A 57,229-nucleotide genomic window follows, 5' to 3' on the forward strand; every position below is an offset into this window, starting at 1 on the left:
CTCTTCAGCGCCGATGGTAGTTGGGGGTTTCCCCCTGTGAGAGTAGGACGCCGCCAAGCCATTTAAAAAGATCAGCCATCCGGCTGGTCTTTTTTTGCATAATGCAAAGAATAATCATTGGATATAAAAGGATTATCAATTAAGGAAACTTTTATAAAGACATACACGTATTGAAATTCTTCATCATACATTGTTAAAAGCATCCCCGGTTCTCTTAAACTATTTAAGTTAATGTATGCGAACAATGGTTTTTGGGGAGAATGCAGGTATGGAGGTGGAGATGTTGGGGACAACAACAACCAAAACAACGGCAGGGGAAACGTGCGCGGTTTGTGAACAAATAAAAGGGATGGGTATACATCTATATACGACTTTTATTTGTGAGGAATGCGAAAGGGATATGATCAGGACGGATACGAATGATCCCAAGTACCAATATTACTTAAAGCAATTAAGAAAAATCACTAATCCTGAAATATTATCATGAAAAAATAGTATGTGGAAAGTTAAAGAGTCAGAGAAAAAAGAAATGATGTGTTTCTTTAATCTCTGATTCTTTTTTTGGTACTTTAGAAGAATGCTTGGCAACATGCTCCCATGTTACTGTTTGTTCCCCCAAAACCGACATGTTCGGAAACGCATAATTGCCTTTAAGCCGACGCAATATGAGATAAAATTGAACTTATTTGATAAAATGAAAAAATACTATGATATATGAGGGAAGAGAAAAATGAATCAATCACAGACACCGTTGTTCGATGCAATGAGTGCTTTTCATAAAAAAAGGCCAATATCTCTTCATGTCCCAGGGCATAAAAATGGGTGGGTGTTTAATAAAAAGGGCCAAGCCTTATATAACCTCATTCTTGGTATTGATGCCACGGAGATAAGCGGTTTAGATGATCTGCATGCGCCAGAGGGCGCCATTTTACAGTCCGAGCAACTACTCTCTGACCTATATGGGGTAAAGCGGAGTTATTTTTTGGTTAATGGGTCCACCGTAGGCAACATTGCCATGATTCTTGCTACCTGCCGGGAAGGTGATAAGGTCCTTGTCCAAAGAAACTGCCATAAATCGATTTTACATGGATTGATGTTAGCGAATGTACAACCGATCTTTTTACAACCAGCCTATTATGAGAAATGGGGCATTGCTGGCGGTGTGGGATCAACATTAATCGCAGAAGCCTTGAGTGTACATCCAGATGTAAAAGCCATCATTGTTACCTATCCTAATTATTATGGTCTTGGTGAAGACTTGACGGAAATGGTAAGACTCGCACATCAAAAGGGGATTCCTGTGCTGGTGGATGAGGCACATGGCGCTCATTTTCAGTTGGGAAGCCCATTTCCTAAGCCGGCAATTTTGGCAGGGGCAGATGCCGTTGTCCATTCAGCGCATAAAACACTGCCGGCTATGACGATGGGGTCTTTTCTTCATGTGAATTCACCCTTAGTTGATGTCGATCAAGTATCATTTTATTTACAAATGCTTCAGTCGAGCAGTCCATCTTACCCAATTATGGGGTCGCTCGACTTGGCCAGGGCCTACTTAGCTGCTTTTACATCAGAAGATAAAATATCCCTTATTGAAAAGATATCAGACTTCAGAGGGGAATTAGGTGCCTTGCAAACAGTAAGGGTGCTGGAGGCGCCACAAGGCACCTTGGCAGACCCGTTGAAAGTGGTCATTCAATCAACAAATGGATTAAGCGGGTTTGAATTACAGCAGCTATGTGAAGCCAAAGGCATTTTTACGGAATTGGCTGATCCTCATAATTTATTAATGATTTTACCCTTATTAAAAATGGGTGCCGAATTTCCTTTTCATGAAATCGTTCAAACTATAAAAAGAGCCACTGAAGACAGAACTGGAAGTAAGGAATCAGAACTTGGGGCCCCATGGACTGATGGAAGGTCAATGACAGGACTTGAAATACCATACTCCGTCATGAAGCATAGTAAATCAAAGCCTGTCACATTACGGGAAGCAGTGGGTGAGGTATCTGCCGAGATGGTCATTCCCTATCCGCCAGGCATCCCTTTAATTATGTCCGGGGAAATGATTACTCCTGAGCATATAGACAACCTGAGAAGACTGCGAGAACTGGGATCAAGGTTTCATGGCGGTTCCTCCCTTTCAAACGGAGAATTGATCGTTTATGAAAGCAGGCATTAAAATGATATACTACAAACAAAGAATCTTGGAGGTACATCGATGAAACGTGGTATTTTTATAACAATGGAAGGGCCTGAGGGTGCCGGGAAAACAACAATTACCCAAATGCTTGGCAAGGCCCTGCAACAAGAAGGCTATCAAGTCCTATTAACGCGTGAGCCAGGGGGTGTTCCCATTTCAGAGCAAATTAGGGAAGTGATCCTTAATAAAGATAATACAGCCATGGACTCGAGAACAGAGGCTTTATTATACGCAGCAGCAAGGCGTCAGCATTTAGTGGAAGTGGTCATGCCTGAGTTGGAACGAGGAGGAATTGTCCTCTGTGACCGATTCATAGATAGCTCGTTAGCCTATCAGGGTCATGCAAGGGGTTTGGAAATAGAAGAAGTTTATAATATCAATAAATTCGCAATTGGAGATATGATGCCAGATGCCACGTTCTTTTTTGATATAGACCCGGAAGTGGGATTGAGACGTATCCAGTCCAATGGGGAACGGGAAGTGAACCGTCTGGATCTTGAAGCCCTCGACTTCCATAAAAAAGTTTGTGAGGGGTATCAGCTCATTATAAATAGATGGAAAGACCGTTTCATTATCGTGGATGCAGCCCGGACAATAGATGAAGTTTTTGAGGAAACGAAAGCCAATTTGCTGAAATTTTTAGCGAAAGCAGGAAACTAAATATACAGGTTTCCATATTATTCAACCAATACTATTCCAGACAAGGACTAGTTGCTATAATGGAGTTAGTAAAAATTCAGAGTAACCGGAGGATGATGAGAATGAAAATGATCATTGCTGTCGTTCAAGACAAGGATAGTCATCGCCTGCTGAATGAATTAGTGGAAAATAATTTCGGAACGACCAAGCTAGCCAGCACTGGCGGGTTTTTAAAATCAGGCAATACAACTTTTATGATTGGCACAGAGGATGAACGTGTTGACAAAGCAATCCAGATCATCAAACAGAATTGTCAGTCACGATCCCAGTTAGTATCACCGGTTTCACCGATGGGCGGGAATGCCGAATCCTATGTACCTTACCCAGTGGAGATTCAAGTAGGCGGTGCGACCATTTTTGTTCTGCCAGTTGAAAACTTTTTACAATTTTAACGGTTAGTTTCAGGGAGGTTCATTATGAAAATCAACTATGATAGCCCTATAAAGCTGGATAAATCGCGTCAGGATGCCAAACAGTTTCAAACCGGAAATGGAAGATTTCAACAAATGGTCCAGACACAGGATCAAAAGATGCAAATCCAAACATTAAACCGTCTGTTAGGCGATATTGAAGGGGCGGGTCAGCGTTTAGTAAGGTCACGCACTTTTAGGGAATTGGCAAAATATAAAGCATTGGTGAAACGGTTTGTTAAAGAAGCGGTTGAATATGGATTGGAATTGAAGCAATCCACGAGCTGGAATGAATATGGACAGAGCAGGCCGTTGAAAACCGTGGAAACGATAGATGTAAGATTAGTTGAGTTAAGTGAGGAAATTCTTAATAAAGAGAAAAGCTCGCTTGAAATTTTGGAAATGATAGGCGAAATTAAGGGTCTTCTGATTAATTTATATACTTAAGTGAGTTGATGGTTTTGGATAAAACATGGCGGGACATGAGTCAAATTCAGCCGCAGGTAATGACGATGCTGCAAAATAGCATAACGAAGAAAAGGGTGGCCCATGCGTATTTATTTGAAGGGGAAAAAGGGACAGGTAAGCAAGAGATAAGCAATGCCTTTGCAAAAAGCTTACTATGTGAAGCCCCGACAGCAGGTTATGAGCCATGCGAACTTTGTCGGAATTGCAAACGGATTTCAAGTGGGAATCATCCTGATGTCCATTTAATAGAAAGAGACGGTCTCTCAATAAAGAAAGAACAAATCAAGGGGCTTCAGGAAGAATTTTCGAAAAAAAGCGTAGAGGCGGATCGGAAGGTTTATATGATTGCCGATGCCGACAAAATGTCGGTGGGGGCAGCCAACAGTCTATTGAAATTTTTAGAAGAACCTTCAGCTGATACTGTAGCAATATTGATGACCGAACAGCTTCAGAGGATTCTGCCGACTATATTATCAAGATGCCAAGTGATTTCGTTCAAGCCATTATCTCCTGAGAATGTGAAACGGAAGCTGATGGAACAGGATGTAGAACCACAGCTGGCTTCGGTTATTGCACACATAACACAGAATGTGGAAGCTGGAATCGGGCTTAGTCATGATGAATGGTTTGTACAAGCTCAAAAAATAGTGGTAAAATTATATGAAGTGTTAAAACTTAATTCTTTGAAGGCATTGCTGTACCTTCAGACGGATTGGTTCACACACTTTAAAGAAAGAGAACAGGTTGACAGAGGTCTTGATTTGTTACTTCTTATATATAAGGATTTATTATACATTCAGTTGGACAAAAAGGACTTCGTTGTGTTCCAAAATAAACTGAAGGAATTTGAAACTCACGCTCTTCATCTTTCCCCAAGACGCCTTGCTGAACATATGGGTTGCATTTTGGAAGCAAAAAGGAAGCTGATGTCCAACACGAATCCACAGCTGTTGATGGAACAGCTTGTGCTGAATTTGCAGGAGGGATCATGATTTGTATGATGTTGTAGGTGTCCGTTTTAAAAAGGCGGGCAAAATATACTACTTCGATCCGGGTGAATTCGCTATTCCTAAGGACGATTTTGTAATAGTGGAGACTGTCCGCGGTGTTGAATTCGGTAAAGTCGTTACAGCCCGAAAACAAGTAGATGAAAACGATGTTGTCCTGCCATTGAAAAAAGTACTTCGGGTCGCTGATGCAAAAGATAAGCTGATTGTAGACGAGAACAAGGCGGCTGCAGAAGAGGCTTACTCTATATGTTGTCAAAAGGTTGTGGAGCATAAGCTGGATATGAAGCTGGTTGATGTGTCATATACTTTCGACAGAAATAAAGTCGTGTTTTATTTTACAGCGGATGGTCGCGTGGATTTCCGTGATTTAGTCAAGGATTTAGCTGCCATATTCAGAACTCGCATAGAACTGCGCCAAATTGGGGTAAGGGATGAGGCAAAGATGCTTGGTGGCATCGGACCTTGTGGCAGAATGCTTTGCTGCTCCACATTTCTTGGAGATTTTGAACCGGTTTCCATCAAAATGGCGAAGGATCAGAATTTATCATTAAACCCTACAAAAATCTCAGGTTTATGCGGTCGATTGATGTGCTGTCTGAAATATGAAAATGATGAGTATGAAAGTGCGAAGGAAATGCTTCCTGATTTAGGTGAAATGATTAATACGCCTGGTGGCAAAGGCAAGGTAGTGGGGCTTAATATTCTAGAACGCGTACTTCAGATTGAACTAATCGAGCAAGAAAGAGTATTAGAGTATACTCTAGATGAGATTCTAAAAGAGGGAGCCGTTTCTATTCAAGCCACAGATTATTAAGGTGGTGGGAGAGCGTGGATAAGAAAGATATTTTTGAGTCGGTGACCAATATGGAAACCCAGATAGGCCAATTATATAAGCAGCTTGGAGAATTGAAGCAGAACTTAGCTGAAATCCTGGAGGAAAATCAGTCTCTCAAGCTGGAGAAAGAGCATTTGCGCCATCGGTTGGGCCTTGTGGAAGTCGAAAGTGCGCCTGCTGCAGTAAAGGTCAAACAAAAAGTGAAAAACCGTACCGCAAGTACGGACAAGGTTATGGATATCGGGGAAGGCTATGATAATTTAGCTCGTATCTATCAAGAAGGCTTTCATATTTGCAATCTGCATTTTGGCAGTTTACGAAAAGAAGGGGATTGCCTGTTCTGTTTATCTTTTTTAAACAAGAAGTGATAAAGGAATAATATAAAAGATGTTTCTTTTACGTGATAGATAGACCGTTTACAATATATAGTGATTCGGGGTCTGACGCATACTATGAGTCAGACCCCTTTTTGTACGATAGTAATGTAGAAGCATGGTCCCTACACATGCTTTTTCGATACATGATTAGGAGGGTAACAGCAATGGTGGAACTTAAAGGCGATGAGCGCCTGGATTATCTATTGGCTGAGAATTTAAGGATCATCCAGAGCCCATCGGTGTTCTCTTTTTCATTAGATGCCGTTTTATTATCAAGGTTCGTAAATGTACCGATCCAAAAAGGGAAAATCGTAGATCTTTGCTCAGGTAATGGGGTCATACCCTTGCTGTTGAGTACAAGAACGAAAGGGACAATTACCGGTGTTGAAATACAAGAGCGGTTATATGACATGGCCCAGAGAAGCATGGACTATAATGGCGTGTCCTCCCAAATCGAGATGATTCATGGGGATATAAAGGAAATTCCAAAACAGATAGGGTATAGCAAATATGATGTCGTAACTTGCAACCCACCCTATTTCCCGACACCATCCATCGAGGAAATTAACAAAAATGAGCACTTTGCAATTGCCCGACATGAAATAATGTGTAATCTTGAGGACGTCATGCGTGTTACAAGCCAGCTGCTGCGTCAAGGTGGGAAAGCTGCATTCGTTCATAGACCGGGCCGTCTGATGGATATCCTGCATTTCATGAGGATGTACAGAATAGAACCGAAGCGGCTTCAATTCGTTTATCCTAAGAGCTCAAAAGAAGCGAATACGATTCTTATAGAAGGGATAAAGGACGGCAACCCTGATTTGAAGATTCTTCCTCCGCTTGTTGTATATAATGATCAAAATGAGTATAATCCGGAAATCAGAAGGATTCTATATGGAGAGGAATAAACATTATTTTTATGTTTTGAAATGCAGGGACGGCAGCTATTATGCAGGGTATACGAATAATTTGCACCGCAGGATTGATGCTCATAATAATGGCAGGGGCGCAAAGTATACACGAGGCCGGGCACCGGTTGAACTGATTTATCATGAAATATTCGAAACACGGACATTGGCCATGCAGGCTGAATATAAGTTTAAGCAATTAACAAGAAAACAAAAGCAAAAGTGGATGGCAAAGGAGGAAACATGATATGTGGCAGCAAAAGAGTTTTGAAAAAGAAGGATTGGAGCCAGCTCTATATCTGGTTCCTACACCGATAGGAAACCTTGAGGATATGAGTTTCCGGGCTTTAAGAATCTTGAAGGAAGCGGATGTCATTGCTGCTGAGGACACGCGAAATACGAAGAAATTATGCAACTACTTTGAAATTTCGACACCTATCGTCAGTTACCATGAACATAATAAGGAATATAGCGGGAAGCAAATGCTAGAGAGGCTTCGATCCGGCGAGGTCATCGCATTGGTAAGTGATGCTGGCTTGCCGACGATATCCGACCCGGGATATGAACTGGTCAAAGAGGCCATTGCCGAAAAGTTTAAAGTTATCCCGTTGCCAGGGGCCAATGCTGCTTTAACTGCATTGATCGCATCAGGACTGATTCCGCAGCCTTTTTACTTCTATGGCTTTCTACAACGGGGAGCAAAAGAAAAAAAGCAGGAGCTGGAAAAATTAAAAAAAATGGAATCGACTTGGATCGTTTATGAATCGCCACATCGATTGAAAGAAACATTGAAACATATGCATGAAATTTTAGGTGACCGCCGTATAGTATTATGCCGCGAGTTAACCAAGAAATTTGAAGAGTTCATTCGAGGGACTGTGAGTGAAGCTTTGACGTGGGCGATGGAATCAGAAATTCGCGGTGAGTTCTGTTTAATAATTGAAGGTGGGCAATGGTCGGAAGATGAACCTGAAGAAGCTTGGTGGACGGCCCATGACATCGTCGGTCATGTTAATCATTATATGGAAACCAAGCAATTCACCTCTAAGGATGCAATCAAGCAGGTCGCAAAAGATCGCAATATGCAAAAACGTGATGTATATCAGGCGTATCACATTGATATAAAATAATAATAAACATAAAAAAACTTCCGAAGACCGGAAGTTTTTTTATCATTTATTTAGAAGCAGTGAAGTTTTGTTGAATTTCTTGAATAAGTAATTCTGCACCTTCACGACTAAGGATCAATTTACCATTAGCAAGTGTAAGGTTGTTATCGGAAACTTCACCTGTAACTTGGCAAGTCATGTTTGGTTTGTATTTTTTCAGGATGATGCGCTCATCATCAACATAGATTTCAAGAGCGTCTTTCTCAGCGATACCCAATGTACGACGAAGTTCGATTGGAATAACCACCCGGCCTAACTCATCAACTTTACGAACAATACCTGTAGATTTCATTTAAAAAATTCTCCTCTCAGTTACAATCTAGTACCCTATTTCTATTTTTTTCGCCATTATTCGACAAATTTTTTTATAAATTTATAATACCAGCCATTCCCAAATTCGTCAATGATTTATTTTCATTTTTTTGTAAGAAATAGCATGGCTCTTTTCGTGTAACAAAAAGGCTTTTAAAGAGAAAAAATTGGATATCATTAAAAATGAAGAAATAGCAGGAAACAGAGGACTACTCACTTCACCACATTTCGACAAAGTATGCATATAAAAAACACACTTCACTATTATATGATTAAATATAAATTAGTTTCAAAACAAAAGTTCTGAATTAAGGATAATCTTCTGAAAAAGTTTACGAATATGTGAGTTGTTGCACAAAAAAAGAAATTTAGGTATATTTTGTTGAGATAAGAGGTAATGCTGTCATAAGGGAAGTTCACTTCCAGTCCCCTTATTGTTAAAATGAAAATTTACTTCTATTTTTTATTCTATTAACATGATGATTAGATTAGTGATTATTGTCGCACAGAATTGTATATAGCGTTAAAATAGAGATAATAGCTTAAAATATATTCTTATGGCTTGGGCGAGTCCTATAGCCGGTTTTTCAAATGATGAGGAGGGAACGAAGTGCAAGATAAATTAAAAACATTCTATATCACGACACCCATATATTATCCGAGTGGTAATTTACATATAGGGCACGCGTATACGACAGTGGCAGGGGATGCCATGGCTCGTTATAAAAGGATGCGTGGCTTCGATGTCATGTATTTAACTGGAACTGATGAACATGGTCAAAAAATCCAGCGTAAAGCGGCTGAAGAAGGAGTCACTCCTCAGCAATATGTAGATAATATCGTATCAGGGATTAAAGAGCTCTGGGAAAAGCTTGATATTTCATATGATGATTTCATCAGGACGACGGAAGATCGCCATAAAGAGGTCGTAGCCAAGATTTTCAAAAGGCTATTGGACCAGGGTGATATATATTTGGACCAATATGAAGGATTATATTGTACACCTTGCGAATCTTTCTTCACGGAACGTCAGGTGGAAGAAAGCAATGGAAATTGTCCTGATTGCGGTAGGCCCGTTGAAAAGGTGAAAGAGGAATCTTATTTCTTCAAGATGAGTAAATATGCGGATCGGTTACTGAAGTTTTATGAGGAAAATCCGAATTTCATTCAACCGGAATCGCGCAAAAACGAAATGATCAATAACTTCATCAAGCCTGGATTGGAAGATCTGGCCGTTTCCCGTACTACTTTCGATTGGGGCATCAAGGTGCCGGGAGATCCAAAGCATGTTATTTATGTATGGATTGATGCATTGACCAATTATATAACGGCATTAGGATACGGAACGGATAATGACTCTAAATACTTGAATTATTGGCCTGCCGATGTACATTTGGTAGGAAAGGAAATCGTTCGTTTCCATACAATCTATTGGCCGATCATGTTAATGGCTCTTGACGTGCCGCTACCAAAGAAAGTCTTTGCCCACGGATGGCTTCTCATGAAAGATGGTAAAATGTCCAAATCAAAAGGGAACGTAGTGGATCCCGTTACATTGATTGATCGTTACGGTTTGGATTCTTTACGCTACTACTTATTGCGAGAAGTACCATTTGGTTCAGACGGAGTATTTACACCGGAAGGGTTTGTGGAGCGGATCAATTTTGACCTGGCAAATGATTTAGGGAATTTATTAAATCGAACTGTTGCAATGGTCAATAAGTATTTTGATGGTGTGATTCCTAACTACGAAGGATCCAATGGCGAATTCGAAAAGGCTTTGCTTGAAATGAACCAAGATACGGTAGGCAAGTATGAGGAAGCCATGGAAAACATGGAATTTTCAGTTGCACTAACATCCATTTGGCAACTCGTGAGCAGAACTAATAAATTCATTGATGAGACCCAGCCATGGACTCTTGCTAAAGATGAATCAAGGAAAGAAGACCTTGCTAGTGTCATGGTTCATTTGGCGGAATCATTGCGCAGGACGGCGATCCTTTTGAAACCGTTCTTGACGCAAACACCAGAAAAAATCTTTGCTCAGCTTAGCATCAAAGATGATGTGTTAAAATCCTGGGACAGTTTAGCGGAATTCGGTCAAATTCCTGCTGAAACAAAAGTCTTGAAGGGAGAGCCGATCTTCCCTCGTCTGGATATGGAAGAGGAAGTTTTATATATTAAAGATCAAATGCAGGGCGGCGCCCCCAAGGCTGAGGAAAAAGTGGAAGAGACGATTCCTGAAGTCGATGAAATCACTATTGATGACTTTACAAAAGTGGAGCTTCGTGTTGCTCAGGTCATGGAAGTTGAGCCTGTAAAGAAAGCGGATAAGCTTCTTAAACTTCAGCTTGATTTGGGTTATGAGAAACGTCAAGTCGTATCAGGCATTGCACAGCACTATAAACCTGAAGATTTAGTAGGCAAAAAAGTGATATGCGTAACAAATTTGAAACCTGTTAAACTTCGTGGCGAGCTCTCTCAAGGAATGATTTTGGCGGGAAGCCAAGATGGAGTGCTCTCAGTCGCTACAATAGATTCATCGATTCCTAATGGTTCAAAGGTGAAATAAACCGATGAAAACATAAAGGTGTTTCATATGAAACATTTTTATGTTTTTTTCTTTATGCTTTTGGAAAAAGTAATTTAATACAGGTTCAGGTTCTGCATTTGGGCATATAGAAGCCTTTGTAATCTTTTTGTTACCTAAATGTGAAACATAAAACTTTCATTTTTTAATAAAATAGTGCTAGAAAGGGAGAAAAATAATGTTATTTGATACACACGTACATGTTAATGCGGAACAATTCAACGAGGATCTCGAGGACGTAATAGACAGAGCTAAGGAAGCAGGAGTCAATAATATGGTAGTCGTTGGTTTTGACCGGCCCACTATTATAAGGGCAATGGAATTAATAGAAGCTTATGATTTCATGTATGCCGCGGTCGGATGGCATCCTGTGGATGCTATAGATATGAAAGAAGAGGACTTACAATGGATCGAGGAATTATCCAATCATCCAAAGGTTGTGGCCATTGGTGAGATGGGTCTGGATTATCATTGGGATAAATCACCGAAAGATGTTCAAATGGAGGTGTTCAGGAAGCAAATCCGACTGGCAAAAAAGGTGGGGCTGCCCATTATCATCCATAATCGGGAAGCGACCGCGGATATCGTGAACATACTCAAGGAAGAAGAGGCATCAAGGGTTGGAGGCATCATGCATTGCTTTAGCGGAAGTGCAGAAACGGCTTTGGAATGCATCAATATGAACTTTTATATTTCATTGGGTGGACCTGTGACCTTCAAGAATGCAAAAAAACCAAAGGAAGTGGCAGCATCCGTACCTTTAGACCGTTTACTGATAGAGACCGATTGTCCATACTTGGCTCCCCATCCTTATAGAGGGAAGCGTAATGAACCTTCGTATGTGAAACTTGTTGCTGAACAAATTGCAGAAATCAAACAACTCACATTAGAGGAAGTTTCCCAGGCAACAACGGAAAATGCCAAGAAATTATTCGGCATTAACTGACATTTTTTTTTACAATATCTCCCGGGGTTCACTAGCTAAAATTGAATTTTTTCTAAGGTTTCTACAAATTTCACTCCAACCATAGGCTTATTATGTCGAGAAGTCGCCCTTTCCTTTTCAAGGTGAAATATGCATAATAGGTAGTAATTTCCTAAATGAGAAGTGAATGGGTTGACAGCTTGATAACTAAGTCTATATAATCACCGGGAGGAAGGAGGAGTTTTTCATCCTATTAAAAACTATGAAAAACCTTATTCCCAGACCATTTGGGAAGAAGAGAATGGCAATTGCCATCTTCAGTGCTATTCTTGTTTCTACAGCATTGGGAATACTGATATATCAAGGAACAAAGGATACAGTTACAATCATGCTAGACGGAAAAAAAGAGGTAGTGCGTACACACGCGGCTACTGTAAATGATATGTTGGAAGATTTAGAGATTACCGTTAAAGCCGCAGACTACGTCCATCCATCTAGAACCACCAAGGTAGATGATGATTTAGAGGTGGTTTGGAAGCCTGCACAAAAAATCGTCATGGTACAGGATGGTAAGACGAAGGATGTTTGGTCCACCGCCGATACGGTAGACGAACTTTTAAAAGACCAAAATCTTAGTGTGAAGGAACAGGATAAGATCACCCCTTCGAAAAATACGAAGCTGAAAGCGAATATGGAAGTTGCCATAGACAAAGCCTTTTCACTGAAATTAGTGGTAGGTGGAGACGAAAAGCAGGTATGGTCAACTTCGGCTACTGTCGCTGACTTTTTAAAGCAACAAGGAGTAAAACTCAATGATTTGGATCGTGTTGAGCCAGAATTAACCGAAAAAGTTGAAGCTGAGAATACGGTAAACGTAGTTCGAATTGAAAAAGTCACCGATGTAGTGGAAGAACCAGTTGACTTTGCTGTCATAACTAAAAAAGATGACTCTTTATCAAAAGGGAAAGAGAAAATTGTCACAGAAGGAAAAGACGGACTCATTTCCAAAGAATATGAAGTTATTAAAGAAAATGGCAAAGAGGTTAAAAGAGAATTACTTTCAGAAAAAGTGGTTAATAAAAAGCAGGATAAAGTTGTAACGGTCGGAACTCGAACGACGGTTGCCCAAGCATCACGCGGAGTAACTAACGTTAGTTCTTCAAGTGGAAAAGAAATATATGTATCATCAACAGCTTATACTGCCAGTTGTAAGGGCTGTTCCGGTGTCACGTCCACAGGCGTGGATCTAAAGAGCAATCCGGGTGCGAAAATCATCGCTGTCGATCCAAACGTAATTCCTATGGGCTCGAAAGTATATGTGGATGGCTATGGCTATGCAGTAGCTGCTGACAAAGGCGGAGCCATAAAGGGAAATAGGATTGACGTCTTCTTTTCCTCGAAGAATGATGCTTATCGCTGGGGTGTAAAGAGGGTAAAGATTCGTGTATTGGACTAATAAGGTTTCTCTCGCAGGAGATGAATTCGTCTCCTGTTTTTTGCGTTTTATTTTCCATTTGTTGAAAAACCCTATGTAAAACTGTTTTAATAAGATAGACGTTTCATTATTCCATAAGATTTCAATATGTGCGTGTGAACTTCATAAATGATCTTGACTGGATTCTCTATCCAAAAAATTTTACGGGGGACCGGCTACGTTTATCCAAGAGCTAATCAAAGCGCTTGCGCTTTTCTGTATGGAGGAAACCATGAAAAAGATTAAAGAAATTATTGTTGTAGAAGGAAAAGACGATACGGTAGCGATAAAAAGGGCTGTTAATGCTGATACAATAGAAACCAACGGTTCCGCGGTGAATGAGTCTTGTATTGAGCAGGTGAGGCTTGCACAAAGGACACGTGGAGCCATCATTTTCACAGACCCTGATTTTCCTGGTCAAAAAATCAGGAATATAATTTCAGAACAAGTAAAAGGCTGTAAACACGCCTTTTTAACGAAGAAGGAAGCCCTTCCTAAGTCAGGTAGAGGAATTGGTGTGGAACATGCTTCTCCTGAGGCAATTCGTAATGCTTTAAAGGAAGCCCAATTAATGGATGAAGAGGCTTCAGAAGAGATTTCACAGCAAGATTTAATAGATGCCGGTTTAATCGGGGGATCCGGTGCCAAGGAACGAAGGGAAAAACTTGGCTCTATTTTAAAAATCGGGTTTACCAATGGTAAACAGTTATATAAGAGACTAAAAATGTTCCAAATATCAACTGAGGCTTTTGAGAAAGCGATGGTACAGATAATTCAGGAGGAAAAAAATGAATAAGGATATTGCAACCCCTGTCAGAACGAAAGAAATATTAAAGAAATATGGATTCTCCTTTAAAAAGAGCTTAGGCCAGAACTTTTTAATTGATACGAATATCTTGAAACGTATTGTCGAACATGCCAATTTGACGGAGGAAAGCGGCGCCATTGAAATTGGGCCGGGAATCGGGGCATTGACGGAACAACTAGCGAAAAGCAGCAAAAAGGTTGCGGCCTTTGAAATTGACCAGCGTCTGCTGCCCATCTTATCGGATACACTGTCTCCCTATAACAATGTAAACATCATTCACGAAGATGTTCTTAAAGCTGATGTCAAGAAGGTCATCGGCGAGGAATTTTCTGGATTTTCGGACCTGATGGTCGTTGCGAATCTTCCATATTATGTAACGACTCCCATCATTTTAAAGCTATTGTCCGAAGACCTGCCCATTAGGGGCATCGTGTGCATGCTGCAAAAGGAAGTGGCCGATCGAATTGCCGCAAAACCTGGGACAAAGGAATACGGTTCTTTATCCATTGCCATTCAATATTATACTGAAGCCGAAACAGTGATGATAGTACCCAAAACGGTATTCATGCCTCAGCCTAATGTTGATTCTGCTGTAATCCGCCTTACAAAGCGCGTGAAGCCGATCGTCGAGGTCCTGGATGAGGATTTCTTATTCACGGTGACCCGGGCGAGCTTTGCCCAGCGCAGGAAAACGATTTTAAATAACTTAACCAGTCAGCTGCCAGATGGTAAATCGAAAAAAGAACATATACTGGCCGCTCTCGAAGCTGCGGAAGTGGATCCTTCCAGACGGGGGGAAACGCTGAGCATCAAAGAATTTGGCCGCTTAAGTGATGCATTATTGCCGAATTTCAAATAAAGGAAATGTGAAAGATTCAAGTCGGAATGGGGTCAATCCCCGCTTCCGGCTTTTTTTATTATGAAATTGGCCAACCATGAGGGAGCGTATCCGAAAATGTAATCAATCCCCGCCTTTCACCATTCAAGAATGGTTCGCATAACTTAAGAATGAAAATAAACTAGGGCGGGCTGAAAATAAGTCTTCTCATGGGGTGAGGCCATGAATATTCAAATAAACGATATTGTTGGTCGGGTTTCTTATAAATGCGACGTGTTGTTCCGGGTAATCGATATCCGTGATATTGACGGAAGGCGTCAAGCTGTTCTTTATGGGGAAGATATCCGATTGATTGCAGATGCACCTTTTCAAGATTTAATGCTCATTAATGATAATGAAAGAAATGATCGACAAAGGTCGAATGAGGTACTTCAAGAACAATCTTACCGCTTATTAACGCAAGATCTAGAGCTGCAACAACAAAAAAATGGCTATCAATCAAGTAATGGTTATCGGTACGGCGGTGAATACTTTCAGATACCAGGGCGGGTCCTCCATGTTGATGGGGATGCCTCTTACTTAAGGAAATGCATGGATCTATATCAGAAATTCAGTATTCCGGTCAATGGCATCTATTGCAATGAAAAGGAAATGCCCCATAGAATCGGGGGGCTGTTGGATCATTATCGACCGGACATTCTTGTTGTCACCGGCCATGATGCCTATTCAAAATCAAAAGGGCCGATATCCGATATTAATGCCTACCGTCACTCAAAGGATTTTGTGCAGACGGTTAGAGAAGCGCGAAGGCGAGTTTCTCATTTAGACCAACTGATTATATTTGCCGGGGCTTGTCAGTCACATTTTGAATCGCTGATCCAAGCGGGGGCAAATTTTGCAAGTTCTCCTTCCCGTGTTAATATACATGCTCTTGATCCGGTATATATCGTCGGAAAGGTAAGCTTTACGCCTTTTTCCGATCATATTCATGTATGGGATGTCCTTCGGAATACATTAACTGGAGAAAAGGGGTTGGGGGGAATTGAGACAAAAGGGGTGTTACGGACCGGGTTGCCCTTCAAGCCATTTCAGGAAGAATGAACGAGCTGCATTTTGAAAGAATGCAGCTTGCTTTTGGTGGGTAAGAATTCGGATATCGTTACAGAAAAACCGGTTTTTGGTTAAGTGATGTTAGTAGGTAATGATTTAATTACGAAAATTCGGCTTAATAGATAATGGAATAGTTCGTTTACATAATTTTTCATTTCCCAGGATATAATAAAATTGTTCGCGATTTTGCCGAATTTCAGATAAAAATATATTGACTACATTTTTAAGTGCTGATATAATTTATTATTTTGTTTGCGTATATTTGTAAATTGTGATATACTTAACTTAGTGAGGTGGACCGAAAATGCCAAAAACTCTAGCTGATATTAAAACTGCACTTGATTCAAACCTAGGTAAAAGATTGCTCTTAAAAGCAAACGGTGGAAGAAGAAAGACTGTAGAACGATTCGGAACTTTGGCGGAAACTTATCCGGCTGTTTTTGTAATTGAGCTCGACCAAGATGAAAATGCGTTTGAAAGAGTATCTTACAGCTATGCGGATGTTTTAACGGAAACCGTGGAACTAACATTTTTAAACAAACAACAAGAGATGTAACTTAGACGAGGCAGTGAACAACTTTGTTTGCTGCCTTTTGTTTTGTATAGAATACCTGTGAACACCAATAAAGGCTTAAAAAGGATGTAATGAAATAGCGTATGATGCAAACACTAGGCATGTGACGGCATGGAAAGGGGTTGCTTCGCTTGAGCAGGAAAAAAGGGATTATGTCAAATGATCTTAAAGAGGAATTGGCTAAAGAACTTGGATTTTACGATGTTGTCCAGAAAGAAGGCTGGGGAGGAATCCGGGCCAGGGACGCAGGGAACATGGTAAAGCTTGCTATCGAAAAAGCACAACGTCAATTAGTGAACAAAGAGTAGATCAAACACTTAATTGCATCATGTCGTCATGTTGAAGAAGCCGGACTCTTTATACAATGTATAGCTCCATTCATTTTTGCTTACATTGTAGTTAAGGAGTCTGGTTTTTTATGTATCGGTGAATGCTATATGGATATGTAGCAAGTCTTTTGGGATGCAGGAAGCAGCTGCTCCCCAATGTGCCTACATGTGTCTATTCTCCTCTAAGGGTGATCTTAGCTTCTTTACATTGAAATTACGATGAAAAAACCTTTAGAATATAAACAAATATGATAGAATAGGACAAGAACTTTTAAGAACGTTAAAGTAGGTGGACATATTGAAGCTTATGGAGAAAGCCCCGGCTAAAATTAATTTGGCTTTGGATGTGCTTTTCAAACGGCCTGATGGATATCATGAGGTGGAAATGATCATGACGACAGTCGACCTTGCCGATAGAATTGAACTTAAGGAAATAAAGGGAAATCATATTCAAATTCTATCCCATAATCGATTTGTTCCGGATGATCATCGGAATTTAGCTTATCAAGCTGCATTTATTCTAAAGGAACGTTTTGGAATCAAAAAAGGTGTTTCCATAACTATAGAGAAAAATATACCTGTGGCTGCAGGACTTGCTGGTGGAAGCAGTGATGCCGCAGCTACCTTGAGAGGCTTGAATAGACTGTGGAAACTTGGTCTTTCCATGGATGAACTTGCGGAAATAGGAGCTGAAATTGGCTCTGATGTTTCATTTTGCGTATATGGAGGAACGGCATTGGCCAGGGGGCGCGGGGAAAAAATCACGCATCTTCCCGCACCGCCAAAATGCTGGGTCATCTTGGCCAAACCGACGATCGGCGTATCGACGGCAGATATATACAAAAGGCTCCAGACGTCAAAAATGGAGCATCCGGATGTACCTGGAATGATTTCGGCTATTATGGAAAACAATTATCACGATGTATGTGAAGGGTTGGGTAATGTTCTGGAACAAGTGACATTGCAGTTATACCCAGAGGTTGCGAACATTAAAGATCAAATGAAGACATTTGGAGCGGATTCGGTCTTGATGAGCGGAAGTGGTCCGACCGTTTTTGGTTTGGTGGAACATGATTCGCGCATGCAAAGAATTTATAATGGACTTCGTGGATTTTGTGACCAAGTCTATGCAGTCCGTTTACTGGGTGATCGAAACAATCTTGAATAGAAACGTACATTAGTGGTATAGTTGCTATATAATATTCGGGAATTAACAAAGGGGGTGTCTCAATGAAATTTCGTCGCAGCGAGAGGCTAGTCGATATGACCAATTATTTATTAGAACATCCAGGGGAACTTGTTTCGCTGACTTATTTTGCTGAAAGATATAGTTCGGCAAAATCCTCGATCAGTGAAGATTTGACAATCATCAAAGATACCTTTGAACAACGGGGGATAGGATCTTTAACAACCGTTCCAGGTGCGGCCGGTGGGGTGAAATATATTGTTTCCATCAAGGAAGAAGAAGCCAATGCCTTCATTGACGGATTATGCGATACGATCGCTAGTCCCGAAAGGTTACTTCCTGGCGGTTATCTATATATGACAGACATTTTAGGGCATCCGCAAACCGTGAATAAGGTTGGAAGGATAATCGCTTCAATGTATGCCAAGAAAAATGTCTCAGTCATCATGACAATGGCAACCAAAGGGATATCATTAGCATACGCCGTGGCAAATTATTTGAATGTTCCAGTTGTCATTGTAAGAAGGAATAATAAAGTAACGGAAGGTTCTACAGTGAGCATCAATTATGTTTCAGGCTCTTCAAAGCGGATTCAGACTATGGTACTCTCTAAGAGAAGCTTGGTTGAAGGTTCGAATGTATTAATTGTAGACGATTTCATGAAGGCTGGGGGTACCATTAACGGTATGGTCAGTCTATTGGATGAATTTAAGGCAACAGTTGCCGGAATAGCAGTGCTGGTCGAATCCGAACATACTGAGGAGTGCCTTGTCGAGGACTATGTTTCATTAATCAAGTTGACGCAGGTGGTCGAAAGAGACAAGAAAATCAATGTAAGCCGTGGGAATTATTTTACGAAAAAGGAATAGGGGGAATCATTTAATGAAAACGATACATACTGATGAAGCACCGGCAGCGATCGGACCATATTCACAAGGCGTGATCGTGGATAAGTTATTTTTCAGTTCAGGACAGATCCCACTTACTGCTTCTGGTGAGATGGTGACTGGGGATGTAAAGGAACAGACACACCAGGTCTTTAAGAATCTCCAAGCTGTATTGAAAGAAGCTGGGGCTTCATTGGAAACTGTCATTAAGGCAACAGTATTCATTAAAAGTATGGATGATTTCGGTTCGATTAATGAAATTTACGGAGAATATTTTTCTGCTCACAAACCTGCTCGTTCTTGTGTAGAGGTTGCTCGCCTTCCTAAAGATGCACTAGTGGAAATAGAAGTGGTAGCGCTCGTTAAATAAACGGGCGTTTTTTTATTTTTTAGGAAATTCGTAATGGGTATCATCCTGTAATATCAGGGTGATTTTTATTGTTTTTGAAAACTAGGCTGAATTTTCTAAAAAAATTACAGATAATAGAAGGAGTTCACGTTTTTTTGTTGAATATGTACTTTAAGTTTTAACAACAACAAAAAGGGATGGTGAGCTTAAATGGAAGTAACTGACGTAAGATTACGCCGTGTGAATACGGATGGTCGTATGAGAGCTATCGCATCAATTACACTGGATAATGAATTTGTGGTTCATGATATTCGTGTGATCGACGGAAACAATGGTTTATTTGTAGCAATGCCAAGTAAACGAACTCCAGATGGAGAATTCCGGGATATCGCTCATCCAATCAATTCCTCTACACGCGGGAAAATTCAAGAAGCTGTCTTGACAGAATATCATCGATTGGGAGAACTTGAAACTGAATTAGAGGAAGCTGGAGCAGGTGCTTCTTAAAATAACCTTACTTTTAAACTTTAAATTTATAATTCGTGCATCTAGAGCCTACTTCATAAGTAGTGCTCTTTTTTATTTATTCATAAACGGATAAGTTTAGAACCTATTCGCTCATCGCACAGACAATTGCTTTAATTATCAAAATTGTAAAATAAAGGTGATATCTTCAAAGTTTAAGTACCCGCCCTTTTTATTTTTTAAACCTTTTTGTTCATCCTGAAATTGAAATTCCCGTAAGCGGGATTTGAGGATATCACTTACTCCATACGTCTTATGAACTGAAGATGAATTGAAACGGTAATCGGTTTTGGAATGGAAGTTAACAAAGGGTGCAGTACTTTCACATGGCTTGTACATAGGTCTAGCGCGATCATGGCAGTGTTTTGGGACAATGGGGCTTGCTGGTGTTATAGAGGGGAGGAGACATGGTTCCTGTATTACGACGTTAATGAAAATGACATCGACCATGATTTAAAATAATGTTAAAAGATCCATTAATAACTCTAACAAGGCTGTCTGAAATTGAACTTTTTTTACCTGATTGGTTGACAATTATATGTACTTTTAATTGTTACCTTGAAAAGAATCACTATTTGAGATAATATTTTTAGTGGATAAAAAGGTGAAAATGGAGGCCTGTTATGAGTAATCGCTATGCAATAATATTGGCCGCTGGGCAAGGTACTAGGATGAAATCTAAGCTTTATAAGGTTTTGCACCCTGTTTGCGGGAAACCAATGGTACAACATGTTATCGATCAAGTCAATCAACTTCAAATAGAAGATATTGTTACAGTCATCGGCCATGGAGCTGAAAAAGTACAAGAACAACTTGGTGATTCATGCAAGTATGCCTTACAAGAACAGCAATTAGGTACGGCACATGCTGTAATGCAAGCGGAAAGCGCTTTATCCGTAAAAAGTGGAACAACCCTTGTTATTTGCGGTGATACGCCTCTGATTAAAGCGGAAACGATGAAAGAGCTTATAGCATTGCATGAGCAAAGTCAGGCGAAAGCAACAATCTTAACAGCATATGCAGATAATCCTGCTGGTTATGGAAGGGTCCTTCGCGGTGAAGGCGGTCTTGTAGAAAAAATCGTCGAGCATAAGGATGCCACTGATGAAGAAAGATATGTTAAGGAAATAAATACCGGTACATATTGCTTCGACAACCAAGCATTATTTAGCGCGCTGAAAAAAGTTTCAAATGAAAACGTCCAGGGAGAATATTATTTACCGGATGTTATTGAAATCTTAAAAGAGGAAGGCGAAGTGGTGACGGCCTTCCAATCCAGTGATTTCGAGGAGACATTGGGTGTAAATGACCGAGTTGCTTTATCGCAGGCGGAGCAAATTTTACGGAAACGAATCAATGAAACGCATATGAGGAATGGTGTAACGATCATCGATCCGCTAACTACGTACATTGAAGCGGATGTGCAAATCGGGCAGGATACAGTCATTAGCCCTGGCTCATTCATTAAAGGAAAAAGTATTATCGGTCAGGATTGCTTAATTGGCCCGAATACGGAAATCAGTAATTGTGAAATTGGTGATGGAACGGAAGTCCTCCAATCGGTTGTACATGAAAGCAGTATTGGAAGTTTTGTTAAAATCGGTCCATTCGCACATGTTAGACCTCAATCAGATATTAAGGATTCCGTTAAGATCGGTAATTTTGTCGAAATTAAAAAGACCGTTTTTGGCGAAGGAAGCAAGGCCTCTCACTTGAGTTATATTGGGGATGCAGAGGTTGGGGAGAATGTTAATATAGGCTGCGGATCAATTACCGTGAATTACGACGGGAAAAATAAACATTTGACGAAGATTGAAGACAATGTCTTCATAGGCTGCAATTCTAATCTGGTTGCACCCGTGACGGTAGGAGAAGGGGCATATGTAGCTGCTGGGTCAACCATTACGCAAGATGTACCGCCGGAAGCCCTATCCGTTGCCCGTGCTCGTCAAGTTAACAAAGAAGATTATGTCAAGAATTTGAAATTTAATAAATAACCGACGGAGGTCATCATGTCAAATCAGTATTTAGATCCTAATTTAAAAGTATTCTCTTTAAATTCAAACTTCGATTTAGCTCAGGAAATTGCTGCTGCAATCGGTGTTGAACTTGGAAAGTGTAGCGTAACAAGTTTCAGTGACGGTGAAGTTCAGATCAATATTGAAGAAAGTATCCGTGGCTGTGACGTTTACGTAATCCAATCAACAAGCCAACCAGTCAATGAAAATTTAATGGAACTTTTAATTATGATCGATGCTCTTAAACGTGCTTCAGCTAAAACAATCAATATTGTCATGCCATATTACGGTTATGCCCGACAAGATCGTAAAGCGCGTGCACGTGAACCAATTACAGCTAAACTTGTCGCAAATCTTCTAGAAACGGCTGGTGCCCACCGTGTTATCACATTAGATCTTCACGCACCACAAATTCAAGGTTTCTTCGATATTCTGATCGATCACCTTGTTGCTGTTCCGATTTTAGCTGATTTCTTCAAGGAAAAAGATTTAAGTGATATCGTCATCGTTTCCCCAGATCATGGTGGTGTAACACGTGCCCGTAAAATGGCCGATCGCCTAAAAGCACCGATTGCCATTATCGATAAGCGCCGTCCAAGACCGAACGTGGCTGAAGTCATGAACATCATTGGTAATATTGAAGGGAAGACAGCAATACTGATTGACGACATCATCGATACTGCCGGGACTATTACACTAGCGGCCAATGCCCTTGTAGAGAATGGTGCTAAAGCAGTGTATGCTTGTTGTACACACCCAGTCCTTTCAGGCCCTGCCATCGAAAGGATTCAAAATTCAACGATTAAGGAATTGGTCGTGACTAACTCGATTGCCCTATCTGAAGATAAGAAAATCGATAAAATTACTGGACTTTCTGTAGCACCTTTGATTGCAGAGGCAATTATTCGTGTGCATGAGGAACAATCAGTCAGCACATTATTCGATTGATAAAAAAATTAACCAAACACGGCGGGCCCTAAGGCTCGCCGTATTTTGGTTTGAAATTTTCAAAAAATATTAAATCCATAGTTGACAGATATGAATACTGATAATAAAATAGCTATACAAATTCAATTCATATTCATGGAATGAAAACCTGTACTAAAGCAAGTGCATATTGGTTAACGCCGATCGGACTACCGAAGGCTCCTTTTCACTTACCATTGAACATTAGGCATCTTATTGCCCTATTGTCCTATTGGTGAAGAAAAGGAGCCTTTTATTTTTAAATAAATTGTTTAAGAAGGGTGTGCAGAATATGAAAAAAAAACGAAAGATATGGCTGCTGTCCATCTTCAGCATCTTCATGCTGATAGTAAGTGCATGCGGGCAGGAAAAGAACAGTTCCACTAGTGCTGATGCAAAAGAATCGAATAAGACCATCCGAATCGGTTATCAAAAATTTGGGACATTAAATATTTTAAAATCAAAAGGGGAGCTGGAAACACATTTAAAGGAAGTGGGCTATACAGTCGATTGGACTGAATTCCCTGCAGGACCTCAACTGCTTGAAGCTTTGAATGTCGGCAGCATTGATTTTGGGCACACAGGGGAGGCACCGCCGATATTTGCACAAGCGGCCAATGCTCCGCTTGTCTATATTGCCAATCAGCCGTCTAACCCATCAGGAGAGGCTATAGTTGTACAAAAGGATTCACCCATTAAAAATGTGAAAGATTTAAAAGGTAAGAAGGTTGGCTTGAATAAAGGTTCCAATGTTCATTACCTATTGGTCAAAGCGTTAGAGGAAGCAGGTCTTACTCTTGATGACATTAAGCCCGTCTACTTGCCACCGGCTGATGCGAGGGCTGCTTTTGAAGGGAACCAAATCGATGCCTGGGTAATATGGGATCCATTTTTATCAGCAGCGGAATTGGAACTTGAAACGAAAACGATTCAGGATGGAGAAGGACTGGTGTCGAATCGTGAATTCTTTTTGGCAACTGATTCATTTGCCGGGAACGAAGAGGCCTTGAAGATTATCAAAGAAGAACTGAGAAAAGTTGATAAATGGATTGAAGAAAACCCAAGGGACGTCGCTGAGTTTTTATCTCCGGAAATTGGATTGAGTGTGGAGGCATTGGAAAAAACATTAAATAGAAAAGAATATGGACTTGAGGAGATTTCCAATGGGGTTTTGGATGATCAACAAAAGATTGCCGATACGTTTTACAATCTTAAATTAATTCCAAGCAAGATTAATGTTCTGGATGCATCTGCAGATGTTAAAAAAAATTAAGGGGGAAATGAAAATGAAAGTATTTTGGTTTTTACCATCGCATGGGGAAAGTCGCTATTTAGGATCGACTAAGGGAGGAAGGGCAATCACGCTTCCTTATTTAAAACAAATAGCGCAGGCGGTTGATCATTTGGGTTTTGAAGGGGCTTTGCTTCCGACGGGACGGTCTTGTGAGGATGCATGGGTAGTGGGCTCTTCATTGATTTCCGCAACGGAAAGAATGAAATTTCTAGTTGCGGTCCGACCAGGTTTAATGTCGCCAACCTTGGCTGCCAGGATGGCTTCGAGCTTCGACCGGCTGTCGAATGGACGTCTCTTGATCAATGTGGTAACTGGAGGGGACCCGGTCGAACTGGCAGGTGATGGCGTATTTCTGAATCATAAGGAACGATATGGGCAAACAGATGAATTTCTTGGCATCTGGAGAAAGGAGATGTCCGGGGACAAAGTGGACTTTGAAGGGGAGCACCTAAAGATTGAAGGCGGGGATATTCTGTTGCCACCTGTACAAAAACCGTACCCACCGCTCTATTTCGGAGGTTCATCCGACCCGGCCATCGATATATCAGGAAAGCATATTGATGTGTACTTAACTTGGGGTGAGCCGCCGGTGCAAGTGGCTGAAAAAATTGAAAAGGTACGTAAAAAGGCGGCGGAATATGGACGTGAGGTCAGGTTTGGCATACGGATGCATGTCATTGTAAGGGAAACGGAAGAAGAAGCTTGGCAGGCAGCGGATGAACTCATAAAATATGTGGATGATGAAATGATTGAAAATTCACAAAAGATCTTTGGGAGGTTTGATTCAGTGGGCCAAAAGCGCATGTCGCAACTCCATAACGGAAACAGGGATTCGCTTGAAATCAGCCCTAACCTTTGGGCAGGTGTAGGCCTAGTCCGTGGAGGCGCTGGTACGGCACTAGTAGGGAGTGCAGAAAGTGTTGCTGCCAGAATGAAGGAATATGAAGAAATCGGAATAGAATCTTTTGTTTTATCTGGATACCCTCATCTTGAAGAAGCGTACAGAGTTGCGGAATTATTATTCCCTTTACTCCCTGTTGAACAGTTGGAAAGTCCCATTTCTAAAGCTACGAGCCCATTCGGGGAAATACTGGCCAATGACCACTACCCTACAAAAGGAAGTGAAAATGAAGATGCAGAAAAAAAAATTAAGCAAAAAGTTCAATAGGTTTCACCTCATATCTTGGCTTGTGCCCATTCTCCTTTTGATAACTTGGCAGCTGCTGTCTTTGAGGGGGATATTGTCGGATCGGATATTGCCTGCCCCGACTGAAGTGTTTCAAGCGGGTGTCGCTTTATTGGGGACAGGTGAACTTATAGATTATATCGGCATCAGTGCCCAGCGTGCCTTCATCGGCTTTTTAATAGGCGGGATCATTGGTTTTGTACTAGGTTTATTAAATGGATTATCATCCATTGCTGAAACCTTATTCGATACCTCGCTTCAGATGTTGCGTAACATTCCGCATTTAGCTTTAATACCGCTGGTGATTCTATGGTTTGGTATAGAAGAAGAAGCGAAAATCTTCCTTGTCGCTTTAGGGGTTCTTTTTCCTATCTATCTAAATACATTTCATGGAGTGAAATCGGTGGATAAGGGATTGATCGAAGCAGCGAGGGTTTATGGGTTAAGCGGTTTTTCTTTATTCTGGAATGTTATTCTCCCTGCCGCCTTTCCATCCATTTTGGTGGGTATCCGCTTCTCTCTTGGAATCATGTGGGTCACATTAATTGTCGCAGAAACAATATCCGCTAATTCCGGAATAGGATATATGGCTATGAATGCCCGGGAATTCATGAGGATGGATATTGTTGTTCTTAGTATTCTCTTATATGCCTTATTGGGAAAAATATCGGACGTTGCGGCCAAAATGATCGAAAAAAGATGCTTGAAGTGGCATCCATCATACCAATGAGGAGGTCATTAATATGAAAAATGGAAATTCGTTGGAGTTGCAGGGTGTAAGAAAGGATTTTGGGGAGTTTGAAGTATTAAAAGGGATGGACCTCACATTTAAAAAAGGGGAATTCGTAGCCATTGTCGGTAAGAGTGGATGTGGAAAGAGCACATTGCTTCGTCTTGTGGCAGGCCTGGAAAAACCGACGGGCGGGCAGATACTGGTGAATGGAAAGCCATTGAAAGGATTAAATAAATCTTCACGTACGATGTTTCAGGACGGAAGGCTTTTTCCTTGGAAAAAAATCCTTGAAAATATCGGCATAGGCTTGAAAGGGGATTGGAAGCCAAATGCTATGGAATTACTGGAGCAAGTGGGCCTAGCAGACCGGGCAAGTGATTGGCCGTCCGTTTTATCCGGCGGGCAAAAACAAAGGGTTGCATTAGCAAGGGCATTGGTGAACCAACCTGACATTCTCCTCTTGGATGAGCCGTTAGGGGCATTGGATGCTTTGACGAGAATTGGCATGCAAAGGCTGATTGAAGAATTATGGAGGAAAAGGGACTTTACTGCCTTGCTTGTTACACATGATGTTGAAGAGGCCGTAATGCTAGCCGACCGTGTCATATTAATCGAAGAGGGTAAAGTCGTCATGAATAAGGAGATCAATCTGCCGAGACCAAGGAAAAAGGATAGTATTCAATACTCATCACTAGCAGCACAAATCCTTGACAGAGTGATGCAAGTTGAGGACGGAATGGAAAAAAAGGCAATTCATGCTTGAATGAGAGAAAAAAGATTTTGCGGGAAATACCTATGTTTACCATATGTTTATCCCCTTCTTGCCTCCTTCGGATTTTACCTTTCATGTTTAACGATTCGCCATTTAGGGAAATGTTAAATATAGAGAAACTTGTAATTCATATTCAGGAAGGCGGAGGATGTATGAGTAATATATTAGCTGCAAAAGAACGTACGGATTCAAAACACTCTAATTTAAGGAATTTGAGGGAAAGTGGCGAAATCCCTGCGATAGTATATGGCAATAAAAATGACAGTACGGCCATTTCAGTCAATAGTATCGAGCTTCATAAGACGATCAAGGAAATAGGCCGTAATGGAATCATTTCTTTGGAAATGGAAGGTTCGAGTTATAAGGTCATGCTCTCTGACTATCAAAAGGATCCAATAAAGAACTCCATTTATCATGCAGACTTTTTAATTGTAGATATGTCCGCTCAATTACAAGCGCAAGTTCGCATTAACCTTGTCGGTGTTTGTAAAGGCGTGAAAGACGGTGGGGTCCTTCAGCAGTCACTTCATGAAGTCACGGTTACGGCTAAACCTAATGACATCCCAGACTCCATCGATGTGGACGTTACTGAACTTCAGGTAGGGGATACAATCTACATATCCGATATCCAAACGAAAAAGCAAGTTACAATCGACAATGATGGAGAAGAAGTTGTTGCATCCGTTTTGGCTCCTCGTCAGGAAGAGGAAATAAGTACAGGTGAACAGCAAGATGGCGGTATCCCTGAAAATGAAGAAGGCAGGGAAACCAAGGCATCACTAGAGTCATGATGCCGGGATTAAACAAGTGAATCGTGATATAATAGGCGTAGCTCTTAACGAGTTACGTCTTTTCAATCTCTGGATGCAGCCTTTTAAACCGGACCATTTTTTTCGTAATGGATTCCTTAAATTAGGATTTTTCCTAATTAGTTCTCCTGTCGCTTGCAGGCCAGCTTGAAATTAGGGTACTATTTTTCTAAGGTCAATGATCTTGGGAAAACTTCGTCCCAGCGTAACTCCCTAAATAACCGTAATGACGGAGTGTGAATCATGAAAATTATTGTAGGGTTAGGGAACCCAGGTAAACAGTATGAAAAAACCCGGCATAACGTCGGATTTGAAGTAATAGATGAGTTATCCAAAAGATGGTCGATTCCGCTTGATCAAGCAAAACATAAGGGAGTATATGGTGCAGGGATGGTAAAGGGAGAAAAAGTTTTATTGCTTAAACCATTAACCTACATGAATTTGTCAGGCGAATCCATTTCGGCCGTCATGCATTTCTTTAAGGTGGATATCGCGGATGTGGTCATTATCTATGATGACCTTGATTTGCCTCCAGGGAAGCTCCGCCTTCGTCAAAAGGGTAGTGCAGGCGGTCATAATGGGATAAAATCATCAATTGCCCATTTGGGTACGCAAGAATTCAATCGAATCAGAATAGGCATTGGCCGCCCGATTGGCCGCATTCCGGTATCTGATTATGTATTGGGGCGTTTTTCGCCTGAAGAATGGGATCATGTCGGGGCAACGATCGAAAAAAGCGCAGCTTCTTGTGAAGCTTGGATGGAAAAGCCATTTATACAGGTCATGAACGAATATAACCAATAAGCAGAGAGTAGATATAAGTAAAGAATAATATCTTCCTGTTTCGCTGAATAAAACTCCTCTATTTTTGTACATACTAACACTATTACTAAAATAGGGGGTTACCAAATGGCTCTCCATTATCGATGCCGACATTGCGGAACTAAGCTGGGCTCAATCGAGGCACACTCACTGAGTACGGAGCAGTTAGGTTTTAATCAACTTACCGATGAAGAGCGACAAGAGATGATCGTTTATGATTCTGAAGGGGATATGCATGTAAGGGCGATATGTGAAGATTGCCATGAAACGCTGCAAAGAAACCCTGATTTATACGAAAACGATTATATTATTCATTAGCGGGAGAGGGCTTTGGACAAAATCCAAAGCATTTTTCCGTTTGTCTGGAATACCAGGGCACATAAAATTGCCGTTAATAAAGGGACGCTTGGTGAAATGGCCAAGTTCAAATAAAAAGATTACAAATGTTTTTCGCACGTTAAAGAGAGGGGGGAAAGAAAATGAATGGATTGCAGAACTTGTTCTCCAAACAAGATGATGTTCATTCGTTAATAGCCGGCATCGATGAAGGACTTAAGGAGCAGATCGTCTCTGGTCTCACAGGTTCCTCGAGATCTCTATTACTGGCTTCCGTATATGAAAAGACGAATAGGCCTATTTTATTGGTTACCCATAATTTACTGCAAGCACAAAAATTCCATGAGGACTTATCCAGTTTCATTCCCGAGGAAGAATTATATATATATCCAGCCAATGAATTGATTGCGGCTGATTTGAGTGTTGCCAGCCCGGAATTAAGGGCCCAACGTGTAGAGGCATTGAACTTTTGGGCGGAGGGAAAGAAAGGGATCGTCATTGCGCCAATTCCCGGGGTGCGTCGCGTGCTTCCTCCGAAAGATATTTGGAAGAGACATCAGCTTATCTTTACTTTAGGGGAAGACATCGAGCTTGAACCAACGCTTAGTAAATTCATTGCCATGGGTTATAACAGGTCTGAAATGGTTGCTTCTCCAGGTGAATTCAGTATCAGGGGCGGTATAATCGATATTTATCCGATCACCGAACCCAATCCAATACGAATTGAATTATTCGATACCGAAATAGATTCAATAAGGACCTTTTCAAGCGAAGATCAGCGATCCATCGAGAAACTCAAGAAAGTGACGATTGGTCCCGTCAGTGAGGCTTTGCTAGAGACGGAGCATATCGAAAGAATCATAACGAGGCTCGAGAGCGGATTAAGTAAAAGCTTGAAGAAACTTAAAGACGAGAAAACCAAGGAACAGCTGGTTCAAACGATCAGTTATGAACTTGAACAGCTGAAAATGGGGAATATACCCGACAAAATCTTTAAATACTTAAGTTTAGCGTATGAAGATCCAGCTAGTTTAATAGATTATTTACCGGTAAATGGTTTGGTTTTCTTGGATGAAATCAGTAGAATCCAGGAAATCAATGATTCTTTGGAAAAAGAAGAGGCTGGGTGGTACACGGATCTTTTAAGTCAGGGACAAATTATCCATGACATCAAATTGGCTCATCCGATGCAGGAATTAATCATGAAATCCAGCAGGCCGTTTGTATACCTTTCATTGTTTTTACGGCATGTACCGCATACGAATCCTCAGAATATCCTGAATTTTGCCAGTAAACAAATGCAAAATTTCCATGGACAGATGAATGTGTTCAAAGCTGAACTGGAACGTTGGAAAAAAGGGAAATATACAGTCGTCATACTTGGACAGGATGAAGAACGGGTAAAAAAACTGCATTCGGTTTTAGCCGATTATGATATAGAGGCCGCAGAACTGTTTAATGCGGACAGCATTCTTCCAGGTAAAGTACAGATTTTACGCGGCAGTCTAAATAGCGGCTTTGAATTACCTATGCAAAAGTTCAGTATCATTACGGAAACGGAATTGTTTAATAAGAAGTCAAAGAAATCAATACGGAGACAGAAACTATCGAATGCGGAGCGAATCAAGAGTTATTCCGAACTGAAGATCGGTGACTATGTCGTTCATGTTAACCACGGTATCGGTAAATACTTGGGAATTGAAACCCTTACGATAAATGGGGTCCATAAAGATTACCTGAATATTCGTTATCAGGCGGATGACAAATTGTATGTTCCTGTCGACCAAATTGATCTTGTCCAAAAGTATGTCGGTTCTGAAGGAAAAGAACCGAAGCTTTATAAGCTAGGCGGAACGGAATGGAAACGTGTCAAAAGTAAGGTTCAATCATCCGTTGAGAACATTGCCGATGATTTAATTAAATTATACGCCGAAAGGGAAGCCGCAAAGGGCTATGCCTTTTCACCTGATGGTGATATGCAGAGAGAATTCGAAACATCATTCGCCTATAACGAAACGGAAGATCAATTACGTTCCATAGTCGAAATCAAAAAGGATATGGAACGTGAACGGCCGATGGATCGTTTATTATGCGGCGATGTTGGATATGGGAAGACAGAGGTGGCGATCCGGGCCGCTTTTAAAGCCATAATGGATGGCAAACAGGTTGCATTTCTTGTTCCGACCACAATCCTCGCCCAGCAGCATTATGAAACATTAAGGGAGCGTTTTCAGGATTATCCCATTTCGATCGGTCATATGAGCCGTTTCCGGACTAAAAAACAGCAAACGGAGACGATTAAAGGATTGAAGGCCGGCACGGTTGATATTGTCGTTGGAACGCATAGGATTTTATCCAAAGATATCGTATACCGCGATTTGGGATTGCTTATCATTGATGAAGAACAGCGCTTTGGTGTTACACATAAGGAAAAGATCAAAAGGTTAAAAACGAATGTGGATGTACTGACTTTGACTGCGACGCCGATTCCGAGGACCCTTCATATGTCCATGCTGGGCGTGAGGGATTTATCCGTAATCGAAACACCGCCTGAGAACCGGTTCCCGATCCAAACTTATGTCATGGAGTATAATGGCTCATTGGTAACGGAAGCCATAGAACGGGAATTGGCAAGGGGGGGGCAGGTTTATTTCCTTTACAATCGGGTAGAGGATATAGCAAGAAAAGCAGAAGAAATTTCCATGCTGGTGCCCGATGCCCGTGTCACCTATGCTCATGGGCAAATGACAGAGCAAGAACTGGAAGCCGTCATGTTCAGCTTTTTAGAAGGCGAATATGATGTTTTGGTAAGTACAACCATTATAGAGACGGGTGTCGATATCCCGAATGTCAATACGCTCATAGTAAATGAAGCGGATAGAATGGGACTTTCACAGCTCTATCAGCTGCGTGGACGTGTAGGGCGATCCAACCGGGTGGCATATGCATTCTTCACTTATAGGAAAGATAAAGTGTTGACGGAAGTGGCAGAAAAACGTCTTCAATCCATTAAGGAATTTACAGAATTGGGTTCAGGGTTCAAAATCGCGATGCGTGATTTATCCATCAGGGGAGCTGGAAACATTCTAGGGGCTCAACAACATGGCTTCATCGATTCAGTTGGTTTCGATCTGTATTCACAAATGTTGAAAGAAGCTGTAGATGCGAAACGTAATGACCAACCAGCCGAAGAAAAGAACACCCTGGAAATTGACGTTGAAGTGGATGCTTATATCCCTGATGCCTACATAATGGACGGACATCAGAAAATAGAAATGTATAAAAGGTTCAGAGGGATTGCGTCGCTTGAAGAAGTGGAAGAATTACAGGATGAAATGATCGATCGTTTCGGAGAATACCCAGAAGAAGTTTCCTATTTATTCATGATTGCTGAAATGAAGGTATATGCTGAAAAGGCCGGAATTGAAAGCATTAAACAATTAAAGCAGGAAATCAGCATTCTCCTTAGGGAAAAGGTCAGCAGCGATGTGGATGGACAAAAGGTATTCGAGCTGGGATCGAAGTATGGCCGAATGGTGGGCTTTGGAATGGACGGCAATCGAATGAAACTGGTCCTGCACATAAAAGGTGTAGAACAAAGCAAATGGCTTAATATCTTATTTGAGATGGCCAAGGGTTTACAGTATGTAAAAAAAGAGACGCAAGCCACTAAAAACTAAAATTGAATGATAGTCCTCTTGAAGAATTTTTTTTAGGTACCATGGTAAAAAAATGCAACAAGAAGAAAAATTTTTTCAAAGTGCATAGAACTTACCATTAGAAAAATACTAAGTACAATAGCTGGTGATGATTTTGCTACAAAATGAGGATTTATCAAATCAATTAGATGAAAGTGAGGCAACATTAGATGAAAGCAACTGGTATCGTTCGCCGAATTGATGATTTAGGAAGAGTCGTCATCCCGAAAGAAATTCGCAGGACCCTCCGTATTCGTGAAGGAGATCCACTGGAAATATTTGTGGATAGGGATGGAGAAGTCATCCTAAAGAAATACTCTCCTATCAGTGAATTAGGCGATTTTGCAAGGGAATATGCAGAAGCACTTTATGATAGCCTTGGAAACCCAGTTATGATTTGTGACAGGGATACTTACATTGCAGTGGCAGGCGGCTCCAAAAAAGAATACTTAAATAAAAGCGTTAGTGACCTGGTGGAAAAAATCATGGAAGAAAGAAATCCTGTCCTGGAATCTCCAAACGGACAAATTTCATTCGTTGATTCCAATGATGAAGATGTCCAATCTTATACGGCAGCTCCGATCATTGCGAGTGGCGACCCGATTGGTGCCGTCTTGATTTTCTCTAAAGATAGCACCATTGGTGAAGTGGAACAGAAATCGGTTGAAACAGCAGCAAGTTTCCTAGCTAGACAAATGGAACAGTAACCTTGGACATGCCATTATAATTTTTAAGGTGGAAGGGCAGCAATCGCGCTGTCCTTTTTGCTCTTTCTAAAAGGTTAACCCGATGGGGGCAAACATAAAGAGACGGAGATTATTCTTCAAGGTGAATATGGAAACTAATTAACAGTATGCGCTGGAATTAAAAAATAACCATTGGAATTATGCTATAATAACTACCACATATGAGTGAAAAGGGGAAAAAGAATGGCTGAAAAGCCTTATAAAACATCAAATGAACTTTTCCGGGGAGCGTTGATTTTGAGCGCAGCGGCGATTATCGTAAAAGTATTGAGCGCGGCCTATCGCATACCATATCAGAACATTGCGGGTGACATCGGGTTTTATATCTATCAACAGGTTTATCCCTTCTACGGTGTTGCTTTTACATTATCAACACTCGGCTTTCCGGTAGTCATATCCAAACTTATTGCAGAACGGGACTCCTCCAAAAATAACTTTGCGGTCAAGGACATTTTAGTGACTTCATTCGTCGTCTTAAGTTCGATAGGTGTCATGATGTTTGCTGCACTATTCCTTGGAGCTGATTGGATTGCAGGGTGGATGAAGGATCCGCATTTAGCCGGTCTGCTGAGGATCGTTGCCTACTCCTATTTATTAATGCCGATTTCATCTGTGTTAAGAGGCTATTTTCAAGGAATAAACGACATGCTGCCTACGGCAAGTTCGCAGGTCGCTGAACAATGCATCCGTGTGTTGACGATTCTGGTTCTTTCCACAATATTCGTTTCTCAGGGCTATTCTTATTATGTGGTCGGCAAGGGGGCGGTCCTCGGTTCGATCACCGGCAGCATAACTGGCCTGGTACTGCTTATTGCTTTCGTCATTTTAAGAGAAGAATGGAAGCTTTTTTTACGAATGAGAATCAAACCTGTAAATTTCATCAAAATCTCCAAAGCCCTGATTTTCCAAGGGCTGGCCTTTTGCATAACTGGCTTGATCCTTATCTTGTTTCAGTTTGTCGATTCATTGCACCTGTATTCCTTACTGAGGGAAACGGGAATGGGGGAAAGGGAAGCAAAAGAATGGAAAGGGGTATATGATCGAGGACAGCCGTTGCTTCAGCTAGGTACAGTCGTGGCTAATTCTTTTGCATTGGCGCTTGTACCTGTAATATCCGGATTCGTTCAGAGGAAAAGTGAGCATGAATTATTGAATAAGATCAAATTGGCGCTTCGTGTAAGTACGACAATAGGACTTGCTGCTGCGATTGGGCTGGTGGTGACGATGAAGCCTGTCAACCATATGCTGTTCACGGATAACAAAGGGACGATTACTTTAGCGATTTTCTCTTTATCGATCTTATTCACATCCCTCATAATGGCAGAAGCGGCAGTGATTCAAAGTTTAGGCCATTCGTTCGTGCCGGTGATCATCACGATTGTGGGGGTTGGCAGCAAGTGGGCTTTGAACCTTGTTCTAGTGCCCCATTACAAGATCGCGGGAGCAGCCTCGGCGACAGTGCTTGCGTTTATAATCATGTCAGTATTATTTTATGTGGTATTGAGAGTACATATCAAAAAGCCATTATTTGAAAAGAAGCACGTGTTAATAATCTTGAAGAGTACGTTTTACATGGGTACTGCGGTTGTTTTATTCAATAGTTTATTCGAATTGATGTTATCAGGCGAGAGCCGCTTGTTAGCTACGATCCAAGCTTTGACCGGTGTAGGGATCGGTGCAGCCGTTTTTGTGATGACGGCCATTCGTACAGGGTTATTTAGTGAAGAAGAACTTTCACTTATACCTGCAGGCTCGAAGCTTAAACGATTTATAATAAAGAATAGGAGTATGCGAAATCATGAATGAGATTACGATAATAGGCCTTGGTGCAGGGGATTTAAATCAGCTTCCGCTAGGGATTTATAAAAAATTGATACAAACGGAACAATGTTTCGTCAGAACGATCGATCATCCGGTAATCGGGGATTTGAAAAGGGAAGGGATAAATTTCACGGCGTTTGACGGGATATATGAAAAGCACGACCAATTTGAAGCTGTATATGAAGAAATTGCCAGAATATTATTACAAGAGGCTTCAAACTGTTCCGTTCTATACGCAGTTCCGGGACATCCCATGGTTGCGGAAAAAACGGTGCAGCTTTTGCTTGAAAAGGGTCCGGCTCTTGGAATAGCCATTAAGTTGGAAGGCGGGCAAAGTTTCCTTGATCCCTTGTTTCAGGCTGTTAGAATCGATCCGATTGAAGGGTTTCAGCTATTGGATGGAACAGCTCTTTCACCAGATGATTTGCACATTGCCCAGCATATGATAATCGGACAGGTGTATGACGCATTCAGTGCATCCAATGTGAAGCTGACCTTAATGGAAAAGCTACCGGATGACTACGAGGTATATATTGTTACAGCGGCAGGAAGCAGTCAGGAAAAAGTGACAAAATGCGCCCTCTTCGAACTCGACCGTCAAATGGAGTTAAGTAACTTGACGAGTGTTTATGTCCCGCCTGTTAGCGAAGAAGCTTTACGGTATAGGGAGTTCTCTAAGCTGCGGCAGGTCATTGCAGAACTTAGAGGTCCTGACGGATGTCCATGGGATAAGAAACAAACTCATGAAAGCTTGAAGAAATATCTAATAGAAGAGGCATATGAGCTGATTGATTCCATCGATGAAGAGGACGACGAGGGCATGATTGGTGAACTTGGGGATGTCCTGCTTCAGGTGATGCTTCATTCACAAATCGGTGAAGATGAGGGCATGTTCACGATAGATGATGTGATTGAAGGCATTACGGCAAAAATGATTCGACGCCACCCTCATGTATTCGGAGATGTTAAAGTGAACGGTGAGGAAGATGTATTAGTGAACTGGCAGAAAATCAAAGAAGATGAAAAAGTGAGCGAAACAAAAGCTCCGAACTCCATATTGGATGGTATTGAGAAATCGCTGCCAAACTTACTACGGGCCGAAGAGTATCAAAAAAGGGCTGCCAAGGTTGGATTTGATTGGGATGAGGTTTCCGAAGCCTGGAAAAAGGTCAGGGAAGAAGTACAGGAATTGGAAGAGGAAATATTAAGCCCGAACAGGGATGTCGAAAGAATAAAATCAGAGCTGGGCGACCTCTTTTTTGCGCTTGTCAACATTTCACGTTATTATGACATACAAGCGGAAGAAGCCGTCTACAAAGCAAACCGGAAATTTCACCAGCGTTTTACATATATAGAAGAGTGCATTCAAAGGGCAGACAAAAAATTTGAGGATTATACATTGGAAGAACTGGATTCATATTGGGATGAAGCAAAAACTAAAGGACTTTAATTAAGGGAGAGATTTGAATGTCGATGAGATTGGATAAATTCCTAAAAGTTTCAAGGTTGATCAAGCGCCGCACACTTGCGAAGGAGGTTGCGGATAAAGGGAGAATCACGATTAACGGACAACAGGCCAAAGCAAGTTCGAATGTGAAAGATGGCGATGAGTTGACTGTAAGGTTCGGTCAAAAGCTTGTTACGGTACGTGTCGATAAAATTCAAGAAACGACGAAAAAAGAAGCCGCTGCAGATATGTATACCATCGTAAAGGAAGAAAAGCTAGCGGAGGAGTAGGGACAGGCTTGGTTCTAATTCCACTCTTACGGACATACACTTGTACAAAATCAGTGGTACTGTGAGGGATGAAAAAATGAGCCAATATATTGATCCGAATGCTGGTTATACAAAAGGAACGACCCAAGAGCATGATGTAACGATGAAAGGCCGCCGTTTGCTTGATATTACCGGTGTCAAACAAGTTGAAAGTTTCGATAATGAAGAATTTCTGCTCGAAACGTCAATGGGTTTCTTATCTATCCGGGGCCAAAACTTGCAAATGAAGAATTTAGACGTTGATAAAGGCATCGTTTCGATTAAGGGAAAGATTTTCGACCTTGTTTATTTAGATGAGCAATCAGGGGAGAAAGCTAAAGGCTTCTTTGGCAAGTTGTTCAAATGACCTTAACGATCCAATTTTATACGTTGCTTGCGATGATAGGCATGGGCAGTGGCTTTGGAGCTGCCCTGGATACGTATAGCAGGTTCCTGAATCGTTCAGAAAGGAAAAGGTGGGTTGTATTCATCCATGACTTCCTTTTCTGGATCATTCAGGGTCTCCTTATTTTTTATGTTTTGTTTTTAGTGAATGAGGGGGAGTTTCGCCTCTATTTATTTTTGGCCTTATTATGCGGTTTTTCAGCTTATCAAGCACTTTTCAAAGGTTTCTATCAACGTTCATTAGAGTTTTTGATAATACTTGTGATAAAGTTGGCGAGATTTATAACGAATTCGGTTCACATGCTGATATTTCTACCGATAAAATGGGTATTAGTATCTGTATTGGCCATCATCATCGGGATAGGTAAGTTCGTTTTGGCATTATTAAAATGGGCGGGAAAAATACTTCTCTTTATTTTGACTATATTCTGGAGACCAGTAAAAGGGATTCTGACTTATATATGGAATTTATTGCCGGTTTTTGTTACGAAAAACGTCGGGAAGTTTTATAATAAAGGAAAAGGGATTTTATTGAAAATAAAGAATTCTATATTTAGAACGCTAAATGGATGGAGAAATAAAAAGAAATGAGGAGCGATAAAAAATGAGTAGCCTGCGTAAAAAGAAAGTGGCAAAAATGGAAAATCCCTACGTCGCTCAACAAGAGAAAAAAGTACAAACCGTAGAAAAAAAGAAGCGTGGTCTAATGCGTAGATTAACCCTTTACTCAATTTTCGCCGCTGTCTTTTTGATTTTTGCCGTTTCCACCCTCATAACGCAAAATGTTGCACTGGATGAGAAAGTTAATCAAAAGGAAGAAATGAAGGGGAAGTTAGCTGAATTGAAAAAAGACGAGACCCTTCTCAAAGAAGAAATCGTAAAGCTTAATGACGACGATTATATAGCGAAAATAGCCAGACGGGATTATTTCTTATCTGAAAAAGGTGAAATCATTTTTACCCTTCCAAAAGGGAAGGAAGATAGTGACTAATATTGACACTGTTTTTTTACTTTCGTTATAATATAATGTGAAGAGATTTTTTTAACATTTCTAAGGAGGAACATTTTTTTTATGTCAATCGAAGTAGGCAGCAAGTTACAAGGTAAAGTAACAGGCATAACTAATTTTGGTGCATTTGTAGAGCTACCTCAAGGTTCAACCGGTCTTGTCCATATCAGTGAAGTGGCTGATAATTATGTCAAGGATATCAATGATCATTTAAAAGTGGGCGATACAGTTGAGGTGAAAGTCATCAACGTTAAAGATGGCAAGATTGGCTTGTCCATAAAAAAAGCGATAGACCGTCCTGAAGGTGAGCAAAAACCTGCATACACACCACGTCCGCGCCAAGGAAGAGGGAATGACAGCCGTTCCAAAGACTTCCGCTCGAAAGGTAATGGTTTCCAGCCTAAAGAAAACTTTGAGCAAAAAATGGCTAAATTCTTAAAAGATAGCGAAGACCGCTTAACGACCCTTAAACGTAGCACCGAAACGAAACGGGGAGGTCGAGGAGGAAGACGCGGATAAAACTGCTGCTGAAAATAATAGTTTAGCAACTTTTCCTGTGAAATTATTCATAGTGTAGATAAAGGCAAGCTTGCTGGCTTGTCTTCTTTTAATTATCAACGACATAAAAAAGCGCCTCTGCACACTTACCGATATAAGTGTGCAGAGGCGCTTTTGATATATGATGACCCGTACGGGATTCGAACCCGTGTTACCGCCGTGAAAGGGCGGTGTCTTAACCGCTTGACCAACGGGCCGTGATTTTCATGAAAAAAGATAGCGGCAGAGGGGATCGAACCCCCGACCTCACGGGTATGAACCGTACGCTCTAGCCAGCTGAGCTACGCCGCCATAATGGTAAGTGCTACTGAAGCACAAGTTATATCTTACAGTCGTGAAGAAAAAATGTCAACAAAAAAAATAAAGTTTGTCGGTTTCCATTTCCTGATTATTTATTCGTGTTATTTTCCGCAAAAATAACCTAAAAACTTTGCTTTTCTTCAAAAAAAAAAGAACGCCCGTTTCCGTATTGAAAAAAAAGGGACAAAAACCTGTATACAAATGATTGTTCAAGAAGAATTTCGTCGAACGTTTTTGTTATCCGCTTATAAAATTCTGACAAAAAAATAGACAAGCCCTCTATATAATAAAAACCACTAATACGAATGGGGTGTTGAAATGGAAAAAGTAGAAAGACCTATGATGGAACCTCTTGGAGATGTTCAATTAAAAGAAGCGAAGGCAGGGGCCATCAATTGGATCCAACAACTGCAAATGAAGTCGGAAGACATATTCATAAAAAAAGGTATCTCTTTAGCAATTATCGGTTTTTTATTAGGACGGGCTTTGATTCTTTCGCAGCTTGCACCATTTGGACTTCCGTTTTTCGCAGCTGTTTTTCTCATGAGACGTGATAGGGCTCCGCTGGCTTTATTCGGATTGATTGCAGGTGGGCTGACCGTTCACTATTCGAATAGTTTAGTCATCTTTGCATCGGCGTTCCTGCTCCTGTTATTTCATAAAATCAAGAAGCCCGCCGTGGAAGGACAATTCAAGACCATGTCGATGTACGTCTTTGCTTCACTATTCCTGGTCAACCTGGCGGAGCAATATCTGGTATTTCGAACGATTCAGCTGTATGACTTAATGATGATAGGGGTAGAGGCGGGACTCGCAATGATTTTAACCTTAATCTTCATACAATCCATCCCGATGCTGACCGTTCGGACAAAGTCCCAATCATTAAAGACGGAGGAAATCGTCAGCATCATCATCCTGCTGGCTTCGGTGATGACCGGAACCATCGGCTGGATGATCTACGATTTATCACTCGACCATATATTCTCGCGATACCTGGTCCTCCTCTTCGGGCTGGCAGGAGGGGCCGCCATAGGCTCCACTGTAGGTGTAGTTACTGGATTGATATTCAGCTTGGCAAGTATTGCAAGTCTTTATCAAATGAGCCTTCTCGCATTTTCAGGGCTCCTGGGAGGCTTATTGAAGGAGGGAAGGAAGATAGGGGTTGCTAGCGGCCTCTTGATTGCTACATTACTGATAGGTTTATATGGTGAGGGCACCAATAATATTATGGTGACCCTTTATGAATCACTTATAGCTGTGGCCCTGTTTATATTGACGCCGTCATCCATAATCAACAAAATAGCGAAACATATACCGGGAACAGTCGAGAATTCTGATGAGCAGCAGCAGTATGCCCGAAAAGTGAGGGATGTCACCGCTCAAAGGGTGGAGCAATTCTCACATGTATTTGAGGCGCTCTCAAATAGCTTTTCCCAAGTGGATGAAAGGGGGAGATTGGAGGAAGATGAGAAAGAATTCGACTACTTCTTAAGTAATGTAACGGAAAAGACGTGCCAGCTTTGTTTTAAGAAGGAACAATGCTGGTCCAAGAACTTTAATACAACCTATGACGGCATGCAGGAAATTATGCTTCAATTAAGTGAAAATAATGGCCAGCTCCCCCAAAAAACTTCGAAAGAGTGGGGGAAATATTGTAGCCGCGGGCCTCAGGTCATTGGGGCGATAGCACAGGAACTTACTTATTTTGAAGCTAACCAAAAATTAAAAAGGCAGGTGAAGGAAAGCCGGAAACTGGTGGCGGATCAACTGAGGGGCGTTTCGGCAGTAATGGATGACTTTGCGAAAGAAATTCAAAGGGAAAGGAAGAATCATCATGTACATGAAGAATCCATTTTGGAAGCCATCCAGGATTTTGGCCTGCACATAGGCCATGTTGAAATATACAGTCTAGAACAAGGAAATGTTGATATAGAGATGAGTGTCCCATACTGCCAGGGCAGAGGGGAATGTGAAAAGTTGATTGCACCCATGCTTTCTGACATTTTAGGGGAAACGATAGTCGTTCATTCAGAAGAGTGTGCAACATATCCAAACGGGCAATGTGAGGTGATATTTAGGTCAGCAAAAAAATTCACGGTCGAAACGGGTGTGGCTCATGCTGCCAAGGGGGGAGGGCTTGTATCAGGAGACAGTTATACGACAATGGAAATTGGCTGCGGCAAATTCGCGATAGCCATCAGTGATGGAATGGGAAATGGGGAAAGGGCCCATTTTGAAAGTACAGAGACATTGAAGCTTCTACAAAAATTTTTACAATCGGGAATAGAAGAAAAAATAGCCATTAAATCCGTAAACTCCGTATTATCTCTACGCACTACCGATGAAATATTTTCGACTCTTGATTTGGCAATGATTGATCTTCAGGACGCAAGGGCTAAGTTTTTAAAAATCTGTTCGATACCGAGTTTCATTAAAAGGGGGGATAGGATAATAAAAATCGAATCAAGTAACCTTCCTATGGGAATCATCCAGGATTTCGATGTTGATGTTGTATCAGAAGAGCTGAAGGCAGGGGACATATTAATCATGATGAGCGATGGAGTGTTCGATGGCCCCTCACATGTCGAAAATATCGAGTTCTGGCTTAAACGAAAAATCAAGGAAATGGAAACAGACGACCCGCAGGAAATCTCTGATTTAATATTGGAAGAAGTCATCCGAACTAAAGGGATCATAGATGATGATATGACAGTGGTTACATCGAAAATAAAGCATAACACACCGAAATGGGCGTCCATTCCCGTTTCTCCAAAACGTAAAAAGGCACAGTAGGGGCCGTTTATATAAATAAAATGAAAAAAACCAAAATGAGGTGGAGAAATGGAAGACGGATAAAAGGTAAGGGTTGCACTCTTTTCAATCCCTTCACTCCGTGATGTGACTTGATGAGATGTCTTTGGCGTATAATTTCCCCCTTTTTAGTCAATTATGGTAACAAATTGATAGGAAGGGAGAGCAAAACATGAAAGCAGGAACATTAAGACAGATTTTGCTTATAACCGACGGATGTTCAAATCATGGTGAGGAACCTTCTGCCATGGCTGAATTGGCAAGGGAGCAAGGCATAACCATCAATGTCATAGGTGTCATGGAAAATGATGTGATAGATGAAAAGGGGCTTAAGGAAATTGAGAAGATTGCTGGTTCCGGAGGTGGCGTAAGTCAAATAGTCTATGCTCAGCAGTTGTCCCAAACCGTCCAAATGGTGACCCAAAAGGCAATGACTCAAACTATACAGGGCGTTATCAATCGTGAACTTCAACAAATACTTGGAGATTCAAAAACGATGGACGATCTTCCGCCCGATAAACGAGGAGAAGTGATGGAGGTGGTTGATGAGCTTGGGGAAACAAGCAAGCTCGAAGTATTGATTCTTGTTGATACAAGTGCAAGCATGAAACATAAACTGCCTACAGTAAAAGATTCTTTATTAGATCTTTCCCTTAGTATGAATGCAAGAATGGGTGACAGCCGTTTTTCCGTATTCGTATTTCCTGGGAAAAGAAATGATGTTGAAAAGCTGCTGGATTGGACCCCGAACCTTGAAGCCTTGACGGCAACTTTTCCTAAGCTTAGCACAGGGGGACTCACTCCGACTGGTCCGGCCATTCGTGAAGCTTTGACATATTTCAATAAAAAACGTTCATTGAGGGGATTGTTATCACATGATGATGAACAATACTTTGAGGAATCAATGTAAACTCCTGCCTGGCAGTGTAGTCACTGGAAAATGGAATAAAAATCAGTACAAAATCATTAAGGAATTGGGGTGTGGAGCGAACGGGATCGTCTATTTGGTTGAAAGCGGAAATCGTCATTATGCTTTAAAGCTCAGTGATAATGGGACGTCCATTATTTCGGAGATGAATATCCTAAAATCCTTTTCAAAGGTCCAGGGGTCTACCCTTGGACCTTCCTTTTTGGAAGCGGATGATTTCATGAAAACAGGAAAGCAGCTCCCTTTTTATGTCATGGAATATATCCACGGACACGATTTTTTGCGTTTCATCGATAAAAAAGGTTCATCATGGATTGGAGTCTTGATGCTTCAGCTTTTAACAAGCTTGTCTGCCTTGCATGCCAATGGATGGGTATTCGGGGATTTAAAACCTGAGAATTTAATCGTGACTTCACCAGCCTATAAGGTACGGTGCGTGGATGTTGGCGGAACCACCTTAATCGGGCGATCTGTTAAAGAATTCACTGAGTTCTTTGACAGGGGTTACTGGGGACTTGGATCAAGAAAGGCTGATCCGCAATATGACTTGTTCGCTGTTGCGATGATTATTATCAATTCAGCCTACCCTGGACGTTTCCATAAGAAAGGGGAGGGGTATAGACAGCTTAACGACCTGATTAAGCAGAAAAAGGAATTGCACCCATATAGAAAGCTGCTGGATAAAGCACTCCGCGGGCAGTATGATTCAGCCCTCCAAATGCGGGAGGATTTGGTCATGGTTCTAAGTAAGCGAAATCATTCGAAGAAAAAGGGCCTGACTCAGGCAGCGGCGGGTCAGCCGCATACAATACAACCTGCAACGAGACAAGCAAGAAGGTCCCAAAACCATTCAAAAAAGAAAAGTGGCGGTTTTTTTGAAACTTTTTTGCTGGTTGCCATCATATCGATGCTCTATGTTCTATACATATATGAACAGTTGTTATGATATAGTTATTATGTGAATGCCATGGAATAGTTGAAACCATTTCATGATTGAATCGTATAAAACTAATGCCTGTTCATAAAGAAGGAAGATTGTATGTTAAAGGAAAAAGTTCTGAGTACCATTTATAGAAATGAATTGATTAAGGAACACTCGAAGTTGCTAATAGGCGTTTCCGGAGGACCGGACTCATTGGTGCTTCTCCATATCCTTAAGGAAATTCAACCTCTTTTTCATTACGAGATGATCGTTGCAAGTGTTGACCATATGTTTCGAGGTGAAGAATCCTATGAGGATTACAAATATGTCGAGCATATATGTAAACGGTGGGGCATTACATTCGAGGGAAAAAGGATCGATGTTCCTGCCCGGATGGAGCAGATGGGGGAAAGTTCACAAGTAACGTCAAGAAAGTCGCGTTTTGCTTTCTATGAGGAAATGATGGATAAACATCAAGCCTCCACGCTTGTACTGGGGCATCATGGAGATGACCAAATAGAAACGATGCTCATGCGTTTAACAAGAGGGGCGACAGGTAAGGCGAGAGCTGGTATTCCCATAAAAAGACGGTTCCATACCGGGAATCTGGTCAGGCCTTTTCTTGAAATTACGAAAAGCCAAATAATCGAATATGCGGTCCTTCATAATATTGAACCAAGGTTTGATCCGAGCAATGAAACGGGTGCCTATGCAAGAAATCGTTTTAGACATGAAGTCCTTCCATTTTTAAAGAAGGAAAATAGAAAGGTTCATGAGCATTTTCAACGATTCAGTGAAGAGCTTTATGAAGATGAAGAGTTTTTTTTGAACATGGTTTCAAGCAAAATGTCCGAGGTTTGGATCCAACAGGATAAAGATCAAGCGGTTATTCAGATTGATAAGGTTCTAGCGATGCCTAAACCTTTACAAAGAAGGGCGATTCAACTAATATTAAACTATCTTTATTTGGAGAGACCTTCATCGCTTTCGGCATTACATATTGACCAACTTTTAGTTTTGTTTTTAAATCCTCAACCATCTGCAGAATTGCATCTTCCGGAGGGCCTTATTGCGGAAAAATCATATCAAGCTTGCACTTTTAGATTTTTTCGGCAAAAAAGCCTTAAATATTCCCTTAAATTACAAATTCCCGGTGAGACTATTCTTCCGAATGGATATAAGATTAAAGCGCACTATATAAAAGAAGAAATTCCGGTACTTAGAGGAAATCATTCTTTTATTCTTCCCGAATCAGCTGTTCAGTTTCCTCTTACAGTCCGGACCAGGAATGAAGGCGAACGGATGGCCGTCAAGGGATTGGGTGGAACTAAAAAGTTAAAGGATATTTTCATTAATGAAAAGATCCCGATGCTAGAAAGAAATGTGTGGCCGGTCATCATCGATCAAACGGGAATGGCCATTTGGCTACCTGGTTTAAAGAAATCGAATATTGAGCCGGATATAATTTCTGATGAAAAATCTTTAATCTACTTAGAATATAAAAAAGCTTAATTCTTCTTGGGGGGCAATAAATTACAATGACCATGCAAAACGACATTGAAAAGGTTTTAATATCAGAGGAAGAACTTCAAAAAAAAATCAGGGAATTGGGTGCGCAGCTTGAAGCTGATTACCAAGGTAAGTTCCCGTTGGCAATCGGAGTGCTGAAAGGCGCCATGCCATTTATGTCAGATTTACTGAAACGTGTGGATACACATCTTGAAATGGACTTTATGGATGTTTCAAGCTATGGTAACTCCACTGTATCTTCCGGTGAAGTGAAAATCATCAAAGATCTTGATACATCGGTTGAAGGCCGGGATATTTTGATCATCGAAGATATTATCGACAGCGGTTTGACTCTTAGCTATCTTGCGGAACTTTTCCGTTATCGAAAAGCAAAATCAATTAAAATCGTTACATTATTGGATAAACCAACAGGCAGGAAAGCGGATATCACTCCGGATTATGCCGGGTTCATCGTTCCGGATGCATTTGTTGTCGGATATGGTCTTGATTTTGCGGAAAAGTATCGTAATCTCCCGTATATTGGCATATTGAAGCCTGAAATTTACTCGAATTAATCGTACTTGTTTGAAAGAGAAGACCAGATAAAAACAGCGGTGTTAAATTATTGTAATTCATTAATTTTGTATGATAGTATTTACTATAGTTTGTTTACCCGTGGGAGGAGGTAAGGGATGAATCGGATCTTCCGTAATACCATATTTTATTTACTGATCTTTTTGGTCATCATTGGGATTGTAAGCATTTTTAATAATAACAATGAACCAACGGAGAAAATGACCCAAGATGAATTCTATAAGCATTTGGAGAATGGGGATGTTACTGCACTGACGATGCAGCCCGAAAGCAGTGTATTTGAAATCACAGGAAAGCTCAAAGGTTATGAGGAAAATAAATTCTTTGTGACGTACGTGCCTTTCAGTGAATATTCTCAGAGCAGAATCAATGATGCCGTAACCAAGTTGGGTAAGGACATCATCACTGTTGAACCTCCAGAAAAAACAAGTGGCTGGGTGACATTTTTCACTTCCATCATTCCATTTGTAATCATTTTTATTCTCTTCTTCTTTTTACTTAACCAAGCTCAGGGCGGCGGTGGTGGCCGTGTCATGAACTTCGGGAAAAGTAAGGCGAAATTGTATAATGATGATAAGAAAAAAGTACGCTTCAACGATGTTGCCGGGGCGGACGAAGAAAAGCAGGAACTTGTCGAGGTTGTTGAATTCTTGAAAGACCCTCGAAAATTTGCCGAGCTTGGAGCCCGTATTCCTAAAGGGGTACTTTTAGTTGGGCCTCCTGGTACAGGTAAAACTTTACTTGCACGAGCAGTGGCTGGTGAAGCCGGAACTCCTTTCTTCTCAATCAGTGGTTCTGATTTTGTTGAAATGTTTGTGGGTGTCGGTGCATCCCGTGTTCGTGATTTGTTTGAAAATGCTAAGAAGAATGCACCATGTATCATCTTTATCGATGAAATTGATGCAGTCGGACGTCAACGTGGCGCAGGTCTTGGCGGCGGTCACGATGAACGCGAACAGACATTGAACCAACTTCTGGTGGAAATGGATGGTTTCGGTGGTAATGAAGGAATCATAATCATCGCTGCGACTAACCGTGCTGATGTATTGGATCCGGCATTACTGCGTCCAGGACGTTTTGACCGTCAAATAACGGTAGGGCGCCCTGATGTTAAGGGCCGTGAAGAAGTTCTGAAAGTGCATGCACGCAATAAACCATTAGCAGAAACAGTCGATTTGAAAGCGATCGCTCAGCGTACTCCAGGATTTTCTGGTGCGGATCTTGAAAACTTATTGAATGAAGCTGCGCTTGTGGCTGCCCGTCAAGATAAGAAGAAGATCGACATGTCCGATTTGGATGAAGCATCGGATCGCGTTATCGCTGGACCTGCCAAGAAAACCCGTGTCATTTCCAAAAAGGAAAGAAATATCGTAGCGTGGCATGAAGCAGGCCATACCATTATTGGATTGGTTCTGGATGATGCCGAAGTCGTTCATAAGGTTACGATTGTCCCTCGTGGTCAAGCTGGCGGTTATGCAGTTATGCTGCCGAAAGAGGATCGTTTCTTCATGACGGAACCTGAGCTTAAAGATAAAATCGTAGGGCTATTGGGTGGCCGTGTAGCCGAAGAAGTCACATTCGGAGAAGTGAGTACCGGTGCTCATAACGATTTCCAACGTGCAACGGGCATAGCTCGGAGCATGGTTATGGAATATGGCATGAGTAAACTTGGACCGCTTCAATTCGGTAATTCACAAGGTCAGGTCTTCCTAGGCCGAGATTTCAACAATGATCAAAACTATTCAGATGCAATAGCATATGAAATTGATCTTGAAATCCAACGTATCATCAAGGAAGCTTACGAAAGATGTAAGACGATTCTTACTGAAAATCGTGAAAAACTTGATTTGGTCGCAAAAACCTTGCTTGATGTGGAAACGCTTGATGCTGAACAGATCAAAGGTTTATTCCATAATGGTAAATTGCCAGAACGGGATTATACAGCCCTTAATGGGAATTTAACCACTGATGAGAATGTCAAGGTGAACATCAATACGAAGAAGGAAGAAAAAGAGGCCCTGTTAGATCCATTGGATAAGAGAGGACCTGAGGACCTTGAAATAACGGAGGAAGGATTGAATACTCCTCCAATCAAAGAAGGTGCGCCTCAAGATCAGCCGCTTTCCTTCCCGAACGAAGATGACAATAAAAAGTCTTAAGTTGACTGAATTCAAAAGGGTATTTCCGCCTCGGAAATACCCTTTTCTTCACTCTTGAATTAATTATGATGAAGTTTCTGGGTTACCTTTCGAAAAGTGCGACTAATAGCGTGGTAAATAACAGTGTGGTATGATGTTGGAGAATAATTTACCGGAGTGATGAAACGATGATTTTTGTATTGGATGTTGGGAATACGAATACTGTACTAGGCGTATACGATGAAGATATTTTAAAATATCATTGGCGAATTGAGACTAGCCGTCACAAGACAGAAGATGAGTATGGAATGATCATAAAGTCTTTGCTGCAACATGAAGGTCTTTCGTTTGATCAATTTGATGGAATCATCATTTCTTCGGTAGTTCCGCCAATTATGTTTGCGCTTGAACGAATGTGCAAAAAATACTTTGGTATAAAACCGCTTATAGTTGGACCTGGAATAAAAACTGGATTGAATATTAAATACGAAAATCCGCGTGAGGTGGGTGCGGACCGAATCGTTAATGCTGTTGCAGGCATTCAGGAATATGGAAGCCCTCTCATTATCGTGGACTTTGGCACGGCAACTACATATTGCTATATAAATGAGGATAAACAATACATGGGCGGAGCCATTGCCCCGGGTATAAATATTTCTACTGAAGCACTTTATTCAAAGGCGGCCAAACTTCCAAGAATAGAAATCAGCCGGCCAGAAGGGATTATTGGGAAAAATACGGTGTCCGCCATGCAGGCTGGTATTTTGTATGGGTATGTTGGACAGGTAGAAGGAATCGTTAATCGAATTAAGGAGCAAAGTAATCTAGAACCAACGGTAATAGCAACTGGTGGATTGGCTACCTTAATTGCCAATGAGTCTACTGTGATTGACGTAGTGGAGCCATTTTTGACCTTGAAGGGGCTGCAGTTGATTTATAAACGTAATCGTGAGCAAGTGAAGAAGTAACACAAAGCATGGAAGGAGCAAAAATAAATGAAAGATTATCTAATAAAGGCGTTAGGTTATGAGGGACAGGTTCGGGCATATGCTGTTTCAACAACAGACACGGTAGGAGAAGCTCAGCGGCGCCATTATACATGGCCTACTGCTTCAGCTGCCCTTGGACGGGCGATGACGGCAGGCGTCATGATGGGCGGAATGTTAAAAGGTGAAGAAAAGCTGACGATTAAAATCGAAGGCGGAGGACCGATCGGTTCCATCCTGGTCGACAGCAATGCAAAGGGAGAAGTCCGCGGATATGTCACTCACCCGCAAACTCACTTTGATTTGAATGAGCAAGGAAAGCTTGATGTAAGGAAAGCGGTAGGAACCGATGGATTGTTGACTGTTGTCAAAGATATCGGTCTTCGTGATTACTTTTCAGGTCAGGTACCGATTGTATCGGGAGAATTAGGTGAAGATTTCACATATTACTTTGTTACTTCCGAACAGGTGCCTTCATCTGTGGGGGTTGGGGTCCTGGTCAATCCGGATAATTCAATCCTTGCAGCGGGTGGATTCATCATCCAGTTGATGCCGGGTACATCCGAAGATACGATTTCAAAAATCGAAAATCGACTAAGCACGATAACTCCTGTTTCTAAGATGATTCAGAGCGGCATGACTCCTGAAGAAATCCTAACCGAGATTTTAGGTGAGGGCAATGTGAATATACTAGAAAAAATGGATGTCCAATTCTCCTGTCAATGTTCTAAGGAAAGAATTGCAAATGCATTGATTAGCCTAGGGCAAGCTGAAATTCGGGATATCATTGATACAGATGGACAAGCGGAAGCACATTGTCATTTTTGTAATCAGACCTACCAATTCTCGAAGGAAGAACTCGAGGAACTAGAAGCGGAAACCAAAAAATAATATACGGGGGATAAGGGTTTGCCAAAACAAAAGCTTCGGGCGATTATTGCTGCCCTTGCCTTGTTGAACCTATTGACTATCATTATCTTTGTCATAAAACCACTGATCATTTCAAAATCCGTCATCGGGGAAGAAACGGCCGCAAAGGTTGGATCCAAGGATATTTCCCGGGACGCATGGATTAATGAGCTCGAAAAAAGATATGGGGAAGATGTACTTGAGGAAATGGTCGATAAAGAGGTCGTGAAACAGGCAGCTGAAAAATATAAAGTGGAAATTTCGGATGAAGAGCTTGATCGGGAACTTAAAATGATGAAAACGATGTATGGGACTGCCGGTCAGAACCTTAATAAAAGTAACGAGCAACTGAGGCAGGAAATTCAATCGAGTCTCCTCCTCGAGAAGCTCCTCACCAAGGACGTTTCGGTCTCCGAAACGGCAATGCGGAATCATTATGATAATAATAAGGATATCTACAGAATCCCTACTGCTTTCCATATTTCCCATATTACCTCTTCTACAAAAAAGCAAGCGGACCAAATCGTACGTGAACTGGAGAAAGGCGTCCCCTTTGATGTCTTAGCGATGGAAAAGTCCCTTGATGAATTCACTGCCAACCAAGGTGGCGACATGGGTTATATATCCCAGGATAACGAGAAAGTCTCCAAGGAATACATTACTGCTGCCGAGAATTTGAAGGTGAAAAAGTGGAGTGATCCGATTCAAACGGAAGAAGGCTGGGCCATTATCTATCTGCATGAAAGAATAAAGGGCAAGCAGTATGAATATGATGAGGTTAAAGACAAGATTCAACGCCAAATAGCTCTTGAACAGATTCAGGCACCGGTCTCAGGGAAAATTTTCTGGGACGAATTTGATGTAGAGTGGTTTTATGGATCGAAAGAACAAAAGTAGGTCGATGGTTGTGTGAGAAAATTTAGAATATAGTATATAATCATTGACAATGAACTATAAAAACTGGTAACTTTAAATTTATAAAACCAATAAACATACTCGGTATTAAAATGATAAGGAGTGGAGAAAATGGCACGTATAGCTAATTCTGTAATCGATTTAATTGGACAAACACCTATTGTGAAGTTAAACAAGCTTCAAAATGAAAACAGTGCAGATATCTATCTGAAACTTGAGTATTTTAACCCAGGCAGTAGTGTAAAAGACCGTATCGCCCTTGCGATGATCGAAGCGGCAGAAAAAAATGGTACCCTTAAGCCAGGTGATACGATCATTGAACCTACAAGCGGAAACACTGGAATAGGACTTGCGATGGTAGCTGCGGCAAAGGGCTATAAATCAATTCTGGTTATGCCGGAGACGATGAGTTTGGAACGCCGTAACTTGCTTCGTGCTTATGGTGCAGAATTAGTCCTTACTCCTGGACCTGAAGGAATGAAGGGTGCAATTTCAAAGGCGACTGAGCTGTCTAAAGAAAAAGGTTACTTCATTCCACAGCAATTCGAGAATGTAGCCAACCCTGAAGTTCATCGGAACACTACAGGACCTGAAATCGTTGAAGCCTTTGGTGATGAAGGTCTGGATGCATTCGTTGCCGGAATCGGTACTGGCGGAACGATAACAGGTGCTGGTGAAGTCCTGCGTGAAAAATACCCTAACATTAAGATTTTTGCTGTTGAGCCTGCGGACTCTCCGGTATTATCGGGTGGGGCTCCAGGACCTCATAAAATCCAAGGAATCGGTGCAGGCTTCGTCCCAAGTATTTTGAATACTGATCTCTATGACGAAATCATTCAAGTCAATACAGAGGAATCGTTTGATTATGCCCGCCGTGCGGCTAAAGAGGAAGGAATCCTTGGTGGAATTTCTTCTGGTGGCGCAATTGCAGCTGCCATTAAAGTGGCTGACAAGCTGGGGAAAGGCAAAAAGGTACTAGCTATCATACCAAGTAATGGTGAACGCTACTTAAGTACGCCATTATATAACTTTGAGTAAGACGAGACACTAAAAATTAGAAGCGAAGTTCCTTCCTTAGGGGCTTTGCTTTTCTTTTTGTAGTAAAGTCTGCAGAAGCTTCCCAAATCTTCATGGAACTTGCACTATGCCTATGTAAATGGGTAAACTCGTATATATAGATTTCTTAAGGCGAAGGAGAACGTTGGATGTCATTAGCTGGAGCGTCAAAAATAAAATGCGGTTCATTTGATTTGGATTACAGTAATAGAACCTTAATTATGGGTATTTTGAATGTTACGCCGGACTCCTTTTCGGATGGCGGGAAATATAATCGGATAGATGCCGCTTTGAAGCATGCCGAACGGATGGTCAACGACGGAGCTGATTTATTGGATGTTGGCGGGGAGTCCACCCGTCCTAACTATGAGAGGATATCGGATGAAGAGGAAATAGAGAGAGTCGCCCCGATTATTGAAGCCATATCCCGTAATATTGAGGTACCAATATCGGTCGATACGTATAAATCAAGAGTAGCCGAAGCGGCTGTAAAAGCAGGAGCCCATATATTAAATGACATTTGGGGAGGTAAGGCCGATTCCTTGATGTCAAAGGTTGCTGCGGAATATAAGGTGCCTATTATCTTGATGCATAACAGAGATAATATGAGTTATGGACATTTTGTGCGGGATGTACTTCAGGATTTATTCGAAAGCATCATGTTGGTTAAGGAGGCGGGAGTCAAGGATGAAAACATCATTCTCGATCCGGGAATCGGCTTTGCGAAAGATTTAAATTTAAATTTGGAAATGATGAGGAACCTTGATAAGCTGGTATCTTTAGGTTATCCTGTACTGCTAGCAACATCAAGGAAGTCCATGATTGGACATGTTCTGGACCTGCCGCCTGATGAGCGGATGGAAGGAACAGCCGCCACGATCTGCCATGGCATTCAACAAGGCTGTCAAATGGTTCGTGTACATGATGTGAAGGAAATGGCACGGACTGCAAAGATGATGGATGCTCTATTAGGGAAAGGTGAATGAAATGGATAAGATATATGTGAATAAAATGGAGTTTTACGGTTATCATGGAGTTTTTCCGGAAGAAACGAAGCTTGGTCAGCGGTTTAAGGTGGATTTGATTGTCCAGACTGATTTAACCAAGGCTGGGAAGAGTGACAACCTTGAAGACTCAATCAACTATGGTGAGTTATATGAAGTGTGTAAAAGTGTTGTCGAGGGAGAACCTTTTAAGTTAGTGGAGGCTGTTGCTGAAAAAATTGCCTCTGAACTACTTATTAAATATTCTTCTATCGAGACATGCACCGTGAAGGTTTATAAACCAGATCCTCCAATAGCAGGTCATTATGACTCGGTTGCTATAGAGATTGTTAGGGGACGCTGATTGTGGTAAATATTGCTTACCTTTCAATAGGCTCGAACTTAGGGGATCGCCTTGAAACATTCCAAAGGGCTTTCCAGTTATTGTCTGAAAATCCGCATATCAAGTTGGTGGCCTGCTCTTCTTTATATGAAACAGACCCGATAGGATATGAAGATCAGGACTGTTTTTTAAATGCTGTCCTAAAAGTGAAGACCGATTTAGAACCGGAAAAATTACTTCACGCATGTATGAAAATTGAACAAGAATTAGGGAGAAAAAGGGAAATCAGGTGGGGTCCCCGTACTTTAGACCTTGACATTTTGTTATATAATCATGAAAATATTGAGACAGAGATTCTTTCAGTCCCGCACCCTCGTATGCACGAGAGGGCATTTGTTATCGTGCCTTTAATGGAAGTGGACCCTGATATATCACTTCCGCAAATGTATGCACCTTTGAGCGACCTGCTTGAACAGATTTCGGATAAAGAAGGAGTTCGATTATGGAAGGTGAAAAATGGGGAAGGCGTATTCGCGCTTTTCGAAAGTTAAAGGGTTATACCCAGGAAGGATTTGCGAAAGAAATAGGCGTTTCTGTTTCCTTGTTGGGAGAAGTCGAACGAGGGAACCGCAACCCTTCAGAAGCATTTTTACTGGAAGTGGCTGAAATACTTCATGTTTCCATTGAGGAGCTTCAGCCACCAGAGGATAAATGAAAGAATGTTATAGGAGGCACACCGTGTTAAAAATAGGCAATATAGAAATGAAGAATCCGGTAGTGCTAGCACCGATGGCGGGAGTCTGTAACTCGGCATTCCGCTTGACCGTCAAGGAATTTGGTGCTGGCCTTGTTTGTGCGGAGATGGTCAGTGACAAGGGAATCGTTTTACAAAATGCTAGAACGATGAATATGCTTTATATAGATGAAAGAGAAAAGCCGTTAAGTCTGCAAATCTTTGGCGGTGAAAAGAAATCTTTGGTCGAAGCAGCACAATTTGTAGATAAAAATACAAATGCTGACATCATTGATATCAACATGGGCTGCCCTGTCCCTAAAATCACTAAATGTGATGCGGGTGCAAAGTGGCTTCTCGATCCAAACAAAATTTATGAGATGGTTTCAGCGGTGGTTGATGCTGTTGAAAAGCCGGTAACGGTGAAAATGCGCATAGGCTGGGATGATGAGCACGTTTTTGCGATTCAAAATGCCCAGGCTGTTGAACGCGGAGGTGGCAAAGCTGTTTCCATGCATGGCAGAACACGAGTTCAAATGTATGAAGGAAAAGCTAACTGGGACATCATCCGTGAAGTGAAGAAATCAATTAATATTCCACTTATCGGTAACGGCGATGTGGAAACTCCACAGGATGCGGAAAGAATGCTGAAGGAAACGGGTGTTGATGGAGTCATGATCGGCCGTGCAGCTCTAGGTAACCCGTGGATGATTTACAGGACTGTGAAATATCTGGAAACTGGTCAACTGATGGATGAACCTTCTGTTCGTGAAAAGATGGAAGTTTGCGTGCTTCATATGGATCGTCTAATCGCGTTGAAAAATGAAAATGTCGCTGTTCGTGAAATGCGCAAGCATGCTTCTTGGTATTTAAAAGGTGTTAAAGGGAATGCTAAGGCACGTAAAGGGATTAATGTTTGTGAAACAAGGGAAGATGTTGTTAGCCTTCTATATGGACTCGTTGATGAAATTGAAGCGAAGCAACAGAATATCCAAATGGTCTGATGTTTGACATTACCTTCCTATTTTCCTATAATACGCTTATCTTAAACTGCCAGTAATCCTGGCAGTTTTTATATGTACATAAACGATGTTTTAAGATAAAAAGCTGTTGAATTCCTTTACTTTATGTAAGAATAAAAATGTATGCAAAAGAATTTCTGATTAATTATATAATTGCATTTATTAATAAAGATGGAGATGATTTTCGTGAGTCATGAAGAATTGAATGACCAACTGCAGGTAAGGCGCGATAAAATGCAGGCCATGATGGATAATGGACAAGACCCTTTCGGGAGCAGATTCGAGCGCACACATAACACTGAGGAGATAGTCAGTGCTTATGGTGAATTAGAAAAAGAAGATCTTGAAGAAAAAGAAATTGAAGTTACGATCGCTGGCCGTGTCATGACGAAGCGTGGAAAAGGGAAAGCGGGATTTGCCCATATCCAGGATATTAGTGGCCAAATCCAAATCTACGTCCGTTTAGATAACATAGGAGAAGATTCTTACCAAATTTTCAACCAAACGGATCTTGGCGATATCGTAGGGATAACTGGCGTTATTTTCAAAACGAAAGTCGGGGAACTTTCCATAAAAGCTAAAGAATATGTGTTCCTTGCTAAAGCGCTTCGCCCGTTGCCTGATAAATTTCATGGCCTAAAGGATGTTGAAGAGCGTTACCGGAAGCGTTATGTCGATTTAATTACAAATGAGGAAAGTAAAAACACATTGATCATGCGCAGTCGTATTGTACAAGCCATGAGACGGTATTTGGATGATCACGGATACCTTGAAGTGGAAACGCCTCTACTGCACTCTGTTGCTGGTGGAGCTGCAGCACGCCCTTTCCTTACTCACCATAATGCCTTGGATATGCCTTTGAATTTAAGGATTGCCATCGAACTTCATCTAAAACGCTTAATCGTCGGCGGATTGGAGAAAGTTTATGAAATTGGCCGGGTTTTCAGAAATGAAGGCGTATCTACAAGACACAATCCTGAATTCACATTGATTGAATTATATGAGGCATATGCAGATTACCAAGATATCATGAGTTTAACGGAAAACCTGATTGCCCATATCGCTCAAGAAGTTCTGGGGACAACTACCATCCAGTATGGGGAGTATGAGATAGAGTTAAAGCCGGAATGGAAACGACTTCACATGGTTGATGCTGTAAAAGAATATACTGGTGTGGACTTCTGGACTCAAATGAGTAAAGAAGAAGCCCAGCAGCTTGCTAAAGAAAATGGGATTGAAGTTAAGGAATCCATGGAGTTCGGCCATATCGTAAATGAATTCTTTGAACAGAAGGTAGAAGATAAGTTGATTCAACCTACATTCATCTATGGCCATCCAGTGGAAATCTCTCCTTTGGCAAAGAAAAATCCGGAAGATTCCCGTTTCACAGATCGTTTTGAGTTATTCATTGTAGGTAGGGAGCATGCAAATGCCTTCACGGAGCTAAATGATCCTATTGATCAACGTCAACGCTTTGAAGCTCAATTAAAAGAGCGGGAGCAAGGTAATGATGAAGCCCATGAAATGGATGAAGATTTCTTGGAGGCGTTAGAATATGGAATGCCGCCAACTGGCGGACTTGGAATTGGTGTTGACCGTTTGGTTATGCTATTGACCAATTCTCCATCTATACGTGACGTCCTGTTATTCCCGTTGATGAGACATCGCTAATATAAGCAAAATGAATATTGATTGCAGGCCGAATTCGGATGGCCGGGATCATTGGGCGCAGCTCATGATCCTGGTATGTCCCATTCGGTTTTTGTTTTTTTATTATAATTTCATTTCCTTCAATAGAATGGATTCGAGGGCTTGAAAGAAAAACAACATTATCTCAAAAAACTTTAAAAAAAGTATTGCGCAGTTAACGTAATGGTGTTATATTTATATCTGTCGTTACGAACGAGTTGCAAACAGATTACAAACTTTTAAAAAGTTTTAAAAAAGTTGTTGACTTACGGTAATGAAGATGTTATTATAAATAAGCTGTTTCGAAAGATATTGCTCTTTGAAAACTGAACAAAACAAAGCGCCAACGTTAAATTTTAAGTGAGCACACACTATCAAAAAAGCAAATGAGCAAGTCAAACATTTCTTCGGAGAGTTTGATCCTGGCTCAGGACGAACGCTGGCGGCGTGCCTAATACATGCAAGTCGAGCGAATCGACG

Annotated in this window: 58 protein-coding genes, 2 tRNA genes and 1 rRNA gene; 58 read left to right on the top strand and 3 right to left on the bottom strand. The window is 41.3% G+C overall.

Translation table 11 applies throughout. From position 1 onward, the window contains the following. Nucleotides 1–268: 268 nt before the first annotated feature. From ACFRAK_RS22630 to rsmI, 11 genes are all read left to right on the top strand, one after another. Nucleotides 269–487: a sigma factor G inhibitor Gin gene (locus ACFRAK_RS22630; RefSeq protein WP_141993387.1), complete on the top strand. Its 219-nt coding sequence runs from the start codon at nucleotides 269–271 to the stop codon at nucleotides 485–487. 243 nt (nucleotides 488–730) lie between these two features. Continuing rightward, the gene (locus tag ACFRAK_RS22635) at nucleotides 731–2,179 is read left to right on the top strand and encodes an aminotransferase class I/II-fold pyridoxal phosphate-dependent enzyme (protein ID WP_394572548.1); all 1,449 of its coding nucleotides are present in this window, start codon (nucleotides 731–733) and stop codon (nucleotides 2,177–2,179) included. A gap of 39 nt (nucleotides 2,180–2,218) precedes the next feature. Then, the gene (tmk, locus tag ACFRAK_RS22640; protein WP_387604921.1) at nucleotides 2,219–2,860 is read left to right on the top strand and encodes a dTMP kinase; all 642 of its coding nucleotides are present in this window, start codon (nucleotides 2,219–2,221) and stop codon (nucleotides 2,858–2,860) included. 101 nt (nucleotides 2,861–2,961) lie between these two features. After that, nucleotides 2,962–3,291 carry a cyclic-di-AMP receptor gene (locus ACFRAK_RS22645; protein WP_063235895.1) on the top strand — a complete coding sequence of 110 codons (330 nt, stop codon included), beginning with the start codon at nucleotides 2,962–2,964 and terminating at the stop codon, nucleotides 3,289–3,291. A 24-nt stretch (nucleotides 3,292–3,315) separates the two neighbouring features. Further along, nucleotides 3,316–3,756, top strand: coding sequence for a YaaR family protein (locus tag ACFRAK_RS22650; protein WP_394572549.1), 441 nt, complete (start codon nucleotides 3,316–3,318; stop codon nucleotides 3,754–3,756). An 8-nt stretch (nucleotides 3,757–3,764) separates the two neighbouring features. Next, nucleotides 3,765–4,769 carry a DNA polymerase III subunit delta' gene (gene holB / locus ACFRAK_RS22655; RefSeq protein ID WP_370662508.1) on the top strand — a complete coding sequence of 335 codons (1,005 nt, stop codon included), beginning with the start codon at nucleotides 3,765–3,767 and terminating at the stop codon, nucleotides 4,767–4,769. A gap of 1 nt (nucleotide 4,770) precedes the next feature. Next, a complete protein-coding gene (locus tag ACFRAK_RS22660) occupies nucleotides 4,771–5,601 on the top strand; it encodes a PSP1 domain-containing protein (protein WP_061440314.1) in 831 nt (276 codons plus the stop codon). A 50-nt stretch (nucleotides 5,602–5,651) separates the two neighbouring features. Further along, the gene (yabA, locus tag ACFRAK_RS22665; RefSeq protein ID WP_370662572.1) at nucleotides 5,652–5,990 is read left to right on the top strand and encodes a DNA replication initiation control protein YabA; all 339 of its coding nucleotides are present in this window, start codon (nucleotides 5,652–5,654) and stop codon (nucleotides 5,988–5,990) included. 173 nt (nucleotides 5,991–6,163) lie between these two features. Next, nucleotides 6,164–6,907 (top strand): tRNA1(Val) (adenine(37)-N6)-methyltransferase, encoded by a 744-nt coding sequence (locus ACFRAK_RS22670; RefSeq protein ID WP_260288325.1) that lies wholly within the window; start codon nucleotides 6,164–6,166, stop codon nucleotides 6,905–6,907. Continuing rightward, nucleotides 6,894–7,154 (top strand): GIY-YIG nuclease family protein, encoded by a 261-nt coding sequence (locus tag ACFRAK_RS22675; protein ID WP_387604920.1) that lies wholly within the window; start codon nucleotides 6,894–6,896, stop codon nucleotides 7,152–7,154. Before ACFRAK_RS22670 ends, ACFRAK_RS22675 begins: the two co-directional genes overlap by 14 nt. 1 nt (nucleotide 7,155) lies before the next feature. Then, entirely contained in the window at nucleotides 7,156–8,037 is an 882-nt protein-coding gene (gene rsmI, locus ACFRAK_RS22680; protein ID WP_387604919.1) for a 16S rRNA (cytidine(1402)-2'-O)-methyltransferase, read from the top strand. A 46-nt stretch (nucleotides 8,038–8,083) separates the two neighbouring features. Here the strand turns inward: rsmI and ACFRAK_RS22685 are convergent, their stop codons facing one another. Continuing rightward, the gene (locus tag ACFRAK_RS22685) at nucleotides 8,084–8,368 is read right to left on the bottom strand and encodes a transition state genes transcriptional regulator AbrB (RefSeq protein WP_048689982.1); all 285 of its coding nucleotides are present in this window, start codon (nucleotides 8,366–8,368) and stop codon (nucleotides 8,084–8,086) included. A gap of 630 nt (nucleotides 8,369–8,998) precedes the next feature. Here ACFRAK_RS22685 and metG point away from each other — a divergent pair. The 30 genes from metG to ACFRAK_RS22835 all read left to right on the top strand — a co-directional run bounded on the left by metG (nucleotide 8,999) and on the right by ACFRAK_RS22835 (nucleotide 38,872). Next, entirely contained in the window at nucleotides 8,999–10,960 is a 1,962-nt protein-coding gene (metG, locus tag ACFRAK_RS22690; protein WP_387705483.1) for a methionine--tRNA ligase, read from the top strand. A 196-nt stretch (nucleotides 10,961–11,156) separates the two neighbouring features. Next, nucleotides 11,157–11,924 (top strand): TatD family hydrolase, encoded by a 768-nt coding sequence (locus tag ACFRAK_RS22695; RefSeq protein WP_387705485.1) that lies wholly within the window; start codon nucleotides 11,157–11,159, stop codon nucleotides 11,922–11,924. A gap of 280 nt (nucleotides 11,925–12,204) precedes the next feature. After that, nucleotides 12,205–13,359, top strand: coding sequence for a ubiquitin-like domain-containing protein (locus tag ACFRAK_RS22700; protein WP_394572550.1), 1,155 nt, complete (start codon nucleotides 12,205–12,207; stop codon nucleotides 13,357–13,359). A gap of 250 nt (nucleotides 13,360–13,609) precedes the next feature. After that, a complete protein-coding gene (gene rnmV / locus ACFRAK_RS22705) occupies nucleotides 13,610–14,173 on the top strand; it encodes a ribonuclease M5 (RefSeq protein WP_260288331.1) in 564 nt (187 codons plus the stop codon). Beyond that, nucleotides 14,166–15,044, top strand: a complete 879-nt coding sequence (gene rsmA / locus ACFRAK_RS22710; protein ID WP_394572551.1) for a 16S rRNA (adenine(1518)-N(6)/adenine(1519)-N(6))-dimethyltransferase RsmA — start codon at nucleotides 14,166–14,168, stop codon at nucleotides 15,042–15,044. Before rnmV ends, rsmA begins: the two co-directional genes overlap by 8 nt. Before the next feature lie 201 nt (nucleotides 15,045–15,245). Continuing rightward, nucleotides 15,246–16,124, top strand: coding sequence for a sporulation peptidase YabG (gene yabG, locus ACFRAK_RS22715; protein WP_387604915.1), 879 nt, complete (start codon nucleotides 15,246–15,248; stop codon nucleotides 16,122–16,124). Nucleotides 16,125–16,437: 313 nt separating this feature from the next. Continuing rightward, nucleotides 16,438–16,689: a biofilm formation stimulator Veg gene (veg, locus tag ACFRAK_RS22720; RefSeq protein ID WP_034316343.1), complete on the top strand. Its 252-nt coding sequence runs from the start codon at nucleotides 16,438–16,440 to the stop codon at nucleotides 16,687–16,689. Nucleotides 16,690–16,838: 149 nt separating this feature from the next. Beyond that, the gene (locus tag ACFRAK_RS22725; RefSeq protein ID WP_034316340.1) at nucleotides 16,839–17,015 is read left to right on the top strand and encodes a small, acid-soluble spore protein, alpha/beta type; all 177 of its coding nucleotides are present in this window, start codon (nucleotides 16,839–16,841) and stop codon (nucleotides 17,013–17,015) included. A 319-nt stretch (nucleotides 17,016–17,334) separates the two neighbouring features. Continuing rightward, a complete protein-coding gene (ispE, locus tag ACFRAK_RS22730; protein WP_098372657.1) occupies nucleotides 17,335–18,204 on the top strand; it encodes a 4-(cytidine 5'-diphospho)-2-C-methyl-D-erythritol kinase in 870 nt (289 codons plus the stop codon). Between the two features lie 62 nt (nucleotides 18,205–18,266). After that, complete coding sequence (gene purR / locus ACFRAK_RS22735; protein ID WP_101225907.1) at nucleotides 18,267–19,091, top strand: pur operon repressor; 825 nt, start codon at nucleotides 18,267–18,269, stop codon at nucleotides 19,089–19,091. A 13-nt stretch (nucleotides 19,092–19,104) separates the two neighbouring features. After that, on the top strand, nucleotides 19,105–19,479 hold the full coding sequence (locus ACFRAK_RS22740; RefSeq protein ID WP_053537019.1) for a RidA family protein: 375 nt from the start codon (nucleotides 19,105–19,107) through the stop codon (nucleotides 19,477–19,479). 189 nt (nucleotides 19,480–19,668) lie between these two features. Then, the gene (spoVG, locus tag ACFRAK_RS22745; protein WP_034316332.1) at nucleotides 19,669–19,965 is read left to right on the top strand and encodes a septation regulator SpoVG; all 297 of its coding nucleotides are present in this window, start codon (nucleotides 19,669–19,671) and stop codon (nucleotides 19,963–19,965) included. A 641-nt stretch (nucleotides 19,966–20,606) separates the two neighbouring features. Continuing rightward, complete coding sequence (gene glmU / locus ACFRAK_RS22750; protein ID WP_260288335.1) at nucleotides 20,607–21,980, top strand: bifunctional UDP-N-acetylglucosamine diphosphorylase/glucosamine-1-phosphate N-acetyltransferase GlmU; 1,374 nt, start codon at nucleotides 20,607–20,609, stop codon at nucleotides 21,978–21,980. 15 nt (nucleotides 21,981–21,995) lie between these two features. Beyond that, nucleotides 21,996–22,949, top strand: coding sequence for a ribose-phosphate diphosphokinase (locus tag ACFRAK_RS22755; RefSeq protein WP_057276495.1), 954 nt, complete (start codon nucleotides 21,996–21,998; stop codon nucleotides 22,947–22,949). 310 nt (nucleotides 22,950–23,259) lie between these two features. Further along, nucleotides 23,260–24,240 (top strand): sulfonate ABC transporter substrate-binding protein, encoded by a 981-nt coding sequence (locus ACFRAK_RS22760; protein ID WP_387604914.1) that lies wholly within the window; start codon nucleotides 23,260–23,262, stop codon nucleotides 24,238–24,240. 13 nt (nucleotides 24,241–24,253) lie between these two features. Next, on the top strand, nucleotides 24,254–25,429 hold the full coding sequence (ssuD, locus tag ACFRAK_RS22765) for an FMNH2-dependent alkanesulfonate monooxygenase (protein WP_394572552.1): 1,176 nt from the start codon (nucleotides 24,254–24,256) through the stop codon (nucleotides 25,427–25,429). Next, on the top strand, nucleotides 25,395–26,177 hold the full coding sequence (gene ssuC, locus ACFRAK_RS22770; protein WP_387604923.1) for an aliphatic sulfonate ABC transporter permease SsuC: 783 nt from the start codon (nucleotides 25,395–25,397) through the stop codon (nucleotides 26,175–26,177). Before ssuD ends, ssuC begins: the two co-directional genes overlap by 35 nt. A 13-nt stretch (nucleotides 26,178–26,190) precedes the next feature. Continuing rightward, a complete protein-coding gene (locus tag ACFRAK_RS22775) occupies nucleotides 26,191–26,943 on the top strand; it encodes an ATP-binding cassette domain-containing protein (RefSeq protein WP_387604912.1) in 753 nt (250 codons plus the stop codon). Nucleotides 26,944–27,104: 161 nt separating this feature from the next. Then, the gene (locus ACFRAK_RS22780; protein WP_387604911.1) at nucleotides 27,105–27,743 is read left to right on the top strand and encodes a 50S ribosomal protein L25/general stress protein Ctc; all 639 of its coding nucleotides are present in this window, start codon (nucleotides 27,105–27,107) and stop codon (nucleotides 27,741–27,743) included. Between the two features lie 261 nt (nucleotides 27,744–28,004). Continuing rightward, nucleotides 28,005–28,565, top strand: a complete 561-nt coding sequence (pth, locus tag ACFRAK_RS22785; protein WP_387604910.1) for an aminoacyl-tRNA hydrolase — start codon at nucleotides 28,005–28,007, stop codon at nucleotides 28,563–28,565. A 105-nt stretch (nucleotides 28,566–28,670) separates the two neighbouring features. Next, complete coding sequence (gene fin / locus ACFRAK_RS22790) at nucleotides 28,671–28,901, top strand: anti-sigma-F factor Fin (protein ID WP_063574553.1); 231 nt, start codon at nucleotides 28,671–28,673, stop codon at nucleotides 28,899–28,901. A 161-nt stretch (nucleotides 28,902–29,062) separates the two neighbouring features. Then, the gene (gene mfd, locus ACFRAK_RS22795; RefSeq protein WP_260288341.1) at nucleotides 29,063–32,599 is read left to right on the top strand and encodes a transcription-repair coupling factor; all 3,537 of its coding nucleotides are present in this window, start codon (nucleotides 29,063–29,065) and stop codon (nucleotides 32,597–32,599) included. Nucleotides 32,600–32,787: 188 nt separating this feature from the next. Beyond that, nucleotides 32,788–33,324: a stage V sporulation protein T gene (gene spoVT / locus ACFRAK_RS22800; RefSeq protein WP_192207409.1), complete on the top strand. Its 537-nt coding sequence runs from the start codon at nucleotides 32,788–32,790 to the stop codon at nucleotides 33,322–33,324. A 222-nt stretch (nucleotides 33,325–33,546) separates the two neighbouring features. Further along, complete coding sequence (locus ACFRAK_RS22805; protein ID WP_394572553.1) at nucleotides 33,547–35,169, top strand: putative polysaccharide biosynthesis protein; 1,623 nt, start codon at nucleotides 33,547–33,549, stop codon at nucleotides 35,167–35,169. Next, complete coding sequence (yabN, locus tag ACFRAK_RS22810) at nucleotides 35,162–36,634, top strand: bifunctional methyltransferase/pyrophosphohydrolase YabN (protein ID WP_387604908.1); 1,473 nt, start codon at nucleotides 35,162–35,164, stop codon at nucleotides 36,632–36,634. The genes ACFRAK_RS22805 and yabN overlap by 8 nt, the downstream gene beginning before the upstream one ends. 23 nt (nucleotides 36,635–36,657) lie before the next feature. Next, nucleotides 36,658–36,921: an RNA-binding S4 domain-containing protein gene (locus ACFRAK_RS22815; protein WP_034316386.1), complete on the top strand. Its 264-nt coding sequence runs from the start codon at nucleotides 36,658–36,660 to the stop codon at nucleotides 36,919–36,921. A gap of 76 nt (nucleotides 36,922–36,997) precedes the next feature. After that, on the top strand, nucleotides 36,998–37,306 hold the full coding sequence (gene yabP, locus ACFRAK_RS22820) for a sporulation protein YabP (RefSeq protein ID WP_034316308.1): 309 nt from the start codon (nucleotides 36,998–37,000) through the stop codon (nucleotides 37,304–37,306). After that, nucleotides 37,303–37,935, top strand: coding sequence for a spore cortex biosynthesis protein YabQ (gene yabQ, locus ACFRAK_RS22825; RefSeq protein ID WP_387604907.1), 633 nt, complete (start codon nucleotides 37,303–37,305; stop codon nucleotides 37,933–37,935). Before yabP ends, yabQ begins: the two co-directional genes overlap by 4 nt. Before the next feature lie 13 nt (nucleotides 37,936–37,948). Further along, nucleotides 37,949–38,335, top strand: a complete 387-nt coding sequence (locus tag ACFRAK_RS22830) for an FtsB family cell division protein (protein ID WP_387604906.1) — start codon at nucleotides 37,949–37,951, stop codon at nucleotides 38,333–38,335. An 81-nt stretch (nucleotides 38,336–38,416) separates the two neighbouring features. Then, on the top strand, nucleotides 38,417–38,872 hold the full coding sequence (locus tag ACFRAK_RS22835; RefSeq protein ID WP_214794723.1) for a S1 domain-containing RNA-binding protein: 456 nt from the start codon (nucleotides 38,417–38,419) through the stop codon (nucleotides 38,870–38,872). 164 nt (nucleotides 38,873–39,036) lie between these two features. On the opposite strand, the gene ACFRAK_RS22840 is transcribed toward ACFRAK_RS22835, so the two are convergent. Together ACFRAK_RS22840 and ACFRAK_RS22845 are read right to left on the bottom strand one after the other, a co-directional pair. Further along, nucleotides 39,037–39,108 (bottom strand) — tRNA-Glu (locus tag ACFRAK_RS22840). A gap of 20 nt (nucleotides 39,109–39,128) precedes the next feature. Then, nucleotides 39,129–39,202, bottom strand: a tRNA-Met gene (locus tag ACFRAK_RS22845). A 327-nt stretch (nucleotides 39,203–39,529) separates the two neighbouring features. On the opposite strand from ACFRAK_RS22845, the gene spoIIE reads away from it, so the two are divergent. From spoIIE to ACFRAK_RS22930, 17 genes are all read left to right on the top strand, one after another. Beyond that, nucleotides 39,530–42,004 carry a stage II sporulation protein E gene (gene spoIIE, locus ACFRAK_RS22850; RefSeq protein ID WP_260288345.1) on the top strand — a complete coding sequence of 825 codons (2,475 nt, stop codon included), beginning with the start codon at nucleotides 39,530–39,532 and terminating at the stop codon, nucleotides 42,002–42,004. Nucleotides 42,005–42,194: 190 nt separating this feature from the next. Beyond that, entirely contained in the window at nucleotides 42,195–42,932 is a 738-nt protein-coding gene (locus tag ACFRAK_RS22855; protein WP_387604905.1) for a VWA domain-containing protein, read from the top strand. Beyond that, on the top strand, nucleotides 42,898–43,896 hold the full coding sequence (locus tag ACFRAK_RS22860; RefSeq protein WP_387604904.1) for a protein kinase domain-containing protein: 999 nt from the start codon (nucleotides 42,898–42,900) through the stop codon (nucleotides 43,894–43,896). Before ACFRAK_RS22855 ends, ACFRAK_RS22860 begins: the two co-directional genes overlap by 35 nt. Before the next feature lie 93 nt (nucleotides 43,897–43,989). Further along, on the top strand, nucleotides 43,990–45,384 hold the full coding sequence (tilS, locus tag ACFRAK_RS22865; protein ID WP_387604903.1) for a tRNA lysidine(34) synthetase TilS: 1,395 nt from the start codon (nucleotides 43,990–43,992) through the stop codon (nucleotides 45,382–45,384). A gap of 32 nt (nucleotides 45,385–45,416) precedes the next feature. Continuing rightward, nucleotides 45,417–45,956 (top strand): hypoxanthine phosphoribosyltransferase, encoded by a 540-nt coding sequence (gene hpt / locus ACFRAK_RS22870; RefSeq protein ID WP_076373001.1) that lies wholly within the window; start codon nucleotides 45,417–45,419, stop codon nucleotides 45,954–45,956. A gap of 117 nt (nucleotides 45,957–46,073) precedes the next feature. Next, a complete protein-coding gene (gene ftsH, locus ACFRAK_RS22875) occupies nucleotides 46,074–48,134 on the top strand; it encodes an ATP-dependent zinc metalloprotease FtsH (RefSeq protein WP_260288347.1) in 2,061 nt (686 codons plus the stop codon). Nucleotides 48,135–48,301: 167 nt separating this feature from the next. Beyond that, nucleotides 48,302–49,081, top strand: coding sequence for a type III pantothenate kinase (locus ACFRAK_RS22880; RefSeq protein WP_387604902.1), 780 nt, complete (start codon nucleotides 48,302–48,304; stop codon nucleotides 49,079–49,081). 27 nt (nucleotides 49,082–49,108) lie between these two features. After that, complete coding sequence (gene hslO / locus ACFRAK_RS22885) at nucleotides 49,109–49,990, top strand: Hsp33 family molecular chaperone HslO (RefSeq protein ID WP_377401804.1); 882 nt, start codon at nucleotides 49,109–49,111, stop codon at nucleotides 49,988–49,990. Between the two features lie 18 nt (nucleotides 49,991–50,008). Continuing rightward, the gene (locus ACFRAK_RS22890; RefSeq protein ID WP_387706630.1) at nucleotides 50,009–50,905 is read left to right on the top strand and encodes a peptidyl-prolyl cis-trans isomerase; all 897 of its coding nucleotides are present in this window, start codon (nucleotides 50,009–50,011) and stop codon (nucleotides 50,903–50,905) included. A gap of 129 nt (nucleotides 50,906–51,034) precedes the next feature. Beyond that, on the top strand, nucleotides 51,035–51,961 hold the full coding sequence (gene cysK, locus ACFRAK_RS22895) for a cysteine synthase A (RefSeq protein ID WP_387604898.1): 927 nt from the start codon (nucleotides 51,035–51,037) through the stop codon (nucleotides 51,959–51,961). Between the two features lie 167 nt (nucleotides 51,962–52,128). Then, the gene (gene folP / locus ACFRAK_RS22900; RefSeq protein ID WP_387604896.1) at nucleotides 52,129–52,965 is read left to right on the top strand and encodes a dihydropteroate synthase; all 837 of its coding nucleotides are present in this window, start codon (nucleotides 52,129–52,131) and stop codon (nucleotides 52,963–52,965) included. Nucleotide 52,966: 1 nt separating this feature from the next. Next, entirely contained in the window at nucleotides 52,967–53,326 is a 360-nt protein-coding gene (gene folB / locus ACFRAK_RS22905; RefSeq protein WP_260288353.1) for a dihydroneopterin aldolase, read from the top strand. 2 nt (nucleotides 53,327–53,328) lie between these two features. Beyond that, complete coding sequence (folK, locus tag ACFRAK_RS22910; RefSeq protein ID WP_192207423.1) at nucleotides 53,329–53,856, top strand: 2-amino-4-hydroxy-6-hydroxymethyldihydropteridine diphosphokinase; 528 nt, start codon at nucleotides 53,329–53,331, stop codon at nucleotides 53,854–53,856. Beyond that, the gene (locus ACFRAK_RS22915) at nucleotides 53,808–54,020 is read left to right on the top strand and encodes a helix-turn-helix domain-containing protein (RefSeq protein ID WP_063235935.1); all 213 of its coding nucleotides are present in this window, start codon (nucleotides 53,808–53,810) and stop codon (nucleotides 54,018–54,020) included. The genes folK and ACFRAK_RS22915 overlap by 49 nt, the downstream gene beginning before the upstream one ends. A gap of 23 nt (nucleotides 54,021–54,043) precedes the next feature. Then, nucleotides 54,044–55,042, top strand: a complete 999-nt coding sequence (gene dusB / locus ACFRAK_RS22920; RefSeq protein ID WP_260288354.1) for a tRNA dihydrouridine synthase DusB — start codon at nucleotides 54,044–54,046, stop codon at nucleotides 55,040–55,042. A gap of 195 nt (nucleotides 55,043–55,237) precedes the next feature. Next, nucleotides 55,238–56,731 carry a lysine--tRNA ligase gene (gene lysS / locus ACFRAK_RS22925; RefSeq protein ID WP_387604890.1) on the top strand — a complete coding sequence of 498 codons (1,494 nt, stop codon included), beginning with the start codon at nucleotides 55,238–55,240 and terminating at the stop codon, nucleotides 56,729–56,731. A gap of 422 nt (nucleotides 56,732–57,153) precedes the next feature. Next, nucleotides 57,154–57,229, top strand: a 16S ribosomal RNA gene (locus ACFRAK_RS22930); the annotation flags it as partial.

The organism is Peribacillus sp. NPDC056705 (assembly GCF_043656335.1).

Bases quoted from the DNA above. Each gene is read 5' to 3' on its own strand.
- ACFRAK_RS22630 (WP_141993387.1), top strand. From the start codon at position 269: ATGGAGGTGGAGATGTTGGGGACAACAACAACCAAAACAACGGCAGGG.
- ACFRAK_RS22635 (WP_394572548.1), top strand. From the start codon at position 731: ATGAATCAATCACAGACACCGTTGTTCGATGCAATGAGTGCTTTTCAT.
- tmk (WP_387604921.1), top strand. From the start codon at position 2,219: ATGAAACGTGGTATTTTTATAACAATGGAAGGGCCTGAGGGTGCCGGG.
- ACFRAK_RS22645 (WP_063235895.1), top strand. From the start codon at position 2,962: ATGAAAATGATCATTGCTGTCGTTCAAGACAAGGATAGTCATCGCCTG.
- ACFRAK_RS22650 (WP_394572549.1), top strand. From the start codon at position 3,316: ATGAAAATCAACTATGATAGCCCTATAAAGCTGGATAAATCGCGTCAG.
- holB (WP_370662508.1), top strand. From the start codon at position 3,765: ATGGTTTTGGATAAAACATGGCGGGACATGAGTCAAATTCAGCCGCAG.
- yabA (WP_370662572.1), top strand. From the start codon at position 5,652: ATGGAAACCCAGATAGGCCAATTATATAAGCAGCTTGGAGAATTGAAG.
- ACFRAK_RS22670 (WP_260288325.1), top strand. From the start codon at position 6,164: ATGGTGGAACTTAAAGGCGATGAGCGCCTGGATTATCTATTGGCTGAG.
- ACFRAK_RS22675 (WP_387604920.1), top strand. From the start codon at position 6,894: ATGGAGAGGAATAAACATTATTTTTATGTTTTGAAATGCAGGGACGGC.
- rsmI (WP_387604919.1), top strand. From the start codon at position 7,156: ATGTGGCAGCAAAAGAGTTTTGAAAAAGAAGGATTGGAGCCAGCTCTA.
- ACFRAK_RS22685 (WP_048689982.1), bottom strand. From the start codon at position 8,368: ATGAAATCTACAGGTATTGTTCGTAAAGTTGATGAGTTAGGCCGGGTG.
- ACFRAK_RS22695 (WP_387705485.1), top strand. From the start codon at position 11,157: ATGTTATTTGATACACACGTACATGTTAATGCGGAACAATTCAACGAG.
- ACFRAK_RS22700 (WP_394572550.1), top strand. From the start codon at position 12,205: ATGGCAATTGCCATCTTCAGTGCTATTCTTGTTTCTACAGCATTGGGA.
- rnmV (WP_260288331.1), top strand. From the start codon at position 13,610: ATGAAAAAGATTAAAGAAATTATTGTTGTAGAAGGAAAAGACGATACG.
- rsmA (WP_394572551.1), top strand. From the start codon at position 14,166: ATGAATAAGGATATTGCAACCCCTGTCAGAACGAAAGAAATATTAAAG.
- yabG (WP_387604915.1), top strand. From the start codon at position 15,246: ATGAATATTCAAATAAACGATATTGTTGGTCGGGTTTCTTATAAATGC.
- veg (WP_034316343.1), top strand. From the start codon at position 16,438: ATGCCAAAAACTCTAGCTGATATTAAAACTGCACTTGATTCAAACCTA.
- purR (WP_101225907.1), top strand. From the start codon at position 18,267: ATGAAATTTCGTCGCAGCGAGAGGCTAGTCGATATGACCAATTATTTA.
- ACFRAK_RS22740 (WP_053537019.1), top strand. From the start codon at position 19,105: ATGAAAACGATACATACTGATGAAGCACCGGCAGCGATCGGACCATAT.
- spoVG (WP_034316332.1), top strand. From the start codon at position 19,669: ATGGAAGTAACTGACGTAAGATTACGCCGTGTGAATACGGATGGTCGT.
- glmU (WP_260288335.1), top strand. From the start codon at position 20,607: ATGAGTAATCGCTATGCAATAATATTGGCCGCTGGGCAAGGTACTAGG.
- ACFRAK_RS22755 (WP_057276495.1), top strand. From the start codon at position 21,996: ATGTCAAATCAGTATTTAGATCCTAATTTAAAAGTATTCTCTTTAAAT.
- ACFRAK_RS22760 (WP_387604914.1), top strand. From the start codon at position 23,260: ATGAAAAAAAAACGAAAGATATGGCTGCTGTCCATCTTCAGCATCTTC.
- ssuD (WP_394572552.1), top strand. From the start codon at position 24,254: ATGAAAGTATTTTGGTTTTTACCATCGCATGGGGAAAGTCGCTATTTA.
- ssuC (WP_387604923.1), top strand. From the start codon at position 25,395: ATGCAGAAAAAAAAATTAAGCAAAAAGTTCAATAGGTTTCACCTCATA.
- ACFRAK_RS22775 (WP_387604912.1), top strand. From the start codon at position 26,191: ATGAAAAATGGAAATTCGTTGGAGTTGCAGGGTGTAAGAAAGGATTTT.
- ACFRAK_RS22780 (WP_387604911.1), top strand. From the start codon at position 27,105: ATGAGTAATATATTAGCTGCAAAAGAACGTACGGATTCAAAACACTCT.
- pth (WP_387604910.1), top strand. From the start codon at position 28,005: ATGAAAATTATTGTAGGGTTAGGGAACCCAGGTAAACAGTATGAAAAA.
- fin (WP_063574553.1), top strand. From the start codon at position 28,671: ATGGCTCTCCATTATCGATGCCGACATTGCGGAACTAAGCTGGGCTCA.
- mfd (WP_260288341.1), top strand. From the start codon at position 29,063: ATGAATGGATTGCAGAACTTGTTCTCCAAACAAGATGATGTTCATTCG.
- spoVT (WP_192207409.1), top strand. From the start codon at position 32,788: ATGAAAGCAACTGGTATCGTTCGCCGAATTGATGATTTAGGAAGAGTC.
- ACFRAK_RS22805 (WP_394572553.1), top strand. From the start codon at position 33,547: ATGGCTGAAAAGCCTTATAAAACATCAAATGAACTTTTCCGGGGAGCG.
- yabN (WP_387604908.1), top strand. From the start codon at position 35,162: ATGAATGAGATTACGATAATAGGCCTTGGTGCAGGGGATTTAAATCAG.
- ACFRAK_RS22815 (WP_034316386.1), top strand. From the start codon at position 36,658: ATGAGATTGGATAAATTCCTAAAAGTTTCAAGGTTGATCAAGCGCCGC.
- yabP (WP_034316308.1), top strand. From the start codon at position 36,998: ATGAGCCAATATATTGATCCGAATGCTGGTTATACAAAAGGAACGACC.
- yabQ (WP_387604907.1), top strand. From the start codon at position 37,303: ATGACCTTAACGATCCAATTTTATACGTTGCTTGCGATGATAGGCATG.
- ACFRAK_RS22830 (WP_387604906.1), top strand. From the start codon at position 37,949: ATGAGTAGCCTGCGTAAAAAGAAAGTGGCAAAAATGGAAAATCCCTAC.
- ACFRAK_RS22835 (WP_214794723.1), top strand. From the start codon at position 38,417: ATGTCAATCGAAGTAGGCAGCAAGTTACAAGGTAAAGTAACAGGCATA.
- spoIIE (WP_260288345.1), top strand. From the start codon at position 39,530: ATGGAAAAAGTAGAAAGACCTATGATGGAACCTCTTGGAGATGTTCAA.
- ACFRAK_RS22855 (WP_387604905.1), top strand. From the start codon at position 42,195: ATGAAAGCAGGAACATTAAGACAGATTTTGCTTATAACCGACGGATGT.
- ACFRAK_RS22860 (WP_387604904.1), top strand. From the start codon at position 42,898: ATGATGATGAACAATACTTTGAGGAATCAATGTAAACTCCTGCCTGGC.
- tilS (WP_387604903.1), top strand. From the start codon at position 43,990: ATGTTAAAGGAAAAAGTTCTGAGTACCATTTATAGAAATGAATTGATT.
- hpt (WP_076373001.1), top strand. From the start codon at position 45,417: ATGCAAAACGACATTGAAAAGGTTTTAATATCAGAGGAAGAACTTCAA.
- ftsH (WP_260288347.1), top strand. From the start codon at position 46,074: ATGAATCGGATCTTCCGTAATACCATATTTTATTTACTGATCTTTTTG.
- ACFRAK_RS22880 (WP_387604902.1), top strand. From the start codon at position 48,302: ATGATTTTTGTATTGGATGTTGGGAATACGAATACTGTACTAGGCGTA.
- hslO (WP_377401804.1), top strand. From the start codon at position 49,109: ATGAAAGATTATCTAATAAAGGCGTTAGGTTATGAGGGACAGGTTCGG.
- cysK (WP_387604898.1), top strand. From the start codon at position 51,035: ATGGCACGTATAGCTAATTCTGTAATCGATTTAATTGGACAAACACCT.
- folP (WP_387604896.1), top strand. From the start codon at position 52,129: ATGTCATTAGCTGGAGCGTCAAAAATAAAATGCGGTTCATTTGATTTG.
- folB (WP_260288353.1), top strand. From the start codon at position 52,967: ATGGATAAGATATATGTGAATAAAATGGAGTTTTACGGTTATCATGGA.
- ACFRAK_RS22915 (WP_063235935.1), top strand. From the start codon at position 53,808: ATGGAAGGTGAAAAATGGGGAAGGCGTATTCGCGCTTTTCGAAAGTTA.
- lysS (WP_387604890.1), top strand. From the start codon at position 55,238: ATGATTTTCGTGAGTCATGAAGAATTGAATGACCAACTGCAGGTAAGG.